The 56,078-nt window shown below is 61.3% G+C and carries 54 protein-coding genes and 3 pseudogenes (2 of these 57 running past the window's edge); 33 read left to right on the top strand and 24 right to left on the bottom strand.

The genetic code is table 11. The annotated features are described in order from the left end of the window. From dnaA to mutM, 4 genes are all read right to left on the bottom strand, one after another. Positions 1–356, bottom strand: partial view of a chromosomal replication initiator protein DnaA gene (gene dnaA, locus AQUI_RS0108610; protein ID WP_027257160.1) — the 5' end (the start) only. Its footprint begins 1,057 nt before the window's first position; the window shows 356 of its 1,413 coding nt (coding positions 1–356); the start codon lies at positions 354–356; its stop codon lies beyond the left edge, outside the window. A gap of 553 nt (positions 357–909) precedes the next feature. Further along, positions 910–1,173: a 30S ribosomal protein S20 gene (rpsT, locus tag AQUI_RS0108605; protein WP_027257159.1), complete on the bottom strand. Its 264-nt coding sequence runs from the start codon at positions 1,171–1,173 to the stop codon at positions 910–912. 216 nt (positions 1,174–1,389) lie between these two features. Then, positions 1,390–2,166, bottom strand: a complete 777-nt coding sequence (locus AQUI_RS0108600; RefSeq protein ID WP_027257158.1) for an enoyl-CoA hydratase — start codon at positions 2,164–2,166, stop codon at positions 1,390–1,392. Between the two features lie 63 nt (positions 2,167–2,229). Beyond that, positions 2,230–3,081, bottom strand: a complete 852-nt coding sequence (gene mutM, locus AQUI_RS0108595; RefSeq protein ID WP_027257157.1) for a bifunctional DNA-formamidopyrimidine glycosylase/DNA-(apurinic or apyrimidinic site) lyase — start codon at positions 3,079–3,081, stop codon at positions 2,230–2,232. Positions 3,082–3,167: 86 nt separating this feature from the next. Here mutM and ubiE point away from each other — a divergent pair, with 86 nt between their 5' ends. Continuing rightward, a complete protein-coding gene (gene ubiE / locus AQUI_RS0108590) occupies positions 3,168–3,920 on the top strand; it encodes a bifunctional demethylmenaquinone methyltransferase/2-methoxy-6-polyprenyl-1,4-benzoquinol methylase UbiE (RefSeq protein ID WP_027257156.1) in 753 nt (250 codons plus the stop codon). Positions 3,921–3,923: 3 nt separating this feature from the next. Further along, the gene (gene ubiB / locus AQUI_RS0108585; protein ID WP_027257155.1) at positions 3,924–5,453 is read left to right on the top strand and encodes a 2-polyprenylphenol 6-hydroxylase; all 1,530 of its coding nucleotides are present in this window, start codon (positions 3,924–3,926) and stop codon (positions 5,451–5,453) included. Positions 5,454–5,560: 107 nt separating this feature from the next. On the opposite strand, the gene AQUI_RS0108580 is transcribed toward ubiB, so the two are convergent. Beyond that, entirely contained in the window at positions 5,561–6,736 is a 1,176-nt protein-coding gene (locus AQUI_RS0108580; protein WP_027257154.1) for an acetyl-CoA C-acyltransferase family protein, read from the bottom strand. Between the two features lie 173 nt (positions 6,737–6,909). Between AQUI_RS0108580 and AQUI_RS0108575 the strand changes: the two genes are divergently transcribed. Both AQUI_RS0108575 and AQUI_RS0108570 read left to right on the top strand, forming a co-directional pair. After that, the gene (locus AQUI_RS0108575; RefSeq protein ID WP_027257153.1) at positions 6,910–7,476 is read left to right on the top strand and encodes a helix-turn-helix domain-containing protein; all 567 of its coding nucleotides are present in this window, start codon (positions 6,910–6,912) and stop codon (positions 7,474–7,476) included. A gap of 324 nt (positions 7,477–7,800) precedes the next feature. Next, positions 7,801–8,007 carry a cold-shock protein gene (locus AQUI_RS0108570; protein ID WP_024092327.1) on the top strand — a complete coding sequence of 69 codons (207 nt, stop codon included), beginning with the start codon at positions 7,801–7,803 and terminating at the stop codon, positions 8,005–8,007. Positions 8,008–8,092: 85 nt separating this feature from the next. Here AQUI_RS0108570 and AQUI_RS0108565 read toward each other — a convergent pair whose 3' ends face one another. Then, positions 8,093–8,494 carry a VOC family protein gene (locus tag AQUI_RS0108565; RefSeq protein ID WP_027257152.1) on the bottom strand — a complete coding sequence of 134 codons (402 nt, stop codon included), beginning with the start codon at positions 8,492–8,494 and terminating at the stop codon, positions 8,093–8,095. Positions 8,495–8,656: 162 nt separating this feature from the next. Here AQUI_RS0108565 and AQUI_RS0108560 point away from each other — a divergent pair, with 162 nt between their 5' ends. After that, complete coding sequence (locus AQUI_RS0108560) at positions 8,657–9,844, top strand: glycine C-acetyltransferase (protein WP_027257151.1); 1,188 nt, start codon at positions 8,657–8,659, stop codon at positions 9,842–9,844. A 14-nt stretch (positions 9,845–9,858) separates the two neighbouring features. Continuing rightward, positions 9,859–10,887, top strand: a complete 1,029-nt coding sequence (tdh, locus tag AQUI_RS0108555; RefSeq protein ID WP_027257150.1) for an L-threonine 3-dehydrogenase — start codon at positions 9,859–9,861, stop codon at positions 10,885–10,887. 91 nt (positions 10,888–10,978) lie between these two features. Here the strand turns inward: tdh and AQUI_RS0108550 are convergent, their stop codons facing one another. From AQUI_RS0108550 to AQUI_RS0108540, 3 genes are all read right to left on the bottom strand, one after another. After that, positions 10,979–11,707 carry a metallophosphoesterase family protein gene (locus tag AQUI_RS0108550; protein ID WP_027257149.1) on the bottom strand — a complete coding sequence of 243 codons (729 nt, stop codon included), beginning with the start codon at positions 11,705–11,707 and terminating at the stop codon, positions 10,979–10,981. Between the two features lie 92 nt (positions 11,708–11,799). Continuing rightward, complete coding sequence (gene serA, locus AQUI_RS0108545) at positions 11,800–13,395, bottom strand: phosphoglycerate dehydrogenase (RefSeq protein WP_027257148.1); 1,596 nt, start codon at positions 13,393–13,395, stop codon at positions 11,800–11,802. Positions 13,396–13,494: 99 nt separating this feature from the next. Continuing rightward, positions 13,495–14,649, bottom strand: a complete 1,155-nt coding sequence (locus tag AQUI_RS0108540) for a phosphoserine transaminase (RefSeq protein ID WP_027257147.1) — start codon at positions 14,647–14,649, stop codon at positions 13,495–13,497. 279 nt (positions 14,650–14,928) lie between these two features. Here AQUI_RS0108540 and serB point away from each other — a divergent pair, with 279 nt between their 5' ends. From serB to AQUI_RS0108515, 5 genes are all read left to right on the top strand, one after another. Continuing rightward, on the top strand, positions 14,929–15,804 hold the full coding sequence (gene serB, locus AQUI_RS0108535; RefSeq protein WP_027257146.1) for a phosphoserine phosphatase SerB: 876 nt from the start codon (positions 14,929–14,931) through the stop codon (positions 15,802–15,804). Between the two features lie 8 nt (positions 15,805–15,812). Next, positions 15,813–16,571 (top strand): TSUP family transporter, encoded by a 759-nt coding sequence (locus AQUI_RS0108530; protein WP_027257145.1) that lies wholly within the window; start codon positions 15,813–15,815, stop codon positions 16,569–16,571. A gap of 159 nt (positions 16,572–16,730) precedes the next feature. Next, positions 16,731–17,051 (top strand): ArsR/SmtB family transcription factor, encoded by a 321-nt coding sequence (locus AQUI_RS0108525; protein WP_027257144.1) that lies wholly within the window; start codon positions 16,731–16,733, stop codon positions 17,049–17,051. Positions 17,052–17,064: 13 nt separating this feature from the next. After that, positions 17,065–17,502 carry an SRPBCC family protein gene (locus AQUI_RS0108520; protein ID WP_027257143.1) on the top strand — a complete coding sequence of 146 codons (438 nt, stop codon included), beginning with the start codon at positions 17,065–17,067 and terminating at the stop codon, positions 17,500–17,502. 33 nt (positions 17,503–17,535) lie between these two features. After that, the gene (locus AQUI_RS0108515; RefSeq protein WP_027257142.1) at positions 17,536–17,856 is read left to right on the top strand and encodes a YciI family protein; all 321 of its coding nucleotides are present in this window, start codon (positions 17,536–17,538) and stop codon (positions 17,854–17,856) included. 36 nt (positions 17,857–17,892) lie between these two features. Here AQUI_RS0108515 and AQUI_RS0108510 read toward each other — a convergent pair whose 3' ends face one another. After that, complete coding sequence (locus tag AQUI_RS0108510; protein WP_027257141.1) at positions 17,893–18,891, bottom strand: asparaginase; 999 nt, start codon at positions 18,889–18,891, stop codon at positions 17,893–17,895. 193 nt (positions 18,892–19,084) lie between these two features. On the opposite strand from AQUI_RS0108510, the gene AQUI_RS0108505 reads away from it, so the two are divergent. The 3 genes from AQUI_RS0108505 (at position 19,085) to rlmN (ending at position 21,410) form a co-directional block, all read left to right on the top strand. Next, complete coding sequence (locus AQUI_RS0108505; protein WP_027257140.1) at positions 19,085–19,615, top strand: invasion associated locus B family protein; 531 nt, start codon at positions 19,085–19,087, stop codon at positions 19,613–19,615. A gap of 102 nt (positions 19,616–19,717) precedes the next feature. Further along, the gene (locus AQUI_RS0108500) at positions 19,718–20,113 is read left to right on the top strand and encodes a lysozyme inhibitor LprI family protein (protein WP_051371854.1); all 396 of its coding nucleotides are present in this window, start codon (positions 19,718–19,720) and stop codon (positions 20,111–20,113) included. A gap of 109 nt (positions 20,114–20,222) precedes the next feature. Further along, a complete protein-coding gene (rlmN, locus tag AQUI_RS0108495) occupies positions 20,223–21,410 on the top strand; it encodes a dual-specificity RNA methyltransferase RlmN (protein WP_027257138.1) in 1,188 nt (395 codons plus the stop codon). Positions 21,411–21,452: 42 nt separating this feature from the next. Here the strand turns inward: rlmN and AQUI_RS0108490 are convergent, their stop codons facing one another. Beyond that, positions 21,453–22,694: a reprolysin-like metallopeptidase gene (locus AQUI_RS0108490; protein ID WP_027257137.1), complete on the bottom strand. Its 1,242-nt coding sequence runs from the start codon at positions 22,692–22,694 to the stop codon at positions 21,453–21,455. A gap of 331 nt (positions 22,695–23,025) precedes the next feature. Here AQUI_RS0108490 and AQUI_RS0108485 point away from each other — a divergent pair, with 331 nt between their 5' ends. After that, the gene (locus AQUI_RS0108485) at positions 23,026–23,235 is read left to right on the top strand and encodes a hypothetical protein (RefSeq protein WP_027257136.1); all 210 of its coding nucleotides are present in this window, start codon (positions 23,026–23,028) and stop codon (positions 23,233–23,235) included. A 30-nt stretch (positions 23,236–23,265) separates the two neighbouring features. Here the strand turns inward: AQUI_RS0108485 and AQUI_RS0108480 are convergent, their stop codons facing one another. Further along, positions 23,266–24,114, bottom strand: a complete 849-nt coding sequence (locus AQUI_RS0108480) for an LOG family protein (protein WP_027257135.1) — start codon at positions 24,112–24,114, stop codon at positions 23,266–23,268. Between the two features lie 146 nt (positions 24,115–24,260). On the opposite strand from AQUI_RS0108480, the gene AQUI_RS0108475 reads away from it, so the two are divergent. The 4 genes from AQUI_RS0108475 to AQUI_RS0108460 all read left to right on the top strand — a co-directional run bounded on the left by AQUI_RS0108475 (position 24,261) and on the right by AQUI_RS0108460 (position 28,370). Further along, positions 24,261–25,181, top strand: coding sequence for a threonine/serine dehydratase (locus AQUI_RS0108475; protein ID WP_027257134.1), 921 nt, complete (start codon positions 24,261–24,263; stop codon positions 25,179–25,181). 38 nt (positions 25,182–25,219) lie between these two features. Then, the gene (locus AQUI_RS0108470) at positions 25,220–25,819 is read left to right on the top strand and encodes a GntR family transcriptional regulator (RefSeq protein WP_027257133.1); all 600 of its coding nucleotides are present in this window, start codon (positions 25,220–25,222) and stop codon (positions 25,817–25,819) included. Positions 25,820–25,929: 110 nt separating this feature from the next. Next, positions 25,930–26,757: a 2,3,4,5-tetrahydropyridine-2,6-dicarboxylate N-succinyltransferase gene (gene dapD, locus AQUI_RS0108465; RefSeq protein WP_027257132.1), complete on the top strand. Its 828-nt coding sequence runs from the start codon at positions 25,930–25,932 to the stop codon at positions 26,755–26,757. A 245-nt stretch (positions 26,758–27,002) separates the two neighbouring features. Beyond that, positions 27,003–28,370: a formimidoylglutamate deiminase gene (locus AQUI_RS0108460; protein WP_027257131.1), complete on the top strand. Its 1,368-nt coding sequence runs from the start codon at positions 27,003–27,005 to the stop codon at positions 28,368–28,370. Here AQUI_RS0108460 and AQUI_RS0108455 read toward each other — a convergent pair. Beyond that, positions 28,367–28,900: a HutD/Ves family protein gene (locus tag AQUI_RS0108455; protein ID WP_027257130.1), complete on the bottom strand. Its 534-nt coding sequence runs from the start codon at positions 28,898–28,900 to the stop codon at positions 28,367–28,369. The genes AQUI_RS0108460 and AQUI_RS0108455 overlap by 4 nt on opposite strands. 143 nt (positions 28,901–29,043) lie before the next feature. Between AQUI_RS0108455 and AQUI_RS0108450 the strand changes: the two genes are divergently transcribed. After that, positions 29,044–29,391, top strand: a complete 348-nt coding sequence (locus AQUI_RS0108450) for a hypothetical protein (RefSeq protein WP_051372000.1) — start codon at positions 29,044–29,046, stop codon at positions 29,389–29,391. A 9-nt stretch (positions 29,392–29,400) separates the two neighbouring features. Here the strand turns inward: AQUI_RS0108450 and AQUI_RS0108445 are convergent, their stop codons facing one another. The 3 genes from AQUI_RS0108445 to AQUI_RS0108435 all read right to left on the bottom strand — a co-directional run bounded on the left by AQUI_RS0108445 (position 29,401) and on the right by AQUI_RS0108435 (position 33,215). After that, complete coding sequence (locus AQUI_RS0108445; protein ID WP_051371853.1) at positions 29,401–30,456, bottom strand: transporter substrate-binding domain-containing protein; 1,056 nt, start codon at positions 30,454–30,456, stop codon at positions 29,401–29,403. Between the two features lie 108 nt (positions 30,457–30,564). After that, on the bottom strand, positions 30,565–31,638 hold the full coding sequence (locus AQUI_RS0108440; RefSeq protein WP_245596893.1) for a Hint domain-containing protein: 1,074 nt from the start codon (positions 31,636–31,638) through the stop codon (positions 30,565–30,567). Between the two features lie 5 nt (positions 31,639–31,643). Then, the gene (locus AQUI_RS0108435; protein ID WP_027257126.1) at positions 31,644–33,215 is read right to left on the bottom strand and encodes a Hint domain-containing protein; all 1,572 of its coding nucleotides are present in this window, start codon (positions 33,213–33,215) and stop codon (positions 31,644–31,646) included. A 316-nt stretch (positions 33,216–33,531) separates the two neighbouring features. On the opposite strand from AQUI_RS0108435, the gene dapE reads away from it, so the two are divergent. The 4 genes from dapE to rnr are packed head-to-tail and all read left to right on the top strand — an operon-like array spanning position 33,532 to position 38,005. Continuing rightward, entirely contained in the window at positions 33,532–34,677 is a 1,146-nt protein-coding gene (gene dapE / locus AQUI_RS0108430; protein ID WP_027257125.1) for a succinyl-diaminopimelate desuccinylase, read from the top strand. After that, the gene (locus tag AQUI_RS0108425; RefSeq protein ID WP_027257124.1) at positions 34,674–35,099 is read left to right on the top strand and encodes a GNAT family N-acetyltransferase; all 426 of its coding nucleotides are present in this window, start codon (positions 34,674–34,676) and stop codon (positions 35,097–35,099) included. The genes dapE and AQUI_RS0108425 overlap by 4 nt, the downstream gene beginning before the upstream one ends. Further along, positions 35,096–35,668 carry a TIGR04282 family arsenosugar biosynthesis glycosyltransferase gene (locus tag AQUI_RS0108420; RefSeq protein ID WP_027257123.1) on the top strand — a complete coding sequence of 191 codons (573 nt, stop codon included), beginning with the start codon at positions 35,096–35,098 and terminating at the stop codon, positions 35,666–35,668. Before AQUI_RS0108425 ends, AQUI_RS0108420 begins: the two co-directional genes overlap by 4 nt. Before the next feature lie 57 nt (positions 35,669–35,725). Then, positions 35,726–38,005, top strand: coding sequence for a ribonuclease R (rnr, locus tag AQUI_RS0108415; protein WP_027257122.1), 2,280 nt, complete (start codon positions 35,726–35,728; stop codon positions 38,003–38,005). A 34-nt stretch (positions 38,006–38,039) separates the two neighbouring features. On the opposite strand, the gene AQUI_RS0108410 is transcribed toward rnr, so the two are convergent. Continuing rightward, positions 38,040–38,462, bottom strand: a complete 423-nt coding sequence (locus AQUI_RS0108410) for a DUF1801 domain-containing protein (protein ID WP_027257121.1) — start codon at positions 38,460–38,462, stop codon at positions 38,040–38,042. 61 nt (positions 38,463–38,523) lie between these two features. Between AQUI_RS0108410 and AQUI_RS29840 the strand changes: the two are divergent. Together AQUI_RS29840 and AQUI_RS27500 are read left to right on the top strand one after the other, a co-directional pair. After that, positions 38,524–39,243: pseudogene (locus AQUI_RS29840) on the top strand (tyrosine-type recombinase/integrase); the annotation flags it as partial. Between the two features lie 187 nt (positions 39,244–39,430). Continuing rightward, a pseudogene (locus AQUI_RS27500) lies at positions 39,431–40,695 on the top strand (IS91 family transposase). A 309-nt stretch (positions 40,696–41,004) separates the two neighbouring features. Here the strand turns inward: AQUI_RS27500 and AQUI_RS27495 are convergent. Continuing rightward, entirely contained in the window at positions 41,005–41,736 is a 732-nt protein-coding gene (locus AQUI_RS27495; protein ID WP_051371852.1) for a glutathione S-transferase family protein, read from the bottom strand. A gap of 84 nt (positions 41,737–41,820) precedes the next feature. On the opposite strand from AQUI_RS27495, the gene AQUI_RS0108390 reads away from it, so the two are divergent. Both AQUI_RS0108390 and AQUI_RS0108385 read left to right on the top strand, forming a co-directional pair. Next, positions 41,821–42,528, top strand: a complete 708-nt coding sequence (locus tag AQUI_RS0108390) for a helix-turn-helix transcriptional regulator (RefSeq protein WP_027257120.1) — start codon at positions 41,821–41,823, stop codon at positions 42,526–42,528. A gap of 70 nt (positions 42,529–42,598) precedes the next feature. Beyond that, positions 42,599–43,924, top strand: a complete 1,326-nt coding sequence (locus tag AQUI_RS0108385) for a lytic murein transglycosylase (RefSeq protein WP_027257119.1) — start codon at positions 42,599–42,601, stop codon at positions 43,922–43,924. Between the two features lie 117 nt (positions 43,925–44,041). Here AQUI_RS0108385 and AQUI_RS0108380 read toward each other — a convergent pair. From AQUI_RS0108380 to AQUI_RS0108355, 6 genes and pseudogenes are all read right to left on the bottom strand, one after another. Continuing rightward, positions 44,042–44,887: pseudogene (locus AQUI_RS0108380) on the bottom strand (ABC transporter permease); the annotation flags it as partial. Positions 44,888–44,901: 14 nt separating this feature from the next. Further along, complete coding sequence (locus AQUI_RS0108375; protein ID WP_027257117.1) at positions 44,902–46,173, bottom strand: ABC transporter permease; 1,272 nt, start codon at positions 46,171–46,173, stop codon at positions 44,902–44,904. A gap of 83 nt (positions 46,174–46,256) precedes the next feature. Continuing rightward, complete coding sequence (locus AQUI_RS0108370; RefSeq protein WP_027257116.1) at positions 46,257–47,357, bottom strand: extracellular solute-binding protein; 1,101 nt, start codon at positions 47,355–47,357, stop codon at positions 46,257–46,259. Between the two features lie 77 nt (positions 47,358–47,434). Next, the gene (locus AQUI_RS0108365; RefSeq protein ID WP_027257115.1) at positions 47,435–48,535 is read right to left on the bottom strand and encodes an ABC transporter ATP-binding protein; all 1,101 of its coding nucleotides are present in this window, start codon (positions 48,533–48,535) and stop codon (positions 47,435–47,437) included. 367 nt (positions 48,536–48,902) lie between these two features. After that, positions 48,903–50,297, bottom strand: coding sequence for an aspartate aminotransferase family protein (locus AQUI_RS0108360; protein WP_027257114.1), 1,395 nt, complete (start codon positions 50,295–50,297; stop codon positions 48,903–48,905). Between the two features lie 66 nt (positions 50,298–50,363). Further along, on the bottom strand, positions 50,364–51,050 hold the full coding sequence (locus AQUI_RS0108355) for a GntR family transcriptional regulator (RefSeq protein ID WP_245596892.1): 687 nt from the start codon (positions 51,048–51,050) through the stop codon (positions 50,364–50,366). A 142-nt stretch (positions 51,051–51,192) separates the two neighbouring features. On the opposite strand from AQUI_RS0108355, the gene AQUI_RS0108350 reads away from it, so the two are divergent. From AQUI_RS0108350 to AQUI_RS0108330, 5 genes are all read left to right on the top strand, one after another. Continuing rightward, entirely contained in the window at positions 51,193–52,281 is a 1,089-nt protein-coding gene (locus tag AQUI_RS0108350; RefSeq protein WP_027257112.1) for a polyamine ABC transporter substrate-binding protein, read from the top strand. Between the two features lie 117 nt (positions 52,282–52,398). Then, the gene (locus AQUI_RS0108345; RefSeq protein ID WP_027257111.1) at positions 52,399–53,526 is read left to right on the top strand and encodes an ABC transporter ATP-binding protein; all 1,128 of its coding nucleotides are present in this window, start codon (positions 52,399–52,401) and stop codon (positions 53,524–53,526) included. Beyond that, the gene (locus tag AQUI_RS0108340) at positions 53,526–54,407 is read left to right on the top strand and encodes an ABC transporter permease subunit (RefSeq protein ID WP_027257110.1); all 882 of its coding nucleotides are present in this window, start codon (positions 53,526–53,528) and stop codon (positions 54,405–54,407) included. Before AQUI_RS0108345 ends, AQUI_RS0108340 begins: the two co-directional genes overlap by 1 nt. Then, the gene (locus AQUI_RS0108335; protein ID WP_027257109.1) at positions 54,404–55,219 is read left to right on the top strand and encodes an ABC transporter permease; all 816 of its coding nucleotides are present in this window, start codon (positions 54,404–54,406) and stop codon (positions 55,217–55,219) included. The genes AQUI_RS0108340 and AQUI_RS0108335 overlap by 4 nt, the downstream gene beginning before the upstream one ends. After that, positions 55,219–56,078, top strand: partial view of an NAD(P)/FAD-dependent oxidoreductase gene (locus tag AQUI_RS0108330; protein WP_027257108.1) — the 5' portion only. It continues 460 nt past the right edge of the window; 860 of the gene's 1,320 nt are visible here — the first part of the coding sequence; it begins with the start codon at positions 55,219–55,221; its stop codon lies beyond the right edge, outside the window. Before AQUI_RS0108335 ends, AQUI_RS0108330 begins: the two co-directional genes overlap by 1 nt.

The raw sequence follows: 56,078 nt of genomic DNA, 5'->3' as shown, positions 1-56,078 counted from the left end.
TTGCCGGCCGCCGATGCCGGAGCAGCTGCGGGGGCTGTCATGACTGCCACGTCGCCCTGTGGGCTGCCATGGCTGTCAGTCGCCCCGGCGGCTTCTGCCGGGCGTGCCGGGCTGTTGGCCGCCACCCGGAAGGCCAGCCGCTGGACCGGCTCGCCGGACATGGTCAGCTCATGCAGAATAAGATCCGCAAAATTCTGGCTGACGTAGTTTCCCATGAAATTGGTCGGCACCTTAAAGACGGCGACCCCGCCGTCCACGGTGTCAAACTCCAAAGGCTCGATCCAGGTTGTGAAATTGTTCTGGCCGACCGTCTTCAACAGCCGGTTTCTGAGCTGTCCCCATTTTTCTTTTGTCATGCTGCGCCTCACGCGTCCCCAAAAAAGCAGCGGCCCCTTGGCCGGGCCAATTCTATTCTATCTTCACCCCCAACCACCCGGGGGGCGTTCACGCACAGGACAAATGTGTGCGGACCAGCAGTGGCCGCATTGCCCGAAGGCTGAAGGTTCGCGCAAAACAGCAAAAACAGCCGCAAGAAGCGGCGGATTTGCCGTGACGAACAGTATCGCACACAATTGAGACAAGGCTGCTGTCCATAACCGATACAGCAGTGGATTCCGGCCAGAACCACGCACGGATGTGCCGTCTGTACCGGATAACCTGACAACCTTGATGCCCGTCAAGATTGCCGCAAGCAGCCTGTCCCCCCAGCGAGTGAATCGCTGTCCTATTGGTAGCAATTTGAGGGGGGCGGCAGCAACGAAACTATGATGTTGACTCTGCCTTTGGCGACAAAGAATCTCTCGCGCCTGCAGAACACCGCCGAGGGTTTTCCCAAAAAACAAGGCGCTGCAATCTGCAGCGCCCTGACAACTTTTCAACTCTGCTTGAGCTTGCTCAGCAGAGAAACTCTCAGGCCAGTGCCTTAACGCGTGCGGACAGGCGCGAGATTTTCCGGGAAGCGGTGTTTTTGTGGTACACACCTTTGGTAACGCCGCGCATCAGCTCGGGCTGAGCTGCGCGCAGAGCTGCGGTTGCAGCTTCTTTGTCGCCGGAAGCGATGGCTTCTTCAACTTTACGCAGATAGGTGCGGATGCGCGAACGACGGGCTTTGTTGACGGCAAAGCGCTTTTCGTTCTGACGTGCGCGCTTCTTGGCTTGGGGCGAATTTGCCATAGTGTTTGACCTTATCTCGGGTTCTGTTTCTATCGGACGCAATGCCAGCCGAACCCGGGTCACAAAACCGGTGTGATTCTAGCCAGAGCGGGCTGCACGCGCATGTATGGGGCGGCATCTATCCAATCCGGTGCAGAATTGCAAGCGCGCTGGTCCGGAAAGGAAAACGGCGGGCCCATCCGCCCGCCGTCCCGCGATGTCTATCAGTGGCAGGGCTCACTTGTCCCGGAATTGCGCCTCACGCTTTTCCAAGAAGGCGGCCATGCCCTCTTTCTGATCTTCAGTTGCAAACATCGAGTGGAACACCCGGCGCTCGAACAGCAGCCCCTCGTTCAGCGGCAGTTCGTAAGAGCGGTTTACCGTTTCCTTGACTGCCATCGCTGTCAGCAACGATTTTTCGGCGATCTTCTGTGCCGCTGCGGTAGCTTCCTCGATCAGCTTCTTGGCTGGCACCACGCGCGACACCAGGCCTGCGCGTTCGGCTTCCTCGGCGTTCATGAAGCGGCCAGTGAGGTTCATATCCATCGATTTGGACTTGCCCACGAACCGGGTCAGACGCTGCGTGCCGCCAATTCCTGCAACAACGCCCAGGTTGATCTCCGGCTGGCCGAATTTGGCCGTCTCGGCAGCGATAATGAAATCGCAGAGCATCGCCAGCTCGCAACCGCCGCCCAGCGCATAGCCGGCCACCGCCGCGATCACCGGTTTGCGAATGGCTGAGATCCGGTCATTGGCATCGGCAAACAGGTTCGTGGTGAACACTTCGGTAAAGCTCATCTCCGACATCTCCTTGATGTCGGCACCGGCGGCAAAAGCCTTCTCGGATCCGGTCAGCACAATGCAGCGCACCTTGTCGCTGGCATCGGCTTCCTCAAGAGCATCACAGAGCTCGCCAATGAGCTCCTTGTTGAGCGCGTTCATCGCCTCTGGGCGGTTCAGTTTTATGAGGCAAACGTGGTCCTGCACATCGACGTTGATCGTCTCGTAGGCCATGATTTCTCTTTCGGTTGTTCCGTTCAGATCCGAGTCCTTACCAAAAGGGTCCCTCTGATCAAGCTATCTTTGACACTTTACACAGTAGAAGGTGGAGCGCCCGGATTGGGTGATTCTGGCAATTGACCCCGTGCAACCCGCGCGGCGGCAGGGTTCACCCTCGCGTCCATACGCATCGAAAGAGTGTTGAAAATATCCAAGCTCACCAGAGGCTTGCCGGAAATCCTTGAGCGACGATCCGCCTGCTCGGATGGCATCCTGCAGCACTTCCCGGATGATCGGAACCAGCGCCGCAACCCGATGCGCGGCAATCTGCCCAGCCTTGCGGCGTGGCGAAATTCCCGCACGGAACAAAGCTTCACAAACATAGATGTTACCAAGGCCCGCAATGATTCCCTGATCCAGTAATGCGGATTTCACCGGCGTGTTGCGACCCTGGAAGGCGGCAACCAGATGGTCCTCGTGAAAATCATTTCCCAGCGGCTCCGGCCCCAGCACCGCCAGCAGTTTGTTGCTTTCGGCCGTTGCGGTCTCCAGCAGATCCATCGCCCCGAAGCGGCGCGGGTCGTTGAAGGTGATGCGGGCGCCATTATCCATGTCCAGCACAACATGGTCGTGCTTCTCCGCCTGCGGGTGCTCATGCGCAAACTGGCCCAGCGGGTCACCAGACACCGTCATCCGCCCCGACATGCCCAGATGAATGAGCAGTGTCTCCTCAGTGTCCAGGTCCGCCAGAATATACTTCGAACGCCGCCGCAGCCCATTGACCCGCGCACCGGTCAGCCGCTCGGCCATCCGCTCCGGAAACGGCCAGCGCAGATCAGGACGGTTCACAGCCGCATTTGTGATCACCGCCCCCTCCATCGCAGGCGCCAATCCGCGTTTCACCGTCTCGACCTCGGGCAATTCTGGCATTACACCCCTCCTGAACCAACGGGCCGCATTGTGCCTGCCCCACAGCGCCTTATAACAAGGGCGGAATTCAGCAAACGGCAAGCCTCATGAGCGATAGCAGCGACAATACCACCCATTTCGGGTTCGAAACCGTCCGCGAGGAGGAGAAGGCCGGCCGCGTGCAGGGGGTCTTTAACTCGGTCGCCTCGAAATACGACATCATGAACGATGTGATGAGCGTCGGCATCCACCGGGTCTGGAAAGACGCGATGATGGACTGGCTGGCGCCGCGACCCGGTCAGCGGCTGCTGGATGTGGCAGGCGGCACCGGCGACATTTCCTTCCGCTTCCTGAAACGCGCAGGGTCCGGCCATTCCACCGTGCTGGACCTCACCCGCCCGATGCTGGAGGAAGGCCGCAAGCGCGCCGAAGCAGAGCAGATGGCGGACAGCCTCGACTGGGTCACCGGCGACGCGATGAAGCTGCCGTTCAAGGACAATACATTCGACGTCTACACGATCTCTTTCGGCATCCGCAACGTGACCCGGCCGCAGGAAGCCCTGAACGAGGCCTTCCGGGTGCTGCGGCCCGGCGGCCGGCTGATGGTGCTGGAGTTCTCGCAGCTGCCAAACGACGGGCTGCAGAAGCTTTATGATCTCTACAGCTTCAACGTGATCCCACGGATGGGGCAGATGATAGCCGGCGACTACGACAGCTATCAGTATCTGGTGGAATCGATCCGCAATTTCCCCGATCAGGAAACTTTCCTGGGCATGGTGCGCAAAGCAGGTTTTGAGAACGCCAAATACCGCAACCTGTCACTGGGCATCGCCGCCCTGCATTCCGGCTGGAAAATCTGATCCATGCGCGGTCCCCACAACATTTTGCGCCTGATCCGCACAGGCGCCACTTTCGAGCGCACCGGCGCCATGCATTCGGTGCTGGAGGCGTTCGAGGCGCCAAAGCCGCTGCGCATCCTGGCCCGCACCCTGGGCTGGCCGTTCAAATGGCTGGGCTACAAAGGCGACCCGGCAATGCCGCCCGAAACCCGGGCGCTGAACGCACTGGGACCGGCTTATATCAAGTTTGGCCAGGTGCTCTCGACCCGGCCCGACGTGGTGGGCAAGGATCTCGCCAGGCAGCTGCGCGTTTTGCAGGACAAGCTGCCTCCATTCTCCCGCGCCGAGGCTCTAGCCGAAGTGGAAAAGGAACTGGGCCGCCCCGCCTCGGAAATCTTCTCCGACTTCAGCGACCCGGTTGCCGCCGCCTCCATCGCCCAGGTCCATCGGGCAACTCTGGCCGAAAGTGGCGAGGAAGTCGCGGTGAAGGTGCTGCGCCCCGGCATCGAACGGGCCTTCAACAGGGATGTCGACGCCTTCTATTTCGCTGCCCGCATCGTCGACCTCTTCGCCCCCGGCGCCCGCCGCCTGAAACCCATGGATGTGATCGAGCATTTCGACGGCGTGGTGCAAGGGGAATTGGACCTGCGTCTGGAAAGCGCCGCCGCCTCGGAATTTGCCGCCAATACCGTGAATGACGAAGGCTTCCAACTGCCCGAAATCCGTTGGGGTTATTCCGCCCGGCGAGTGATGACAATGGGCTGGGCGGACGGCGTTGCGCTGGGGGACAATGACGCGCTGGATGCCGCGGGCCATGACCGCCCGGTCCTGGCCAACAGGGTGCTGTCGCTGTTTCTGCGCCATGCGCTGCGGGATGGCTTTTTCCACGCCGACATGCACCAGGGCAACCTGAAGGTCGCGGCCAACGGTGACATTATCGCCTATGATTTCGGCATTATGGGCCATATTGATGAGTACACCCGCCGGGTCTATGCCGAGATCCTCTATGGCTTTATAAAACGCGACTACAAACGCGTGGCAGAAGTGCATTTTGAGGCCGGATACGTGCCTGCCAACCGTGATGTCGACGAATTTGCCCGCGCCCTTCGCGCAGTGGGGGAGCCGATCTTCGGCATGAATGCCTCAAACATCTCCATGGGCCGACTGCTGAACTATCTGTTTGAAGTCACCGAACGTTTCGGCATGGAAACCCGCACCGAGCTGATCCTGCTGCAGCGCACCATGGTGGTGGTTGAAGGCGTTGCCCGCTCGCTGGATCCGCACATCAACATCTGGGAAGCCGCCCAACCCGTGGTCGAGGACTACATCAAGAAATCAATCGGCCCGCGCGCCGTGGTTTCCGACCTTCTGGACACCGCCAAGGTGATGGCCCGGTTTGGTCCCCGGCTGCCCGCGCTGGTGGAACAGGCGCTGATCGCACAAGCGGCGCAGAACGGGACACATAAACGCAGCGCGAACAGCTGGGTAACTCCGGCCCTTCTGGGAGCCGCCGGCGGAGCAAGCCTCTTTGCCGTAGTTGCCTTGCTGCTGTGAGCATGCAAAGGCCCTAATGGCTCCAGTCTTCTTTCTGGTGTCAAATACTCCAGGGGTGAGCGCCGCAAGGCGCGAGGGGGCAGCGCCCCCTTCTCTTCCCCCTTAAATTACAACCGCTCGATTGCCAAAGCGATGCCTTGGCCACCGCCGATGCACATGGTGATCAGACCTTTCGACCCACCAGTCCGTTCCAATTCATAGAGCGTTTTCAATGTGATGATAGCGCCGGTCGCGCCCACCGGATGGCCCAGCGCGATCGCTCCGCCGTTCGGGTTCACCCGGGCAGGATCCAGCCCCAGTTCCTTGTTCACCGCCAGCGCCTGCGAGGCAAAGGCCTCGTTTGACTCGATCACGTCAAAATCACTGGGTGACAGGCCGGTTTTCTCCAGCAGGCTGCGCACTGCGGGCACCGGGCCGATGCCCATTACTTCCGGCCGCACCCCTGCATGGGCATAGCCCAGAATCCGTGCCTTGGGTCTCAGACCTGCCTTCTCTGCTGCGGAGGCAGTGGCCAGTACCACCGCCGCCGCGCCATCGTTGATTCCGCTGGCATTGCCGGCGGTAACCCGGCCGTCTTTCTGGAACACCGCCTTCAGCCCGCCCAGCACATCCAGGGTGGTCGCCTTGGGGTGCTCGTCCACCTCAAACGGTACTATGTCGCGCTTGACCTTCACTTCTACCGGCGCAATCTGCGATTTGAAATGCCCGGCCTCGATTGCAGCCGCCGCTCGGGTCTGGCTGGTGACGGCAAATTCATCCATCTGCGCGCGCGTAATACCATGCTCATCGGCGACGTTCTCGGCTGTAACCCCCATGTGACCTGTCCCGAACGGGCAGTTCAACGCCCCCAGCATCATATCGAGCGACTTCACATCGCCCATCTTCGCACCCCAGCGGCTTTGCTGGAGGATGTAGGGGCTGCGCGACATGTTTTCGGCGCCGCCGGCCAGTGCGAACTCGGCATCACCCATGGCAAGAGATTGAAACGCTGAGATGATTGCCTGCACTCCGGAACCGCAAAGCCGGTTCACGTTCATCGCGGGCACCGCATCAGGCACCCCCGCCTGCATCGCTGCAACCCGGCTCAGGTACATGTCGCGCGGCTCGGTGTTGATGATATGGCCGAACACCACATGACCGATCTGGCCGCCCTCAACTCCCGAGCGCTGCAGCGCAGCCTTGGACACAGTGGCCGCCAGATCGATGGGAGCAGTGCCCGCCAAAGCGCCGCCAAAAGTGCCAATGGCGGTGCGGGCGCCGTCCAGGATCACGATATCAGTCATTGTCTTTCTCCTCACTCCTGCGTTGCCGCCATTATGCGCCCGCAGCATGACCCTGTCTGCCGGGACGTGCCGTCATGGAAACGCGGCGTCACTCTCCGTGCACCGCCGCGGCGCAACATTCCGAAAGACCGGAGGATTTGACAAATCCCGCCTGACGGCGCAGAGATTCCGTCATGACGGAAAACACAGACGATATCCTGACCCTGCTGCCCGCCCGCCTGAAAGAGGCCCGCCGCACCCAAGGGCTGAGCCTGGAAGCGGTGGCGAATCTCTCCGGCGTCAGCCGCTCTATGGTAAGCCAGATCGAGCGCGGCGAAAGCTCCCCCACCATCGCAACACTGTGGAACCTCACCCGTGCGTTGCAGGTGGATTTTGCCGGGCTGCTGGAAACAGGGGACATGAAGGACCGGATTGAGGTTCTGCGCGCAACAGATGTGCCCAAGATCGAGAACATGGGCCAAGGATGCCGGATCCGCATTCTGTCGCCGCCGGAGGACGCCGGCGGGCACGAGGTCTATGATATCCGTTTCGACAAGGGTGGTGCACTGATCAGCCAACCCCACACCCGCGGCACAGTGGAACAGCTGACCGTTCTAGAGGGCGAAATTGCACTTTCCTCGGGCAATGCCAACAACTTGCTGCAAACAGGCGACACTGCCCGCTATGCCGCTGATGTTGCGCATTCGGTCACCGCTCCCGAGGGCCCGGCGCGGGTGTTTCTTATTGTGAAAACGGCTTGAGGTATGCCCTCAAGCCCGGCTGCACCCCTTGTTTCAATATCAACCCAGGCATTGGCAGACCTTTCAGACAGGCGGGAGATTTTGGATTTGAGCAAGATCTTTTTAGCTGAACCAGCGTAAACGCACCGGCAAGAAAGCCCCTCTCTCCACCTTTCCGGAACAAAGCCCTTGAAAGACTCACGGCATCGGACCATATGTGGATCGCTAACGTTATTCTTGTCGATCCACTGTCTCCCGCTTTGCGGCGTTTTCAGTCTCTCGATCCAGACCGACTACGCCAGGCTGCCGCACTTCCGCGGGCAGCAATTATAGGAGACTACGGATATGGCCACCGGCACCGTAAAATGGTTCAACACCACCAAAGGCTTCGGCTTCATCGCACCCGACGGCGGCAGCAAAGATGTGTTCGTGCACATCTCCGCTGTTGAGCGTTCCGGCCTGACCGGCCTGGCGGACAACCAGAAAGTCACTTTCGACATCGAGCCCGGCCGTGACGGCCGCGAGTCGGCTGTGAACCTGGCGCTGGCATAAGCTTTCAAGCTTAGCAGTTCTGAAACGCGGTCCCTGCAAAGGGGCCGCGTTTTTTTGTGCCTGCCATTAGGGCATAATGGGACTGTCAGCCCTTGTTGCTCTCATCCCAAAGCGCAGGTTCCCACAGCTCCACCTTGTTGCCTTCCGGGTCCATGATCCAGGCAAAACGGCCGTTTTCATGGGCGTCAGGCCCTTTCAGGATGGGAATGTCTGCGGCAGTCAGCTGGGCAACCATGCCGTCCATGTCATCAACCCGGTAGTTGATCATGAAGCCCGAGATACTGGGGTCGAACCAGGTCCCGTCCGGATCAGCAGTGGCCCATACGGTGAGGCCGCCGTCGCCGGCCTTGTCCTCCTCCCAATTGAGGACGGCGCCGCCGAAATCCGCCAGGTCTAGCCCCAGATGGTCGCGGTACCATTCTGCCAACTCCTTGGCGCCGCCGTGCGCCTTGATGAACACCCCGCCGATGCCTGTGACCCGTGCCATGACTGTTTCCTCCCTGTTTTGGGATGAGATAGTCCGGCCGGGTGATGTTTCCGCCTTCGGTTCCGGTTTCACGGATTTTTTTCCGCGATACTGAAATCCTGTATTTCGGAAACACGTCCGCTATGATAGACACGCGACTCGAGACACCCAGGGAGTTAGCTCATGTCCAATGCATTTCTGACCGACATCTCCAACACGCTTGCCCAGATCGAGGCTGAGGGGCTGTATAAACGTGAGCGAATGATCACCTCGCCTCAGGGCGGCGAGATCACGGTTGGAGACCGGCAGGTGATCAACCTCTGCGCCAACAACTACCTTGGACTGGCCGACCACCCCGCCCTGATCGAGGCCGCAAAATCGGCGATGGAGCCGAAAGGGTTCGGCATGGCGAGCGTGCGCTTCATCTGCGGGACGCAGGACATTCACCGGGAGCTGGAGAGCCGCCTGGCCAAGTTTCTAGGCAAGGATGACGCGATCCTGTTTGCCGCCTGCTTCGACGCCAACGGCGGGCTGTTCGAGCCGCTGCTGGGGCCGGAGGATGCGATCATCTCGGACTCGCTGAACCACGCGTCGATCATCGACGGGGTGCGCCTATGCAAGGCCAAGCGCTACCGGTATCTGAACAGTGATATGAACGATCTGGAGGCCTGGCTGAAACAGGCGCGCGAGGATGGGGCACGGCATATCATGATTGCGACCGATGGCGTTTTCTCGATGGATGGATACCTGGCCAAGCTGCCCGAAATCCGCGCGCTGGCGGATAAATACGATGCGGTAGTTATGGTGGATGACTGCCACGCCACCGGCTTCATGGGCGCAACGGGCGCGGGCACCCCGGAGCATTTCGGAGTGGACGTGGACATCCTGACGGGAACCTTGGGCAAAGCACTTGGGGGGGCCATCGGCGGTTATATCGCCGGGCCGCAGCCAGTGATCGACCTGCTGCGGCAGCGGGCGCGGCCCTATTTGTTCTCCAATTCGCTGCCGCCATCGATTGTTGCTGCCGGGCTAGAGGCGATCCGGCTGGTGGAGGAAGGGGACGGGCTGCGGGCGCAGCTGTTTGAGAATGCGCGTTACTGGCGTGCTGGCTTGGAAAATCTGGGCTTTGATCTCTTACCCGGTGAGCATCCGATCATCCCCGTGATGCTGGGCGAGGCGCAGCTGGCGCAGGATATGGCTGCAAAACTGTTTGACGAGGGCGTTTATGTCTCCGGCTTCTTCTTCCCGGTGGTGCCGCGCGGCCAGGCGCGCATCCGCACCCAGATGAACGCGGCGCTGACGCGGGATGAACTGGACAGGGCATTGGCCGCATTTGGCAAGGTCGGCAATGAACTGGGGATTGTGACATGAGCCGTCCAAACACGATGAAGGCGCTGGAGAAGAGCCATCCGCAGGAGGGCCTGTGGATGGTGCAGGCGCCGGTGCCGGAGATCGGCCCGGATGAGGTGCTGATCAAGGTGAAGAAGACCGGCATCTGCGGCACCGACATCCACATCTGGAACTGGGATGAATGGGCTGCGCATACCGTACCGGTGCCGATGATTACCGGCCATGAGTTTGCGGGCGAAATCGTCGAGATCGGGCGCAATGTCACCGATCTGGCGGTGGGTCAGCGCTGCTCCGGCGAGGGCCATCTGATCAAGACGGACTCGCGCCAGAGCCGGGCCGGCAAATTCCATCTGGATCCCGGCACACGCGGCATCGGGGTGAACGAGCAGGGCGCCTTTGCCCAGTATCTGAAGCTGCCGGCCTTCAACGTGGTGCCTCTGCCGGAGGATATCCCGGATGAGATCGGCGCCATTTTGGACCCCTTGGGCAATGCAGTGCACACGGCGCTGAGCTTTGATCTGTTGGGCGAAGACGTGCTGATCACCGGCGCAGGCCCCATTGGCATCATGGCGGCGGCGGTGGCGAAACACGCCGGCGCGCGCCATGTAGTGATCACCGATATCAACCCGGACCGTCTGACGCTGGCGGAACATGTGGCGCCGGCAGTGCGCGCGGTGAACGTGGCGCAGGAGGACCTGCAGGACGTGGTGCGCGATTTGGGCCTGAAACAGGGGTTTGACGTCGGGCTGGAGATGTCCGGAAGCCAGGCGGCTCTGGATCAGATGGTCGAGGCGCTGGTGATGGGCGGCAAGATTGCTCTGTTGGGCATTCCGCCGGGAAAATCGCCGGTCGACTGGTCGCGTATCGTGTTCAAGGCAATCACCCTCAAGGGCGTCTATGGCCGCGAAATGTTCGAGACTTGGTACAAGATGATCGCCATGCTGCAGAACGGGCTGGATGTGGGCCGGGTGATCACCCACCGGTTTGGCGTGGATGACTTTGCCGAAGGCTTTGCGGCGATGAAGTCCGGGTCCAGCGGCAAAGTGGTGCTGGACTGGACCTGATTTTGTTTTAGGGGCCGATAAAGGGGGCTTTGCCCCCTCGCGCCGCTGGCACTCACCCCCAGGATATTTTGGGCCAGAAGAATAAGGAGAACTACGGGGTCAGCGGTTGGCGGCCGTATTCCGTGAGCAGCCAACAGCTGCGGCCTTCGAATACAGCGGCACTGAGCGGGCGGCCGTAGCCGGCGCCGCCGTCGAGGTTGATGCGGTTGCCGTAATGGCCGGGGCGGTCCACTGGCGTATGGCCATGCACAATCAGCTTCGGGTGCCGGCCTGAATAATTGTGGAAGCTCTGGCGAATCCAGATCAGATCATTCTCGCTTTGCTTTGCCAGCGGCACACCAGGGCGGATGCCTGCATGGACAAAGGCAATCTCAGGGGTTTCGTGCATGGGTTTCAGGCTGCGCAGAAAATCGACATGGCGCCGGGGGACTGCGCCCTTGGCACGGGCGTGGAGATCCTCCAGCCGGGTGCGGTCATCAAACTGCAACCCGTAGCTATCCAGCGTTTCAGTGCCGCCAAGGCGGTCATGCAACCAATGGTACCCGACCAGCAAATGCGGGTCATGGCGGGGCGTGTCCTCCATGAACCAGGCAAACATCCGGTCATGGTTGCCTAACAGCGTTATCCAGTCGCGCCCCTCCTTCTGACCTGCGGTCAGCCGGTCCAGCACCCCGCGGCTGTCCGGGCCGCGGTCTGTGTAATCGCCCAGAAAGACAATCCGCGCGTCCGGGCCGCCGTCGGCCTCGATCCGGGTCAATGCCTCATCCAGCATGGCAAGCTGGCCGTGAATGTCGCCGATCGCATAGAGAGGCGCGGTCATTGCAAGGTCCTTTGTTTGAAGAGGCCGGATACGAAAACGCCGCCCTTATAACCGGGCGGCGTTCCTGATTGAACCAGTTACGCAGTCAACTTTCAGACGACGTCGAAGGCCAGCGGCTTGATCTGGTTGAACAACCCGGTTTCGGCCAGCTTGGCTCGGACCTCTGCCGGCACCTCGTCATCCACATAAAGCAGCGCGATGGCTTCGCCGCCCGCTTCAGAGCGGCCCAGGGTGAAATTGGCGATATTCACATCGCTTTCGCCCAGAGTGTGGCCCAGGGTGCCTATGATGCCGGGCACGTCCTCGTTGGTGGTGTACAGCATATGCGCACCGACCTCGGCCTCGATGTTGATACCCTTGATCTGGATGAACCGCGGCTTGCCGTCGGAAAACACGGTGCCCGCCACTGAACGCTCGCGCTTGGAAGTCACTGCGGTCACCTTGACATAACCGTCGAATGTACCGGATTTGTCCTGGTTTGTGGTCGAAATCTGGATGCCGCGCTCCTTGGCGACCACCGGGGCCGAGACCATGTTCACCTCGGGGTTGGCGCGTTTCATGATTCCGGCAATCACTGCACAGTTCAGTGCGTCCAGATTCATCTCCGAAGCGGCACCGTCATAGAGGATGTTGATCGCCTTGATCGGTTCATCCGTCATCTGGCCCACGAAGGAACCCAGATGATCAGCCAATTTGATCCAGGGGCCCATGATCTTAGCTTCTTCCGCCGTCACCGAAGGCATGTTGAGCGCATTTTCCACCGCGCCGGTCAGCAGGTAATTGGACATCTGCTCGGCCACTTGCAGAGCGACGTTTTCCTGCGCCTCGGTCGTAGCAGCACCCAAGTGCGGGGTGCAGACCACATTGGGCAGGCCGAAGAGCGCGTTTTCCTTGGCCGGCTCGACCGAGAACACGTCGAAAGCCGCGCCTGCCACATGGCCGGAGGTCAAGAGTTCCGCCAGCGCGCCTTCGTCCACCAGGCCGCCGCGGGCGCAGTTGATGATGCGCACGCCCTTCTTGGTCTTCTCCAGGTTTTCCTTGGACAGGATGTTACGGGTCTGGTCGGTCAACGGCACATGCAAGGTGATGAAGTCGGCACGGGCCAGCAGCTCGTCCAGCTCCACCTTTTCGACTCCCATCTGATCGGCCTTCTCAGTGCTCAGATAAGGATCATAAGCCACTACCTTCATCTTGAGGCCGCGGGCGCGGTCGCAGACGATGCCGCCGATGTTGCCGGCGCCGATCACTCCCAGGGTCTTGGCGGTCAGTTCGGTGCCCATGAACTTGGACTTTTCCCATTTACCGGCGTGAGTGGACGCCGAAGCCTCAGGCAGCTGGCGGGCGGTGGCAAACATCATTGCGATGGCGTGTTCGGCGGTGGTGATCATGTTGCCGAAGGGCGTGTTCATCACAATGACGCCGCGCTTGGAGGCGGCTTCCTTATCGATGTTGTCGGTGCCGATGCCGGCTCGGCCAATCACCTTGAGGTTATCGGCGTTCTCCAGGATCTTTTCGGTCACTTTAGTCGCCGAGCGGATGGCGAGGCCATCATACTGGCCAATGATTTCCGCCAGTTTGTCCTTGTCCTTGCCCACATCGGGCAGGAAATCGACGTCGATGCCGCGGTCGCGGAAGATCTGCACGGCGGCCTCAGAAAGTTTGTCGGAGATGAGGACTTTGGGAGCCATGTTTGCGGTCCTTTTCATACGGGGGCCTGTGCGGCCTGAAATTGAGAGGGGTCCCACGAGTGGGGGATCCGGGGCCGGCGCCCCGGAACAGGGCCTGAATCAGGCCGCTTCGGTCTGGAGGGCGATCTCGGCCTCGAAGGCCCATTTGATCCAGGGCATCAGCGCTGCCACATCAGTGGCTTCGACCGTGCCGCCGCACCAGATCCGCAGGCCCGCAGGCGCGTCGCGGTAGGCGCCGATGTCATAGGCCACGCCTTCGTTCTCCAGCCGCTTGGCCACGGCCTTGGCAAAGGCGGCGCCGTCCTGGATGCGCTCATCGGTGAACTTGAGGCAGACGCTGGTGTTGGAACGGTATTCCGGCTGTTCCGCCAGGAAGGCGATCCAGGGGTTGTCCTGCACAAAGCTTTGCACCGCGGCGAGATTGGCGTAGGCGCGTTCGCGCAGGCCTTCCAAGCCGCCCACCGAGCGGGCCCAGTCGAGCGCCAGCAGGTAGTCCTCCACCGCCAGCATCGAGGGCGTGTTGATGGTGGCGCCCTGGAAGATGCCTTCGATCAGCTTGCCGCCCTTGGTCAGGCGGAAGATCTTGGGCAGCGGCCAGGCAGGGGTGTAGCTTTCCAGCCGTTGCACTGCGCGGGGGCTGAGAATGATCATGCCATGCGCTGCTTCGCCGCCCAGCACCTTCTGCCAGGAGAAGGTGGTCACATCCAGCTTGTCCCAGGGCAAATGCTGCGCAAAGGCCGCGGAGGTCGCGTCGCAAATCGTCAGGCCTTCGCGGTCCGCCGGGATCCAGTCGCCGTTGGGCACCCGCACGCCAGAGGTGGTGCCGTTCCAGGTGAAGACAACGTCATTGGTGAAATCGACAGAGGCAAGGTCCACGATCTGGCCGTAATCGGCGGTCTTGACGGTGGCGTCCAGCTTCAGCTGCTTCACCGCGTCAGTCACCCAGCCGGAGCCGAAGCTTTCCCAGGCCAGCATTTCAACACCGCGGGCACCCAGCAGGTTCCACATCGCCATTTCCACCGCACCGGTATCCGACGCAGGGACAATGCCGATTTTGTAATCAGCAGGGATATTCAGAATTTCACGGGTGCCTTCGATTGCAGCCTTCAGGCGCTCCTTGCCCACCGCAGCGCGGTGCGACCGGCCCAGCGGGGCGTTGGCCAGTTTGGCGACGTCAAAGACTGGAGGTTTGGCGCAGGGGCCAGAAGAAAAACGCGGATTGGCCGGCCGCGTGACCGGGTGTGCAATAGCCATAAATGCTACCCTTCCAGATAAGCGCCCCTCGTTGGGGAGGGGTGTCCCGCCATCAGAGCTAGGCCGCTGCAGCGCGGCATGCAACAGAAAAGTCGGAGAAATACGGCCATACGCACTCTTTTTGCGACACACTTTTCCACCATCGGAAACAAGCGCCCTGAATTCACTTCTGGCGGCCTGCCTTATAACGCCCCCTGTTTTCCACAGCATCGAGCAGGCTGGCCGATCCAGCGGCGGGCCGTTATGACAAGACGAATCCCGACAAAACGGAGCCTGCCGATGTTTGCTGCCACCCTGCTTTGCAACCCTGCCAGCCCGGGTTTGGAGCCTGCGCTGATCGAATCGCTGCGCAATGCTTGGGGCGGCGGCGAGGCCGTCTGGCTAGCCCCGGGTGCCGCGGCTGAGTTTCCGCTGGCGCAGATGCCGGACAACCGCTGGGAGGTCTGGGAGGATCTGCAGAAGCTGGGCGTGGATCTGGTTATTCAGCCCAACGCCGGACGGAAAAAGAAGATGCTGCTGGCCGACATGGATTCCACCATGATCCAGCAAGAGTGCATTGACGAACTGGCAGAGGAAGCGGGCGTTGGCGCGCGGGTCAAGGACATCACCGCACGGGCAATGAACGGCGAGCTGGATTTTGAAGGCGCACTGACCGAGCGGGTGGGACTGTTGAAAGGGCTGCCAGAAACGGTGATCGCCAAGGTGCTGGCCGAGCGCATCACGCTGATGCCCGGCGGCAGGCATCTGCTGGCCACGATGAAGGCAGAGGGCGCCTATGCGGCGCTGGTGTCCGGCGGCTTCACGGCGTTCACCGCTCAGGTGGCGGCCGAGCTGGGGTTTGATGAAAACCGCGCCAACACGCTGTTGATAAATGACGGCAAGCTGACCGGAGAAGCAGGCAGGCCGATATTGGGCCGGGAAGCCAAGGTGGAGGCGCTGGAGCAGATCACCGCCCGGCAGGGGATTGGCGAGGCGGATGTCATTGCTGTTGGCGACGGCGCCAATGATCTGGGAATGCTGAAACGTGCGGGCGCCGGCGTAGCCTTGCATGCAAAACCTTCGGTCGCGGCGGAATGCGATATCCGCATCAACCACGGCGACCTGACTGCGTTGCTGTACATCCAAGGCTACGGCCAGGACGATTTCAAAGGCTGATCAATCACATGCTGGAAGTGGGGATCGAAACCCTGCTGCTTTTGCTGGCAGCCGGGTTTGTCGCGGGTTTCATTGACGCGGTTGCCGGCGGCGGCGGACTGGTCACTTTGCCTGTTCTGCTGCTGGCGGGGGCCAGCCCGGTCACGGCCCTGGCGACAAACAAGGTCCAGGCGCTGTTCGGGGCCGCCACCGCGGCAGCCACCTATGCCCGAGCCGGCCACGTTGATCTGAAATCGCAGCGTATACCTGCGCTGATAGCCTTTGCCGCGTCCGTCGCAGGAGCCTTTCTGGTGACCTTCCTGCCCACCGAGTGGATCCGGCTGTTCCTGCCGGTGCTGCTGATTGCCATTGCCATCTTCTTTGCAACCAAGAAAGGCTTGGATGATCTGGACCGGCAGCGCCGCCTGTCGCCTGCCCTGTTTGCCGCAACAATGGTTCCTTTGTGCGGTGCCTATGACGGGCTGCTGGGACCGGGGGCAGGCAGTTTCTACATGCTCGCCTTTGTCTCCATTGCTGGTTACGGCATCCTTAAGGCCACGGCCCATACCAAGCTGTTGAACTTTGCTTCCAATGCGGGCGGCCTTGTTGCCTTTTCCTTTTTCGCCTCCCCCTGGTGGATCACGGGCTTGCTGATGGGATTGGCCCAGATTGCCGGTGCGCGGGCAGGAGCCGGGCTTGCAAAAAGGCAGGGGGCGAAGCTGATCAAACCGCTGCTGGTGCTGACCTCAATAACCCTGGCGGCCAAGCTGCTTTGGGATATGCGGTGATTTCCTGACCCGGACCTGCCGCCGCCGGTACCGGCAGCGGCAGCGGCAACGGACCTTGGGCCGCGCGGTTTTGTCTTGCTGTATACGGGCCAATTGCACCCAGATGTCTACTACCATTTTTAACCTGACACTTAATTAACAAAAGTGATAATAATAGATATGATACCGATTCTGAAGTCTTTTGCCGCGCTGTCGGATGAAACCCGTATGTCGATTGTGGACCAGCTGATTCTCAAAGGCGAACTGCCTGCAGGCGATCTAGCACCGGGTGCGGGCATTTCGGCGCCTGCGATCTCGCGCCATCTGAAGGTGCTGCGCGAGGCCGGGCTGGTCACGCAGCGCGCCGATGGCACCAAGCGGCTGTATTCCGCCCGCCCCGAAGGCCTGCGGATGATTGCCGATTGGACCCAGTCCCGGCGCGCCTTTTGGGAGGGCGGTCTGGACCGGCTGAAGGCGGCTTTACTGGAAGATGACACCTGATGGAGGAAACCGCATGAGTGATCTGCAGCTGCAAAGGGTTTTTCCCGTCAGTCCGGAAAAACTGTTCGCCTGGGTGACCACCCCGAACAAGCTGCTGCAATGGTGGGGCCCGGAGGGGGTGCATATCCCGGAACATGATCTGGACCTGAGCCGCACCGGCCCTTGGTTTTCCGTCATGCAGAACAGTGACGGCCAGCAGTTCCATGTCTCTGGCCAAGTAACCCATGTGGATGTGCCGAAGTCCGTCGGCTTCACGTGGGCCTGGCACGACGAGAACGGAAACCGCGGCGCCGAAAGCCATGTGACCTTTACAATTGCTGCCACCGAAAACGGCGCCATGCTGCTGATTGACCACCGTGATCTGGACGGCAGCGAGATCGCGTCGCGCCACGAACAGGGCTGGACTTCGACCCTGCGCAAGCTGGAGGCGCAACTGGCCGAAAACGCCTGAACAGGAATTCATCGCAACCAAGGGAGAAAACCAATGCCACAGTTCATTTTTGCCTATCACGGCGGCAAGAAGCCCGAGAGCGAAGCAGAAGGCGCCAAGGAAATGGAGGCCTGGAAAAACTGGATGGGGTCGATGGGAGACGCGCTGAAGGTCCCGGGCGCGCCGGTTGGCCTCTCCAAGACAGTCAGCGCCGGAGGGGTCGTGGACAATGGCGGCGCCAATCCGCTTTCGGGCTACACGGTGGTCGAAGCGGCCGATCAGGATGCTGCCTGCGAAATGGCCAAGGGCTGCCCGATGGTGGTGGGCGGCAACGGTTCGGTCGAAGTGGCCGAGATCATCGACATGGAAATGTAGGCTGCATGCCCCGGGACAGGCCCGGGGCATCTATTTTCAGAACAGCAATTCGGCTGCCGGGCGGATGGATCCGCACTCCAGCCCGCGGCGGCTGTAGAGTGTCTTGTTCATGTATTTGCGGGTTTCCGGATGCTTCGCCTCCAGCACACCAAGGCTGACCATCAGCGCCGCTATCGCGCATTCGCTGGCGCGGGTGGCGCCGTCAGTGATTTTCAAGGCTACGCCCATCTTCTGTTCAGGCAGGATCGCGATGAACACCGCCTCGGCTCCGGTCTTGATCGCCGCTTTTCCGCCCATGGCCCGCATCAGGTTGGTGCAGCAGCGGGTTTCGCCTGCAACCAATTCGGGATGCGCCGTCATCGCCGCGACCAGTTGTTGCGCCGCTTGCGACGCGCGATCGGAACGGTCTGCGGCGCTGGCAAACCACGCCATCGAGCGCGCAAGGCCGGTAACCGTGGTGGCAAAGTTCGGCGCTGAGCAGCCGTCAATGCCATAGCCCGGGCTGTCCTGGCCAGTGGTTTCCTCAAACGCGGCCAGACAGGCCTGCTGCACCGGGTGATCAACCTCGATGTACTCCGCCCCGGCGCCCAAGTACTGGGTCAGGGTCAGAAAACCCGCGTGCTTGCCGGAACAGTTGTTGTGCACCTGGCAGGGGCTGTTGTCGGTCTTGATCAATTCATTGCGGGCCGGGATGTCGTCTGGCAATTGCGTGCCGCAGCGGAAGTCATCATCGCCAAGGCCCAGCTGATCGAGCCAGCTGTTCACCCGGTCTGTATGGATGTGCGCGCCATTGTGGGAGGCGCAGGCCAGGGCCAGCTGTTCAGACGTCAGACCATAGCGCGCAGCGGCGCCGGAGGTAATCAGCGGCAGCGCCTGGATCATCTTGGCCGAGCTGCGCGGGTAGATCACCGCATCCGGGTCCCCCCAGCTGCGCACCACCTTGCCCGTGTCATCACAAATGACGGCATGCCCCAAATGCAGGCTCTCCAGCAGCGGGCCCCGCCAGACTTCGGCCATGGGCACAGGTTTCGGCATGATGTCTCCCCTTATCTTTCCGTGCGGTTTTCTGGGCGAAATCCTGCCAAAACGCACTTTCGCCCGTGGTGCTAGTTACGTTAGTGTGCTTGTGTAGCGCAAGCGAGGGGATCGGGATCAGACAGCGGTTGAAACGCTGCGGGCCCTTTGTTTGGTATTTGAGGTTTAGAGAACAGTCTTGGAGTCGGGACAAATGGCATTGAAACTCGCCCGCGTGGCTGCGGGCCTGTGTCTGGCAGCATTGGCAACCACCGCATCTGCGCAAGCAACGTCGAATAATCGCGTTGCAGCCAAGGTGGACTGGAGCGTCTTTGAAGGCGACAATCCGAATGAATGCTGGGGGGTTTCCGCACCAAAGGAAACCGTGAACACCCGCGACGGCCGCGTCGTGGCGGTGCGCCGCAGCGAAATCCAGCTGTTTGTCACCTTCCGCAGCAGCGACACCCCCAAAGGCGAAGTCAGCTTTACCGGCGGCTATCCGTTTGCGCCGGGATCCACCGTGAACATGGCCATTGGCGAGTCCGAATTTGAACTGTTCACCGAGGGCGAATGGGCCTGGCCGGCCACACCTGCGGACGACGCCAAGATTGTCACCGCCATGAAGCGCGGCGCAAATGCGGTGCTGACCGCGCGATCTGCCCGGGGCACCCAAACCAAAGACAGCTTCTCGCTGCTGGGATTCACGGCCGCCTTGGAAGACGCGGAAAAACGCTGCAGCAAGTAATATCTGCTGCCTAGCGGAAACACACCAAACCTCGGCTCGCGCCGGGGTTTTCTTGTTTGAAGCCCGCAAGCGGCCTAGCATGGGAAGCAGGAGGTGCCTGCCATGCCGAACTCAGCCAGTCTCCCGTGCGCTTGCCTTGCAGTTGCGCTGCTTTTCCCGCCTGCTTTTGCCAATCCGGCGCTGGAATGCGGCGCGGGAAGCCGTGAGGAAGTCGGTTCCTGCGTGGCGGATGATGAAGAGGGAGTGGAAGCCGCACTGCTCAACGCGTTGGAAGCCGCAATGGTCGCCGCTGCAGAGCGTGACAACACCAATGGCGGGACTGCCGTTGAAGCTGCACTGATTGAGAGCCAAACCGCATGGGAAGCGTTCCGGGGCGCGCATTGCGCCTTTGCCGGCGAAGCCCATGCAGTGCGTGAAGACGCCGGAATTGCAACGCGGGCGTGCTGGACGACCTTGGGACGCGCCCGGGTCGAGGAGCTGGTGCGGTTTTCCAGATAGGCACTGGTCAGTGCGGCGGTCTGAAATATGCGTTCAAGGATTCCTTTTGATCTTTCGCGGGAATCCTATATAGAGCCGCATCCGCCCACCAGCACCGAGGCTAAAGCCCATGACCGCCAGCGCGCCGATTACCCAGGACGTATTGACCCTGCCCCGCAAGGATCCCGAAGGCGGCAAGATCAACCTTGTCGGCCTCACCCGCGAGCGCATGCGCGAGGTGTTAATCGAACACGGCACACCGGAAAAACAGGCCAAGATGCGTGTCGGACAGATCTGGCAGTGGATCTACCAGTGGGGCAAGCGCGACTTCGCGGATATGACCAACCTGGCCAAAGCCTACCGCGCAGACCTGGCAGACACCTTCGAAGTCCGCATCCCGGAAGTGGTGAGTAAGCAGGTCTCCACCGACGGCACCCGCAAATACCTGGTGCGGATCGCCGGCGGGCATGAAGTCGAGGTGGTCTATATCCCCGAAGACGGCCGCGGCACGCTGTGCATCTCGTCCCAAGTGGGCTGCACCCTGACCTGCTCGTTCTGCCACACCGGCACCCAGAAGCTGGTGCGCAACCTGACCCCGGCCGAGATTGTCGGCCAGGTGATGATGGCGCGCGACGATCTGGAGGAATGGCCGGTGCCTGGCGCGCCCAAGGATGAAACCCGCCTGTTGTCGAACATCGTTCTGATGGGCATGGGGGAGCCGCTGTACAACTTCGACAACGTCCGCGACGCGATGAAGATTGCGATGGATCCTGAGGGCATCTCGCTCAGCCGCCGCCGGATTACCCTGTCGACCTCAGGCGTGGTGCCGGAGATTGCCCGCACTGCCGAAGAAATCGGCTGTCTGCTGGCGATTTCCTTCCACGCCACCACCAACGAGATCCGCGACAAGCTGGTGCCGATCAACAAGCGCTGGAATATTGACGAGCTGCTGCAGGCACTTGCGGATTACCCCAAAGTGTCGAACTCCGAGCGGATCACATTTGAATATGTGATGCTGGACGGGGTCAATGACACTGACGCGGACGCGCACCGGCTGATCGAGCACATCAAGCGCTACAACATCCCGGCCAAGATCAACCTGATCCCGTTCAACGAATGGCCCGGCAGCCCCTACAGGCGGTCCTCGAACAACCGCATCCATGCCTTTGCCAATATCGTCTATCAGGCCGGTTATGCCTCGCCGATCCGCAAGACGCGGGGCGATGATATTATGGCGGCCTGCGGCCAGCTGAAATCGGCAACCGAGCGCGCCCGCAAGAGCCGCAAGCAGATTGAGGCCGAAGCCGGGTTGAAGTAACCCGGATCCGGCCCCGGTGCGGCAGGTTCCCCGGCTGCCATATCAAGTAAACAGGAAGTGGTCCTCGGTGAGCGTGCCGGTATAGCCCGTCAACTCGATCTGGTGACTGCCGAAAAATCCGATCAGGGTGCTGCCATTTTCCTGTGTGATGGTCAGATCGCTGAAGTCTTCCACTGAGGTGTCAAAGAATTCGATCCGGTCATCGCCTTTGCCAAAATCCGTGATGACTTCGTCTTCCCAATAATCGGCAGACACGAACACAAAAACATCCGCGTGTTTCCCCCCTGTCAAAACGTCAGATCCTTCACCGCCGACAAGACGGTCTTTGCCGTTGCCGCCGATCAGCCTGTCATCCCCCTGGCCGCCGAAAAGCGTGTCCCTGCCGCCATTTCCTTTCAGAAAATCGTCTTCATCGTAGGCGCCTGAATAATCGGTCTCATCCAATCCGCCGATCAAAACGTCCGATCCCTTACCGCCCACTAGCCTGTCTTCGCCATAGCCCCCAGTAAGACTGTCAGCGCCGCCGCCGCCGAACAAGTGGTCATCCGCTTCGTGGCCGATGACCGTATCTTCGCCGCCCTTTGCATAAATCTTGGTATCCTGTCCGGTCGCCAATACAGTTTCTGCACGGCTGCTGGCCTTGATCACCACGTCGCCCGCCGTATTGACGTAAGCTCTCCATCCTGCGGTTCCGCCGGTATCGCCATATATATGGGTCAGAGCTTGCACATCAAATGTGCCCAGCTCAGTGACATTGTACCCGGCATGATTATAGGTCATCACGGTGTGTGCCTGGTCGTCCAGATGGTCCGCCAGCGTATTGTCGCCGTCATGCGGATGTTCAAGACCCAGCGCATGGCCGATCTCGTGCAGCACCGTTTCATAGCCATAGGATCCCGGTGCCATATCAGTGCTTTCAATCGCCAGCTCCCCCTCATTGGTGGAGTAGGAGTTGGACCAGGCAAGATCCGCCCAGCCTGCAGCAGAGCCGCCGTTGTAGCCAAAGGCGTTGATCATTGCCGGACCGTCCGTTTCGACAAACAGCAAGCCGGACGCCTCTTCAAACTCCGCAAGAGCCAGGCGGAAATAGTCGCGCTGCGTGCTGTTGAAGGGCCAATAGCTGCTGGCACCATAGGGGTCGTCAGCCACATCCCCCAAGTCACCGCTATCGACAAAGCTGTAGGTCACCACAGTTTGAGTGCCGAGATCAGCTAGGCTGTTCCAGCGGAGGCTGCTGTTCGATGTATAGGCTAAAAGCGCCGTGTAATCTGAAACTTCGGGCATCAACGGTCTCCACTATCCTGTCAACGGTAAGTTTTTGTTTGTAAATGTGGCCAAGTTTGGCCCGCTTCCGGCCTCAGGCCGATCGAAGAAATGACAATTTGCTGCAATTGGCAATTTACCGCGCGAAAACCGTCTGATGAAGTCCGATTTCCCGCCGGCTCTCCCGCCCGCGTCGCCGCGGCATCACCACGCCTGAGAACTGTTGCACAAGAGCCGCACTCCGGAACGCAGGCCAGCCCGCCGTATTCTTTTCACAATACAGCTTAAATTCAGCCGTTTGCCGGGAACAGTTTCCAAAACGCAGACAATTCATTTTCAGAAGGACGCACAGATGGCTCCAATGGAACGCAAGACTGCCCCGATTGACCCCAGCGTGCTGGACCTGATCCGCAGCGAACGGGAAAAGGCACTTAGTCCGCGGGAATGGCAGTTCCGCCTGCGCGGGTATGGCTATTCTATAAAAACCGTAGAAGGTGCCCAGATCCTCACCCGTCTGACAACCGGTGACGAGGTTGGCAGGCTGCCGCCGGAATTTGCTTGATCCCGGCAACAGCTGCTTTGCTTACGGCGCTTAGCGCTCGCGTCCGGGCAGGCTGTCGCGCGGCGGCGCAGGCTCCCAATTTTCGATGATCTCCACCGCCTCTTGGGCGGTGTCGACCACGCGGAACAGGTCCAGATCCTGATCTGAAATGGTGCCGGCATCGGCCAGCGCCTCCCAATTGATGATCTTGTCCCAGAACGCCTTGCCGAACAGCAGGAACGGCACCCGCTCCATCCGGCCAGTCTGGATCAGGGTCAGGCTCTCGAACAGCTCATCCAGAGTTCCAAACCCGCCCGGGAACACGGTAATTGCCCGCGCCCGCATCAGGAAATGCATTTTGCGGATCGCGAAGTAGTGGAAGTTAAAGCTAAGGTCTGGCGTCACATAACCATTAGGCGCTTGCTCGTGCGGCAGAACGATTGACAGACCAATGGACTGGCCGCCTGCATCCAATGCGCCACGGTTGCCCGCCTCCATCACTCCGGGGCCGCCGCCGGTCACAATCACATTCTGACGGCCACCGCTCTCCTTCGACTTTTCGGTCATCAGCCTGGCGAACGCGCGCGCCTCATCATAGAAATGCGACAGATCCGCCAGCGTCTGAGTCCGCGCCTGATCCTTGTGCTTGGGATCCGGGATCCGGGCGCCACCGAACATCACAATGGTGCTTTCGATGCCATGCTCGTTCAGCATCAGCTCCGGTTTCAGCAGCTCCAGCTGCAACCGCACCGGGCGCAGTTCCTCGCGGCACAGAAACTCTTCATCGGCAAAGGCAAGCCGGTAGGCAGGCGCCTGGGTCTGCGGGGTGGCGGGCACATGTTCGGCCCGGTCCCGGTCGGAATGGGCATCGCGGAAACGGCTGTGGCGGTCTTCGGTCATAGAAAATCCCAGATTAATCAACAGGACTCCCTTTGTAGCCGCCCTTGGCCGTTAGCGCCAATCAAGAATGCAACAACGCACCGTAGCGCTTGCACACAGCGGCGGCGCCGATAAGGTTCCCGCGCAGAAGGCAGGGAGATCGGCGCATGAACTGGCAGGATGAAATCAGGAACGCAGCAGAACGCGTTGGCCCCCATGTGCAGCGGACCCCGGTGATGAAAACGCAGGGCTTCGGCCTGGATTTCCCAGTGGAGCTGAAGTTGGAGCACATGCAGCACACCGGCAGCTTTAAGGCCCGCGGTGCCTTCAACACATTGCTGAGCCAGCCAGTGCCGCCGGCGGGACTGGTGGCGGCCTCGGGCGGCAACCACGGCGCCGCCGCGGCCTATGCCGCGCACCAGCTGGGCCACAAGGCCCGGATTTACGTGCCCGAGATGGCAGGCCCGGCCAAAATATCACTGATCGAACGAACCGGGGCTGATCTGCAGGTGGTGCCCGGCGCCTATGCCAACGCACTGGAACAGGCCCAGGCCTATGAGGCGGAGACCGGCGCCATGCAGGTCCACGCCTACGACGCCCCCGCCACGGTTGCCGGCCAGGGCACCTGCTTTGCCGAATGGCAGGCCCAAGGCCTTGAGGCGGATACCCTTCTGATCGCGGTGGGCGGCGGCGGGCTGATTGCCGGCGCGCTGGCCTGGCTCCAGGGAGCAAAGAAGATCGTGGCGGTGGAGCCCGAAACCGCTTGCGCGCTGAATGCGGCCTTGCAGGCCCGCCAGCCAGTGGATGTGGAAGTTTCCGGCGTGGCGGCCAACGCCCTTGGTGCCAAACGCATTGGCGCTATCTGTTTCGAGTTTGCCTCGGCACAAGACCTGGCATCGGTGACCGTGCCGGACAGCGCCATCACCAAGGCCCAGACCGCGCTGTGGCGCGAACGGCGGATCCTGGTCGAACCGGCAGGCGCCACCGCCCTGGCTGCGCTGATATGCGGCGCCTACTGCCCCGCCCCTGGCGAACGCGTGGCGGTGCTGATCTGCGGCGGCAACATTGCCCCGGACCCGCTGGGATAATCCTTGCGGGCTGACCGCGGCGCGGGTATCGCCGTGGCATGTCCGCAACCATTGCCGATACGATTTATCACGCCTTAAGTGAGCGCATCATCACCGGCAGCCTGCCTGCCGGCGAAAAACTGCGCCAGGACCATATCGCGCGCGAGTTTGACGCCAGCCACGTTCCGGTGCGCGAAGCGCTCCTGCGGCTGGAGGCGCATGGCCTCGCCCAATCCGAACCCCGCCGCGGCACACGGGTCAGCGCCCTGAATCCTGCTGAGATCCGCGAAGTGATCGAAATGCGGGTGGCGCTGGAGGTACTGGCCCTGACCCACGCCTTTGCCCGCCTGACGCCCGAGGATACCGCTGCCGCCGATGCCGCCCGCCTCGCCTGTGATGCAGCAGAAGACATGGCCGGCTGGGAACGCCTGAACCGGGCCTTTCACCGGGTGATCCTGGCCCCTTGCGCGATGCCGCGGCTCTTGGCCTCGATCGACGATTTGCATATCGCCGCTGCCCGCCATTTATTTGCCAACTGGCAGCACCAATGGACGCGCCGGGTAGACAGTGATCATGCTGCCATCGTGCAGGCGATGGAGCGCCGCGATCCCGCTGCGGCTTGCGAAATCCTACGCCGCCACCTGCGCCGGGTGCGCTGACTGCAGGCAAAACGCCGTGCAGGGCGGCAATTTGGACGCAATCCGGACATGACCTGCGGTCAGATTGCCGTTATGTAACCCCGAATCTAACGGATGCCGGAGGAACCCCCATGTCCAACGCCCAGCTGGAAGCAGCAATCGAAGCCGCCTGGGAGGCGCGCGACACCATCACTCCCGCCACCACCGGCGAGCAGCGTGAAGCCATCGAAGACACCCTGAACGCGCTGGACTCCGGTTCCTTGCGGGTGGCCGAAAAGCAGGACAGCGGCGACTGGCATGTGAACCAGTGGGCCAAAAAGGCGGTGCTCTTGGGCTTCCGCATCAAGGACATGGAAATCCACGAAGGCGGCCCGCAGGCTGGTGGCTGGTGGGACAAGGTCGACAGCAAATTCAACGGCTGGGGCGAGGAGCAGTGGAAATCCGCAGGCTTCCGCGCGGTGCCGAACTGCGTCGTCCGCAAATCCGCCTATATTGCGCCGGGCGCGGTGCTGATGCCCTCTTTCGTGAACCTCGGCGCCTATGTCGGCGAAGGCACCATGGTTGATACCTGGGCCACCGTCGGCTCCTGCGCCCAGATCGGCAAGAACGTGCACCTGTCGGGCGGCGTCGGCATCGGCGGCGTGCTGGAACCGATGCAGGCGGGCCCCACCATCATCGAGGACAACTGCTTCATCGGCGCCCGTTCGGAAGTGGTCGAAGGCTGCATCGTGCGCGAAGGCTCGGTTCTGGGCATGGGCGTGTTCATCGGCAAATCGACCAAGATCGTCGACCGCGAGACCGGTGAAGTCACCTATGGCGAAGTGCCGCCCTATTCAGTTGTGGTCGCAGGTTCGATGCCGTCGAAGAACAACATCAGCCTCTACTGCGCGGTCATCGTGAAGCGGGTTGATGAGAAGACCCGCTCCAAGACCGGCATCAATGAGCTGCTGCGCGACTGATCCGCACCGCAGTGCTAAATCTTGAAACGCGTCCCTAGCCGGGCGCGTTTTTCTTTTGCCTCCGGCAGCTGGGGCTTTGCCCCAGGCCCCAGGATATTTGAAGGCTGGACTCCCCGTTCTTCCGGCCCGGAAGCATCCCGGGGTGAGGCTACCCGGCCGGGGGGGCAGCGCCCCTTCTGCGCAAAACCCTTGCCGTGTAATAAGCACGCCGCTAAAGGTAATACATCTACACATAAGAGAGACGGATGCAGACAATATTCGCCCAGCGCGCCCGCCTGCCCCAAGGGTGGGCAGAGAACCTCCGGCTGACAGTTGAGGCCGGGCGGATCACGTCTCTGGAAACAGGTGCTCAGCCGCAAACCGAAGATGCGCGGGCAGATGTGCTGCTGCCGTCGCTCGGCAACCTGCACTCCCACAGCTTCCAGCGCGCGATGGCCGGGATGACCGAGTACCGAGCGGCCGGCAAGGACAGCTTCTGGACCTGGCGCGAGTTGATGTACCGGTTCGTGGACCGCATCACCCCGGAACAATATGAGGCTATCGCTGCGCTGGTTTTCATGGAGATGCTGGAAGCCGGTTATGCCTCGGTTGGCGAATTTCACTATGTCCATCACCAACTGGGCGGAGCCCGTTTTGCATCACTGACAGAACTCAGCGAGCGGGTCTTTGCAGCCGCCGGCCAGACCGGCATCGGTCTCACCCATCTGCCGGTGCTTTACAGCTACGGCGGCGCTGATAAGCAGGACCTGAATGGCGGCCAGCAGCGGTTTGGCAATTCGGTGGCGGAATTCTCTGAACTGGTCGCTCAGGCGCGCGAAAAAGTTGCGCGGGATCTGCCGCAGGACGCCTGCGTCGGCATTGCGCCGCATTCGCTGCGGGCCACCTGCCCCGAGGATCTGGCAGAGGTTCTGCAGATCTCAAACGGGCTGCCGGTGCATATCCACATCTCGGAACAGCCCAAGGAAGTGGCCGATATCAGCGATTGGCTTGGCGCGCGGCCTGTGGAATGGCTGCTGGCAAACGCGCCGGTCGACAGCAAATGGTGCCTGATCCACGCCACCCATATGACCAGCGCCGAGACCGTGGGCATGGCCCGTTCCGGCGCTGTTGCAGGCCTCTGCCCGATCACCGAGGCGAACCTGGGCGACGGGCCGTTCAATGGGGTGGAATACCTGGCGCATGAGGGTGTTTTCGGCGTCGGATCAGACTCTAACGTGCGGATTTCACTGACTGAAGAGCTGCGCACGCTGGAGTATTCCCAACGCCTGCGCGATCTGGCCCGCAATGTGCTGGTGCCTGGCGAAGGGTCGGTTGGCGAAACCCTTTACATGGGCGCGGCGAAAGGCGGGGCGCAGGCCTTGGGCCGCGATGCCGGGCGGATCGAAGAGGGCGCTCTGGCGGATCTGGTGGCGATTGACAGCAGCGTGCCGGCCTTGTGCGCGCTGAAGCCGGAGCAGATGCTGGACGGGCTGTGCTTTGCGGCAGGCGACGACACCGTGACCGACGTCTGGAGCGCCGGCCGTCATGTGGTGCAACAGGGCCGCCATATTGCCCGAGACCGAGTGATCGCAGGCTACAGAACGGCAATCAAGGACCTGCTGAACAGTCTCTAAACCGGCTGAAACCGCACTTGGATCACTGCGCCGCCTTCGGAGATCTCTCCGCTGGCGGCGTTTTCCATGATGATCCCTTCACCAGGAATAAGCCTGTCTCCACCGCTCAATTCCAAGCTGCCCGACACAACAAGGACCACCTGGCCGCCCGCAGCATTAGACACCCTTCCATCACTCAGAACCTTGGCCTCTGCCGACACAAGCTGGGGATTATAGATCACGTTGAAGGCCTTGCAAGCGCCGCTTCGCAGGCAACAGTCCAGCTCCAGGCAGCCGTCAAACGCCAGCGGTTCCATCAGGCGGGCCTCCAGGCGGGTTCCTGCGTTGGACAGAACATGCCCGGCGCCCGCCACGATGCAGTGGATACGGGCAAGGCCGGGAAAAGCAGAAAACGGGCCGTCCCGCGAGATCTCTGCCAAACTGAGGCGCCAGACCATCCGGCCGCCTTCTGCGTGCGACGCCAACTCACGGGTCACACCGCCGCCGTTCTTCCAGGGAACCGGTTGGGCAGTTTGGGCGGAGAAGCGCATTGGCATGTCCCTTTGGCGTTCCAATAGGCCTAGACATAAAGCCCGGATACAAATGACCGCAAGCCCTCCGCTTACTGCCCATCCAGTCTGCGCGTTATCTCTATTTGATTGACCACCCCCTGCACCGGGGCTATGGCGGCGGCATGGAAAAGAAGAAACCCTCCCGGCAGCAAGTCTATACCCTGCTTGTCCAGATCGGACGCAAGGCCGGGGACGGCCTGCCTGATGGCGCCACCGGCGCGGCGCTGATGATCTATGCCTCCGGGGTGGATGAGGCCGAGGCGGTGCGCGAAACCGTGGCGATCCTGAAACAAGCCGATACCGCGCCGCTGGATGTCACCGGTTACGGCACGCTGGAAGAGCGCGAGGCCGAAGGCCATGAGATCGGCGATGAGGAACGTGCGTTGATGCAGAGGGCGCTGGAGGAAAACGCCGTGATCGTCGCGCAGATGACCCCGTTCTTTGACGGTGAAGAGCCGGTTTTCCACTAAGGCCAGGCGTCAGTTCTGACTGCCAAACCATTTGCGGTAGAGGGCGTCATAGCTGCCGTCCTCCTGCATCGCCAGCAGCGCCTGGTTGACCTCTTCCACCAGCGGCGAGCCGGCCGGGAACACCAGCCCGTAATTCTCGCGCAGGAACGGCTGACCGATGGTGTGGCCGTATTGATAACCGCCTTGCTGTACATAGAAATTCAGCACCGGCGCATCAAAAACCAGCGCCGTCACCTCACCAGCTTCAAAGGCGCCCAGCATCTCATCCAGACCGTTAAAGGCGGAATAGTCGATTTCGCGTCGGTCAAGGAACCCCGCAGCGGTCGACCCGCCAATGGTTCCCACGGATCTGCCATACAGATCGTTCACCGAGTTCACCGAGCCGCTGATAGCCTCAACCGTCATCACCGCGGTGATCTTCGCGACAAAGACCGAGACGATGAACAGCGACGACACAACCAGCACCACACCGAACATCCGGCCCACCGGTGTGCGCGGCACCCGTTCTTCGAACCCGCCGTTCACAACCAAATTCAGCGCCCACCAGAAGGAGGGGAACCAGGCCTCGTTCAACGGACGGTCGAAATAGGGCTGGGCGCGGCGCTCGAAGGCCCACATCATCATGCCGCCGCCGAACAGCATCAGGAAGGCGATGCCGATAGCCGCAGCCAGGTCCCAGGATAGCAGCGCCCGCAGCAGCGACGGCTGGCGGATTTCATCGGCGTGCACCATGATCTGCAGGCCGCTTTCGAAGATCGGCTGGCTGAAGTCCATCACCACTTCGCGCGAGGCGGTGATCGAGATATTGGCGGCGGCCAGATCGGCCTCGCCGCTGCGGACGCCGTCCAGCATATCCGCAAAGCTGTTCGTACGATTGACGCGGTACTCCCAATCCAACCGCCCCGCCAGGATTTTCAGAAGTTCCAACGAGAAGCCCGTGTCGCGCCCCTCCTCCACCATCGAAAACGGCGGCCGGGTGACAGTATTGACTGTCAGCACCTGCGCAGACAGCAATTGCCCCCAGATCAGGAACAGGGCGGCGGTGGTCAGGCGAAGATACAGCACGGAAACGCTCGGGTCAGGCCTCTGGGATGGTTTCAACGTCCTTAGGCGGTTCCCCTTTTTCACGCAAGCGCCTTGGCAGCAGAGGCCGGCTTCGAAGCTGCGGATGTGTCAGGCGATCCTCCGCTCGGCCAGCACTGCGGCGTCAAAGGCCCGCAGCACCGGGAATTTCGGCTGCCGGTGCTCGGGCAAGGCTGCGGCGCCCAGCGGTGCCAAAAGGCTGGCAGCCAGACGCTGGGGGTCGCGCCGCAGGCGGCCCAGGAACAGGCTTTCTGTCATGGCGCCGGCGGCCAGCAGCGGCTCATGATCCGGCAGCACCGCCTGGCGGTAGGTGATCAGCGGTGTGCCTGACACCCCCGGCAGGGCGGTACCGGTCCCCAGCAGATTGCCGGCCGGAACTAGAACCGCAGGCTGGCCAAACAGATATTCCACCTCCGAGCCGGACAGCACCAGCCGCTGGAACGGTGCCGCGTGAATGTCCCGCTGCAGCCCGAAATAAGGCGCCCTGAGCCGCACCGGAGCAAAAGAGCCCAGCGCAGGCACCTTGCGTTCGACCACATGCAAGACCGGCACCGCCTCACCGCTGCTGCTCAGAACCAGATCGCCCCGCTGCAAACTGTTCAGCGCACGGTAGCCTTCAGGTGTGGCAATCGGGGTGGAAGGCAGCAGCGCCGGGGCCGGGCCCGCCGGCTCCATGCAGCTGGAAAGCGCCAGGTATTCTACTGCCGGCGCCACATAGCCCAGCGGTCCGATCAGCGCCTGCAGGTCCCGCAGCCGCCAGGGTTTGGGTCCAGCCAGGGCAGCAATCTGCATCTGGCTGCCGTCCGGCCGCTCCAGCGTCAGCCGCCCTGTGCGGGCAGGCGCGTCCCAGGCATAGATCAGCCGCAACCGGCCGGTACGCCCCAGGCTGGTTGGATTCAGCGTCTGGTGCAGCACGGCACCGTTTTGCTCCAACACAAAGCTTAAGCCGCCGCCCGGCACCGCCTGCAGCGCCAGCCGCAACGGCCAATCGCCGCCTTGGGAGTAAAGCAGCAGCGGCTCTGGCCTAGCGCTTTCCGGCAGGTGAAATTCCAGCATCATTGTGCCGCGCACCAGCAGGCAATCGCCGTCGGTTAGACCCGCCGTTAACAGCGTCTGCGGATCGCTCCAATTGTGGCCGCCACCAAAGACCGCAAACCAGCCCACCTGCGTCAGGCCGCCTGGATCGCGGCCAGCAGCCTCCCTTCATATGCTTTCAGCGCAGGCCGCGCTGCCGCGCTGTAACCCGCGCCGGTTTCAGGATCGAGCTCTGGGAACAAGGCGCAGATCTCCTCTGCCACCGGCCGTTCGAACAGGTTGACGATCTGCGGGCCGGGTAAAAAGCTTTCAGTGGCCAGACCTTCAGAATAGATCACCTGATGGCGGTCGAACATCAGATGCACATAGGTGACCTCCCCGCCTGGACAGCGCGCCACACTGCGCCCGTTGACCAGATCCTTGGCTGCCACCAGCACCTCTTCCTCGCCAAAGAACAGCTCAGCATGGGCCCCGCGCACCAGCACCCTGTGCTGCGGCGAGACCATCAGTTCGCCGTGCCGGTCGAAGGTATCAGCGGCAATGCGGATCGGCGCAAAATCACCTGCCGCCGCCACCGATCGTCCGCCAGTCCAGCACAGCACCTGCGCACCGTCGTCCCGAGTTTCCACCAGATCGCCAGGCATCAGATCCTCTACTGGCACCTCGCCATAAGGCGTCCGGATCCGGGTCCCTGCCACGAAACAAGGGATCGAACTGGCATTGACAAAGCCGGTATCGGTATTGACGCCATTGGTCACGCCATAGGTAAAATTGAAGTCCTCAACATCGCCATCACCGATCAACGTCAGCGTGCCATCCGCGTTCAGCTGCACCTCTTGCCCGGTGTTGAGCGTCACCACTGCCCCCGCCGTCACTGCGGTGCCGTTGATATGGGTGATCGTCAGAGTGCCGCCGGAATTGTTCACGTCATTAGCCAGCACGTCGATGGTCTTGCTGCTGTCAGGTGCCACAAAGACATTGTCGGTCATTGCCACCAGATCAGTCTGCACCGAGTCCGCGGCGATCAGAAGGTTACTGTCGTAGCGGCTGTCGCTCACATCCGCGATGCCGATGCGGATGTCGTTCACCTCACCGGGATTGACGCGCATCGTCAACGTCATGGTCAGGGTAAGCCCGTCCATCTCGGTGTTGAAATCGTCCCCTGCGTTATCGAGATAAAGGTTCTCGTTGATTGACGAACTGATGTTGCTGGGGTTGGCCTGGCCGTTTCCGACCTCCATCAGGACCTGCTCGCCGTTGATCCAGACTGCGACCACGTCCTGATAGACCGAATTCTGAAATTCCGGGAATTCCTCGGAAGAAAAGACGAATTGCATCGTCATCACATCCGAATCGGGGATGAAACTCACATCCAGGTAGGAGGCATCATAAGTATTGGTGCCAGCTGCGGCATTGAAATCCGCATTGTTGCTTTCGCCAGGCGTGTTGGTCGATGTCTGGGTGGATCGGTTGGGATCCCCGCCGGAGCGGGTGAAATGGCTGGCCCGCCCGGTCGACAGAATGACACCGGAATCGCCGGGTGTTGCGCCCGGCGCCAGGGAATCGCCGCCGGAATAGATCGCCGAAGACTGGCTCCACCCCGAATAGGACGCCCCAACAACCGTGGCGCCATCGCCAAAAATCGTCTGCGCCATCTGCGTTGCAGAGGCGTTCGTCTGATAGTTGAGTTCAGCGCCTGTTGCCATGATCTGCCCACCTCTTGCCTGTCAGAGGCCGGACAAACGAGAGCGACAGGCTTGCGCCTGCTGTCAATCACAGTGGCGCCGCGGCTGCGCGCAGCTTGCTCCTGCTTGGCCTTTGCGGCCCTTGTTGCTCGTTTGGTTGCCCTGCCTCGGGTCATTATTAACAAAGCCTTAACATAAAATTTTATGTGAGTCAGACTGGCACGGTCGCATCTGCAAAACCGCAGCTTTTGCGCCACATTCCCTGCCTCAGCGGCGAATTGCACCGCGCCCCGATCCGCGCTAGGCCTGGGCGCACCCGAAACTCTGGAGCCCGCCCATGCCGCAAACCGATCCCGCCCGCCTGACTGCCGACCTGATCCGCTGCCCGTCGGTGACACCCGAGGAAGGCGGCGCGCTGGTGCTGCTGGAGAAACTGCTGAGCGGCGCAGGTTTTGAGTGCACCCGAACAGACCGCGGCGAGGTCAGCAACCTGTTTGCCCGCTGGGGCGTCAAGGGTCATGCCAAGGCCTTTGGTTTCAACGGCCACACCGATGTCGTGCCGCTGGGGGATGAGGCCGCCTGGACCATGCCGCCCTTTGGCGCCGAAGAAAAAGACGGATTCATGTACGGCCGCGGCGCCACCGACATGAAATCGGGCGTGGCCGCCTTTGCCGCCGCTGCGATTGACTTTGTGAAGGACACGCCGCCGGACGGCGCCATCATCCTGACCATCACCGGCGACGAGGAAGGCGATGCGGTGGACGGCACCACTGCGCTGCTGGATTACATGGACCGCGAAGGCGAGCAGATGTCCGTCTGCCTGGTGGGCGAGCCCACCTGCCCCAATGAGATGGGCGAAATGATCAAGATCGGCCGCCGCGGCTCCCTTACCGCCTGGTTCACGGTGACCGGCGTGCAGGGCCATTCCGCCTATCCGCACCGCGCCAACAACCCGCTGAACGCGATGGCCCGGCTGATGGACCGGCTGGCGAGCCACGAGCTGGACCAGGGCACCGATCATTTTGACGCCTCCACCCTGGCGGTGGTCACCATCGACACCGGTAACCCGGCCACCAATGTGATCCCGGCGCAGGCAACCTCGGCCGTCAACATCCGCTTCAACGACTCGCACAGCGGCGCCAGCCTGACCGAATGGCTGCAGGGCGAGGCGGATAAGGTCGCAGCTGAGTTCGGCGTTGAAATCGCCATGAAGGTGAAAATCTCGGGCGAGAGCTTCATCACCCCGCCGGGTGCCTTGTCGGAACTGGTCTCGGCAGCGGTAGCGGCGGAAACCGGCAAGACACCCGAACTGTCGACCACCGGCGGCACCTCGGACGCGCGGTTTGTGAAGAACCACTGCCCTGTGGTGGAGTTCGGCCTGGTCGGCAAATCCATGCATCAGGTGGATGAACGGGTCGAGGTCGCGCAGATCCACCAGCTAAAGGCGATCTACACCCGCATCCTGCAGGAATATTTTGGATGAACCTGACCATCTCTGTCACAAATGATCTGCAAACCTGCTTTGCCCTGCGCCACCAGGTGTTTGTCGAGGAACAGGGCGTGCCGGTGGAAGAGGAACAGGACACGCTGGACGCCGATGCCACCCATCTGCTGGCCCTTCAGGACAGTATCCCCGTGGGAACCGCGCGGATTGTCTTCAAGGGGGATACTGCCAAGATCGGCCGGGTCTGTGTGCTGCCCTCCGCCCGCGGCACGGGCCTGGGCGCCAAGCTGATCGAGGCGGCGGTGCATAACGCGCGGGCTGAACCGGGCATTGCCAAAGCCAAACTCGGCGCGCAGCTCCATGCCATCGGGTTCTATGAAAGGCTCGGCTTCAACGCCTTTGGTCCGGTCTATGACGACGCCGGCATAGATCACCGGGACATGGTGCGTGATTTCACGTGAAACGCACCTTGATCATCATGGTCAAGGAACCGCGGCCGGGCCGGGTCAAGACCCGGCTGGGCCGGGACATCGGCGTCATCCCGGCCACTTGGTGGTTCCGGCATCAATCCGTCCGGCTGATCCGCCGCTTGCGCGATCTGCGCTGGCAGATCGTGCTGGCGGTGGCACCGGACAGGGCAGTGGTTTCCAAAGTTTGGCCCGCAGACCTGCCCCGGCTGCCGCAAGGTGGTGGAGATTTGGGGCAGCGGATGAAGAAGATCCTTCAATCCACCCCCGGTCCTGTGTGCCTGATCGGCGCCGATATTCCCGGCATCACCCGCGCCCATATCGCCCGCGCTTTCGCTGCGCTTGGTGATCACGACGCTGTCTTTGGCCCTGCCGATGACGGCGGCTATTGGCTGGCGGGCGCCAAACATCCCTCCCGCCTGCCCCATGACCTGTTCGGAAATGTCCGCTGGTCCAGCGAACATGCCCTTGCCGACACCCTGAAAACCCTGCCCGGACACCGTATCGCGCTGACCGATACCCTGTGCGACGTTGACACCGCCGCCGATCTGCCGCGGCGCTGATCCCACCGCGCGCTTTTCACCATGACGCCGCTGGCCCGCCGTGGTAGGGCGGAAGACATGAGCCGTATTCCCTCCAAGGCCGAAATCCTCGACTGGATCTCCGCCAACCCGACCCATACTTCCAAGCGCGACATTGCCAAGGCCTTTGGCATCAAGGGCGCCGACCGTATCGACCTCAAGCGGATCCTCAAGGAGCTGGAGGGTGAGGGCCACTTGCAAAAGCGCAAGAAGACCTACCGCGACCCGGACCAGATGCCGCCGGTGACGGTGCTGCAGGTAAAGGCGCCGGACGCGGATGGCGACCTGTATGGCCACCCGCTGGAGTGGCATGGCGAGGGGATCGAACCGGTCATTCTGATCCTGCCCAAAGCCTCAGATCCGGCCCTGGGTGAAGGCGACAAGATTCTGGTCAAGCTGCAGCTGGTTCCGGATCAGGACCACAATTACGAGGCTCGGCTGATCCGCCGCATCGGCACCAACCCGAAACGGGTCCTCGGCATCTTCCGTGCAGGCTCCGAAGGCGGGCGGATTATACCCATCGACAAGGCCGCGTCCAGCGAATGGATGGTAGCACCGGACGCCATCAACGGCGCCAAGGACGGCGAGCTGGTCGAGGCGGAGCAGGCCGGCCCCAAGGGCCGCATGGGCCTGCCGCGCGCGCGGATCGTGGAACGGCTGGGCGACCCGACGGCACCAAAGGCAGTGTCGCTGATCGCTATTCACCAGCACGGCATCCCTGACCATTTTCCCGATCCGGTCATGGCCGAGGCGGATGCCGCCAAACCGATGGGCCTCAAGGGCCGCGAAGACCTGCGCGAGCTGCCGCTGGTCACCATCGACCCGGCGGATGCGCGCGACCATGACGACGCCTGCTATGCCCATGCCGACGACGACCCGAAGAACCCCGGCGGCCATGTGATCTGGGTGGCAATTGCCGATGTGGCAGCCTATGTGCGCCCCGGTTCTGCGCTGGACCGCGAGGCAAAGAAGCGCGGCAACTCCAGCTATTTCCCCGACCGTGTGGTACCGATGCTGCCGGACCGGCTGTCGGGCGATCTGTGTTCATTGCATGAAGGGGTACCGCGTGCCTGTATCGCTGCGCGGATGCAAGTGGATGCCGAGGGCAACAAGATCGGCCACCGGTTTGTGCGCGGACTGATGCGCTCCGCCGCCTCGCTGCATTACGCCGAGGTGCAGGAGGCCATGAACGGCATTCCGAACGAAAAGACCACTCCTTTTGTGGAAGATGTGATCAAACCGCTTTTTGCCGCATATCAGGCTCTAAAAAGAGCGCGTGCGGTGCGGGAGCCCCTGGACTTGGACCTGCCGGAGCGCAAAATCATCCTGGATGACGCTGGTCAGGTCAGCTCGGTTGCATTCCGCGACCGTCTGGATGCCCACAAGCTGATTGAGGAGTTCATGATCCTCGCCAATGTCGCCGCGGCGGAAACGCTGATCAATAAGCGCTCGCCGCTGCTGTTCCGGGTGCATGAGGAACCGGCGCAGGAAAAGCTGGAAGCATTGCGTGAAACTGCCCGTGCGGCGGGGTTGAATCTGGCCAAGGGCCAAGTGTTGCAGACCCGGCACTTGAACGCGCTGCTGAACCACGCGGCTGGGACCGATGAGGCGGAACTGATCAACATCTCCACCCTGCGGTCGATGCAGCAGGCCTATTACAACCCGGAGAACTTTGGTCATTTCGGCCTGGCACTCAAGAACTACGCACATTTCACCTCGCCCATCCGGCGCTATGCGGACCTGATCGTGCACCGCTCGCTGGTCTCCTCGCATGGCTGGGGAGATGACGGGCTGGACGAGGCCCAGATCGAACGGATGGAAGAAACCGCCACCCATATCTCTGACACTGAACGGCGCTCGATGATTGCCGAGCGGGATACGACGGACCGTTATTTGGCATCCTATCTCAGCGAACGGGTGGGCAATGAATTCGAAGGGCGGATCAGCGGTATTGCCCGGTTCGGAGCCTTTGTGAAACTGGATGAGACCGGCGCGGACGGGCTGGTCCCGGTGCGCTCGATCGGGCGCGAGTTCTTTCATTTCGACGCCCAAGCGGGGACGCTGATGGGGGCCGATACCGGCATGACCCTGGCTATCGGCCAGCGGGTGACCGTGCGGCTTGTTCAGGCAGCGCCGGTGACCGGCGGGCTGGAGCTGGAATTGCTGGCGATTGAAAACCTGGAACTGCCCAAGGGCGGTGGATCCCGCAAAGGCGGGCGGCGCAGCCCGGCAGGCCGCACCGTCAAGCGCAAGGCAGCAAAGTCCAAGCACAAAGGCGCCAAAGTAAAACGCAAAGTTGAGCGTAAGCGGCGGGAGTAACTGGCTGTCCCCGTGGGGACAGCCAGTTACTTTGTCAGACCGGAGTCTCCAGCGGCGGACGGATGCGGTATGTCAAAGCGCGCTTGATCAGCCAGCCATGGCGAATGGGTTCGACCTCGGCGGGTTCGTCGAACAGCACCGCGCGGGTGCCGTCGAACCGGTCCCATGCCGGGAAAGCGCTGGCAAACTCCGGGATCAGCCGGCTTTGGCAATGCACAAACAACGCAAAACGCGCGCCCTTGGGCACCCCCAGCCGAATGGTAGATCCAGTCTTGCACTCCCGCGTGAGATAGGAGGGCTGGCCCCAGCGCAGGGCCTCCTCGACCCGGCCGGCCTCCGGTGTTTCGGCGGCGGTGTCAAAAATCAGCTGCCGGAGCCGCAGCAGCCCCTTCCGCGCCAAGGGATCTGAGACCGCAAAGGCAGCCTTGATCTCTGGTGTTGCAAAGGCAGGTTTCATAGCAAGCACTAAATCGCTCTGCGATAGGGGCTCTGCGTGGCCGGTGTTGGACTGAACCGGGATGTGTTTCGCGGTTTTCGATGTCGGGTGTGTGCTGTTGGCCGAGGTGATTTTGCCTCGGTTGACAGAGGGTTTTGCCATGACCAAGCAGCCTCCTGCACCGGCGGCATCCCTTCGGGCGCGCATGATCGCGGATATGCCGGCACGCAATCTCGGACCGGCATCGCCGACCAGCCGCCTGCGGGCCTGCAAGCGGTTTGCCTCCTGGCTCGGGCGATCTCTGGAGACAGTCTCACCGGATGACGTGAAGCACTTCCAGCAGCATCTGATCGAGAGCGGGACGAGTATCTGCACCCGCAGCCAAACCATGACCGGGGTGAAGTTTCTGTTCCGGGTCACCCTGCGGCGGCATGATCTGGCAGCCGAGGTTTTCCGCCTGAAGGAACCGGTGAAAGTGCCGCTTGTGCTGAGCCGCAACGAGGTCAGGCGCATCCTCGCCATGGCCCCCGGCCTGAAGGCGCGCGTAATGCTGTCGCTCGCCTATGGCTGCGGCATGCGCGCGGGCGAGGCCGTCCGGCTGAAGGTCGGCGACAGCGTGCCGGAGGCGCGTCTTCGACACGGCGGGGAACAGAAGATCATCCGCATTGTGCAGGCCAAGGGCCGCAAGGACCGCAACATGATGCTGCCCGGGGACATTCTGGGTTTGTTGCGCGAGTGGTGGACCGAACGCCCCGCGAGCCAGAACACGGGCGTGCCCGGACCCGAGCGGGTTCTCTTCCCCGGCTATCGCGGCAAACACCTCTCGGCCCGCCAGATTTCGCGGCTGTTCAAGCAGGCGGCCGGGGGCCGCAGGGATTACCAAGCCGGTGACGCTGCACACGTTGCGCCATTCCTTTGCGACGCATCTGCTGGACGATTTGAGGCCGGCCAAGCACAAGAAGGGCAAGAAATGCGCGTCATAGCGCGCCTTGCCCCCATCACATTTGGACGTCGCGGATATCTTCCGCATGCATGGTGCTGCCTGGCGGGCGGCCAATGCGGGCCATATCAGCCTCGATCAGTTGAAGGTGATGAGCGCCATCGAGCGCTGCCGCACGGTGGCGCTCGGCGGTCATGCCGCGCGATGTGAAGACTGCGGGCATAAACACATCGCCTACAATTCGTGCCGGAACAGGCACTGTCCCAAATGCCAGGCGGGTGCGGCCAAGGCCTGGCTGGCGGCGCGCGAGGCCGAGCTGCTGCCCGTGCGGTATTTCCACCTGGTCTTCGCGCTGCCGAAGCCAATCGCCGGCATCGCCCGGCAGAGTGAGCCAATGGAACGCCAATGGTCCGAGAGACATTGGCGAACGCGGGAGATCTGCAATCTGCTGATGCGATCAAGCGCGGACACGGTGATCCGGATCGCCGCCGGCCCCAAGCACCTTGGCGCCCGGGCCGGCCTCACATCCGTCCTGCACACATCGTGCCGGAAGCGCGTCTTCGACACGACGGGCTCGGCGATGACGCACCACCCGCATGTCCACATGATCGTGCCCCCCCCTCTCGGCAGATTGCTGCGCAATCGCCTGCCAGGCAGTGGGACGGCGGCCTGTCTGCGGATGGCACCGGTTGGATCGCCTGCCGCGGGAACTTCTTCCTCTCCGTCCGGGTGCTGTCACGCCTCTACCGCCGCTTCATCCTCGGCGGGCTTGCGGATCGCGCGGCCTTCGACGCTTTCCTGCAACCGCTGCGCAGGATCGATTGGGTTGTGTATGCCAAGGAACCCTTCGCCGGACCCAGGGCCGTGCTGGCATACCTGTCGCGCTACACCCACCGTGCCGCGATCTCCAACAGCCGCCTGATCCGCATGGACGGCCGGGGCCTCACTTTCCGCGTCAAGGATTACCGCGTCCACGGCCCCGGGCGGCAAACCAGCATGACCCTGAAGGCCGGCGAGTTCATCCGCCGGTTCCTGATCCATGTCCTGCCCAAGGGGCGGCATCGCATCCGCCACTACGGCTTCTTCGGGAATGGCAACCGTGCCGCCAATACCGCCAGGATCCGGGAACGGCTCGGGGCCGGGCAGTCAGATCCGGGTCTCGCGCGCGACGGCACGGCCGGTGAGGCCGAGGCACCCGCCCGCGTCCTCGCGCTGCCATGCCCCTGCTGCGGCGGGCGGTTGATCATCGCCGAAACCATGGCGCCAGAACGGCGCCCCAGGGCGCCGCCAGGAACAGCGAGGGCTGCCGCATGACACGCGCGCCAAAGACCGGAAGTCCAATTGCCGCTGCTCGCGATACCGCTTGCGGCCAATCCGGCATGCCTGCAGCCCGGATAGGAGAGGTGCGAAGGTTGCCGAGCCCCGCGAGAGGCGGCGCATGCCCCTCAAAGCTCACAAAATCCGTGCCGAAGCTGCCTGCAACGAGCGCAGTTGGCCCAACCTGCAGAACAAGAACCAAGGCAATCAACCGCTTCAAACCCCCATGGAGCCAGCTGGCCTGCCCAATTCCAGCACTGCGATTTCCCGCTTGCGCGCTTCTCCGACGCCAGGCAAGGCCGCGCATCACTCAAACGTCGCGCGTGGCGCCCGAGAAACCTGCAGCAACGGCACCGTCTCAAACACACGATCAACATAGGGCTGCAGTACCGTATCGTCGAGGATGCGGCTGACCAACACGGTGCGGACAGGTGTTGTCCCCATCGCCTGCAACATAGAGGCCACACTGAAATCGGCACTGGAGATCTGGGCGCCAAAAAGGAAATCCTGCCCTTTCAGCAAATCGGCGAGGGCCCGCAGATCCTGGTCCAGACGCTGGTTCCTTTCAGTCTCATTGAAACGCGCGGTGCCTTGAAACATCAGGCCGTGGTGCACCGAGCGGCGGATTGCGCCAGTCACCGGGCGGCGGATCAGCGCAGGGATTTCATGAAAGTAACTGTCACGGATCGTGGGCCAGACCGCATCATTGTCCCAGCGGTCGCGCACCACGTGGAAATAGAGCGTGTCTTCTGCCATGCGGATCAGCATCTGCGCCTGGGCCCGGTCCCGTGTGCCAAGGGCGGTATCAAAGTCAGCCCCCTGCTGCTCCAGCCAGGCGCGGATTGCATTGCTGTCCGGGACCAGCCCGGCTGGCGTGCGCAGCACCGGCAGCTTGCGATGCGGCATCTTGCGGGGATCGTTCAGGTCTTCACGGATCCAGCTTTGGCCGGAGAAGGCCAGCAGCAAGGCTGCCTTGACGCAAAACGGGCTGAGGCTGAAAACGGTGCCATTGCGGGGGTAGGTCAAAAGGGTCAGCATTCCGGGCTCCTGTCATCTCGGGTTGCTGGCATCCTAGATCCGCATGGTGACAAAAACTGTCATCAGGCGTAGAGAGAATAGGCCATGTCCAGAACCCACCGCCTCTTTCAGCTGATGCAGGCCCTGCGCCTGGGACCCGGTCCGCATACCGCGGCAAGGCTGGGCGAGGAATTGGGAGTATCTGCACGCAGCATTCACCGTGATATTGCCACGCTGCGCGAAATGGGGGCGGTGATCGACGGCGAAGCGGGTTATGGGTTTACCCTGATCGAGGACAATGCGCTGCCGCCGATGGGATTCCGCGACACCGAGCTGGAGGCGCTGGTCCTCGGGCTGCGCGAAGTTGAACAGATCGGCGATCCCGAGCTGGCCACCGCGGCCTCGGAAGCATTGCGCAAACTGCAAGCCCGGCTGCCGCCGCGGCAGGCCCACCGGCTGCGCCACGCGGTGCTGGCACCCTACCGGTTCGACCGGCCCATCGCGCCCGCGATTTCGGCGCAGGAATTGCGGCAAGCAACTTGGGACGAAGTGGAAGTCCGCTTTGGCTACACCGATGGGCATGGTGCGGTGACCGAGCGGCAGGTGAAGCCGCTGAGCGTGGTCTACTTCGACCGCTCGACCGTGCTGATTGCCTGGTGCTGCCTGCGCGAGGCGATACGCGTGTTCCGGCTGGACCGGATGCAGGCTCTGTTGGTCACAGGGCAAAGCTTCCGCCCGCACCGGGTGCCGATGCTGCGGGACGCGCTGGAGCAGTTCCGCCAGGAACACCGGCAGGCGGCCCGCCGCACATGAAATGACTGACCTCTTTACCCAGGCGGCGCCGCCGCTAGACTGGTGATGAGCAGTGAAAATGAGGTGCATCATGCGCAAATGGGTTGCAGCGTCCCTGGTGGCAGGCGGCGCCATGGCGGCAGAGGCCGCACCGGACAGTTCCCTGAGGCCCGCCCAGCGGCCAGGGCTTCTTGAACAAGAGGTGCAGGGTGAAGCTATTCAATTGGCCGCAGCCACAGCCATGAGACCCGCAGCTCGGCCTGCGGCCGCCGTCCAAGAGCCTGGGCCTGCCGCTGCTGATCTGAATTTCCAAGGCTGGATCAAAGCGTTCCGCAACCGTGCCATAGCGCAGGGCGTCAGCGCACCGGTGCTGGAAAGCGCCTTTGCCGGGGTCAGTTATGATTCTGAGGTGATCCGCCGGGACCGCAACCAATCGGAATTCACCAAGACGATCTGGGACTATCTGGACAGTGCCGCCTCTGAGCTGCGGGTGAAGAACGGCAAGGCGGCGCTGCAGGCACAGCGCGCCCGGCTGGATCAAATCGAAGCAACCTTTGGCGTCGAGAAAGAGATCGTGGTGGCGGTCTGGGGGCTGGAAAGCAGCTATGGCACTTTCCGCGGCAAGATGGATGTGATCCGTTCTTTGGCAACACTGGCCTTTGACGGGCGCCGCGGTGCGTTTTTCGAGGGGCAGCTGGTGGCCGCGCTGAAAATCCTTCAAGCCGGCGATGTTGCCGCCCGCAAGATGACCGGCAGCTGGGCTGGTGCGATGGGACACACCCAGTTCATCCCGACTTCCTATCTGGATTATGCAGTGGATTTCACCGGCGACGGCAAGCGCGATATCTGGTCGGACAATCCGGCTGATGCGCTGGCGTCGACCGCGGCTTACCTCAAGAAATTCGGCTGGGTGAAGGGGCAGCCTTGGGGCGTGGAAGTGTCCCTGCCCGAAGGGTTTGACTACACTCTGGCAGACCGGGAGATCGAAAAGCCGGCGTCAGACTGGGCTGCTCTAGGCATCAAGGGCCTGGACGGGCGCCCGGTTGCCGATCACGGCCCTTCTTCAATCCTGTTGCCCGCGGGCAGTGCCGGAGCGGCCTTTATGATTTTTGGGAATTTCGCCGTCCTGGAACGCTACAACACCGCAGATGCCTATGTGATCGGTGTCGGTCATCTGGCTGACCGGATCAAGGGCGGCGCGCCGATCCAGGGCAGCTGGCCGCGCAGCGACCGGGCGCTGACCCTGTCCGAGCGGGAAGAGATGCAGCAACGGCTTACCCATGCGGGTTTTGACACTGAGGGCATTGATGGCAAGATCGGCCCAAAGACCATCGGCGCCGTGCGCGACTATCAGGTCGCCAAAGGTTTGACGCCGGACGGCTATGCATCCCTGCATCTGTTGCAAAAACTTCGGTGACCAAACCTTGAAGGGAGCCTCTTGATCTTACGGCCCTTTCTCCCGCGGTGCTTCCAGAAAGAAGAAGAAAAAAAGGCCCCGGATCGGGGCCCTTTTTGTATTTTTTTCGTGTCCTGATCAGCTGGGCGACATGCCCCGCAAACGCTCGGAGCGGCGGCGCAGCATTTCCACCGTTGCCAGCAGCATAATGGAGATCGCCACCAGCAGAGTTGCCACAGCCAGGATGGTCGGCGAGATCTGCTCACGCAAGCCGATGAACATCTGCCAGGGCAGCGTTTTCTGCCCCGCCGAGCCGACAAAGAGCACAACAACCACTTCGTCGAAGGAAGTGATGAAGGCGAACAGGCCGCCCGAAATCACCCCTGGCAGGATCAACGGCATTTGCACCCTGAAGAAGGTGGTTACCGGATCCGCACCCATATTGGCAGCGGCGCGGGTCAGGGAACGGTCAAAGCCGACCAGGGTTGCGGTCACCGTGATGATCACAAACGGGATGCCCAGTGCCGCATGGGCGAGCACCACACCAACGTAGGTCCCCTGCAGGCCAATACGGCTGTAGAAGAAGTACATGCCCGCCGCGGAGATGATCAGCGGCACGATCATGGGCGAGATCAGGATCGCCATGATCGCCCGGCGGAACGGCACATGCGGCTGGCTGAGGCCGATGGCGGCGAGCGTGCCGAAGGTCACCGAAACAATGGTCGCCATCGGCGCGATCTTCAGCGAATTCCACATCGCAGACTGCCAGGAGTCGTTGCTGAAGAAGTCGCGGTAGTGCTTCAGCGAATAGCCTTCGGGATCCAGCCGCAGCATCTCCGGCGTGAAGGTGAAGAAGTCCTGCGCATTAAAGCTGAGCGGGATGATCACCACGATCGGCGCGATCAGGAAAAAGAACACCAATCCGCAGATGACCCGGAAGGAATAGTACCAGGCACGCTGGCCGGTGGTTGCATAAGGAGGAAGTGCGCTCATGTCCGTTACCCCAGCTTCACGTTATCGATGCCGACGATCTTGTCGTAGACCCAGTAGAGGGCCAGAACGACCGCCAGAAGGATTGCGCCCAGTGCCGCGCCCAAACCCCAGTTGCCCGAAGTCGAGATGTGGTAGGCGATCAGGTTCGAAATAAAGGTGCCTTTGGTGCCGCCGACCAGGGCCGGAGTGATGTAGTAGCCAACAGCCAGGATGAACACGAGGATCGATCCGGCGCCGATGCCCGGCACGGTCTGTGGGAAGTAGACGCGCCAGAACGCAGTCCAGTCGGTTGCCCCGAGGGATTTGGCGGCGCGCAAGTAAGACGGGTTGATGGTCTGCATCACCGAATACATCGGCAGGATCATAAACGGCAGCAGGATGTGGGTCATCGCAATAATGGTGCCCAGCTCATTGTTGATAAGAACCAATCGGTTGGCATCATCCACCAGACCGATCCAGACCAGCGTATCGTTGATAACACCCTGCTGTTGCAGCAGGATTTTCCAGGCAGAGGTCCGCACCAGGAGCGATGTCCAGAACGGCAGCAAGACCAGAATCATCAGCAAGTTTGCCTGGCGTGTGGGGAGGTTCGCCAGGATCCAGGCAACCGGATAACCCAACATGATGCAGCTGAAGGTGATGATCAGGGACATCCGCATGGTCCGGATCAGCATAGTGTTGTAGATGCGCTCATTCTCGGGACGAACCTCAGGGCCTTCAGCCCCCAATCGCATATCGACCGCATTCAGGAAATAGCCGGATGTGAAAGTGCCGGAGTAGGTCTTGATCGTCCGCCAAAGCTCGACATCACCCCAGCCGTCGTTAAGTTCGATAAGTTTTTCGCGGAAGGGGCCGTCGTTTGCGATATCCCAGTTCTTGACCTTGCGGCCGGACTTCCGGAACACAGACGAGAGACCCGGATTTTCATAGTTCAGACGCTTGGCAACCTTGGTGTGGGTCTTAACGTTTGCCGCCTCTTTAAGGTCGGCGGCCAGAGCGGCAAAAGCTGCCTCCTCCGGCAGTTGGCCCGATGCAGGGTCCCAGTCTGCCAGAACTTCAACCGTGCGGGGCAGTGTATCCTGGACGATCCGGTTCTCGACCGAACGGAACAGCATGTCCGCAACCGGGAGGATGAAAGTCACAAGGATGAACAGCAAGAGCGGCGCGATCAGCAGCAGTGCGCGCAGCTTCTGCATGCGCAGTGCACGCGCCAGGCTGCGCTTCAGCGGCCTGCCGTCGGCCGCCAGCACCGGGCCGGATTGGGTAATATCACTCATTGGGTTCCCCGTCGGGTCTTTTATTTTTTGGGCAGGGGGCCTGTTTCGTTCAGGCCCCCTGCAGTATCTCGGATACGGTCAGATTACTTGGCCAGCCACGCCTGGAACTTGCCGTTCAGGTCATCGCGGTTGTCTGCCCACCATTCGTAGTCATAAACATGGACGTTGCCTGCATTGGCCGGGTCAGTCGGCATATGCGGGGCCATGTCGATACCCAGTTCAGCGTGCTTGCCAACCAGCGGCGCCGAGGAAGCACGGGCCGGACCATAGGAGATGTAGGCGGCCTGATCGGCCAGGCGCTGCGTATCGGTGGCGAACTTCAGGAAGTCCATCACGCGCGCCTTGCGGTCTGCAGGCAGTCCAGCCGGAACAACCCAGCCATCCAGGTCAAAGGACTGCATGTCCCAAAGCATGCCGATCGGCTGACCCTGTTCAGCAATTGCCGAGAACAGGCGGCCGTTGAAGGTTGAGCCCATGACAACTTCGCCGTCGGCCAGCAGCTGCGGAGTTTCCGCACCAGCAGTCCACCAGACCACCTGGTCCTTGATGGTGTCGAGCTTGGCCAACGCACGCTCCACACCTTCGTCGGTACCCAGAACGTCGTAGATTTCATCCTTGGCGACGCCATCGCAGTAAAGCGACCATTCCATGTTGTCGATCGGGCGCTTCTGCAGCGAGCGCTTGCCCGGGTACTTTTCGGTATCAAAGATTGCGCAGACAGTTTCCGGCTTGTCGATCAAGTCGGTGCGGTAGCCGAATGTCGTCGAATAGACGATCTGCGGCACAAAGCAGTCGCTGACAATCAGGTCACCGAAATCTTCGGAGGCCGAGGAGCCATCGGGCGCTGCTGCCAGATCTTCGTCATGGTTGATTTCTTCGGCCAGGCCTTCGTCGCACAGGCGCATGGAGTCAGAGGCCACAGCGTCCACCAAGTCCCAGGTCACATTGCCGGCTTCGTTCATGGCGCGGATCTTGGCCACAGCTTCAGCCGAGCTTTCGTCCCAGATCACCTTAACGCCGGGGTTGGCGGCCAGATAGGGTTCCACATAGGCTTTTTGCTGGCTGGCCTGATAGGCACCGCCCCAGGATACCAGTGTCAGCTCATTGGCCATTTCTTCGGCAAAGGCCGAAGGGGCGCAAAGCGCAGTGGTCACCGCCAGTGCAGACAGTTTGCTGAGTTTCATAGAGAGTCTCTCCTTGTTGAAATTCACAGATGTGAGTTCCCCCGGTCGTTCGTCCGCCGGGGGTTTGCGCGTGCGGATCAGGCGTCCAGCGCGCGGCAGTCTTCCGGCAGCCAGCCGATTTCAATCTGCTGACCGGGCTGAAGACGGACTTGGTCCGGGGCGTTCCGGGTCTTGATGATAAACTCATCATTTCCGGCCACCCGCAGACGGGTGCGGAAGATGTCGCCCATATAGATGAACTCCAGCACTTCCGCCTTAAGCGTATGAACACCCTCCTGCAGGCGTTCCTTGTTGTATTCCACCCGTTCGGGGCGGATCGACACGCGGGTGCGCTCGCCAGGCCGGGACACGTTGACTGGCTTGCAGTCAATAAGCTCGCCATCATCAAGCTGCACCAGGGCAATACCGTTGTTGATTTCTTTGACGGTGCCTTCCAGCGTGTTGTTTTCACCAATGAACTGGGCAACAAAGCTGTTGTCCGGGCTTTCATACAGCTGGTCCGGCGGCGCGATCTGCTGGATCCGGCCATCGTCGAACACGGCGACACGGTCCGACATTGTCAGCGCTTCGGTCTGGTCGTGGGTCACGTAGACCACGGTGATGCCCAGGCTGTGTGCCAGATGGGTGATTTCGAACTGCATCTTTTCGCGCAGCTGCTTATCAAGCGCGCCCAGCGGCTCGTCCATCAGAACCAGTTCCGGTTCAAACACCAGCGCACGGGCCAGGGCGACACGCTGTTGCTGACCGCCTGAAAGCTGCGACGGGCGGCGGCCGCCAAAGGCACCCATTTCGACCATGTCCAGCGCGCGCTTCACCTTGGCTTCGCGCTCGGATTTGCCCATCTTGCGGACTTCCAGCGGGAACGAGAGGTTTTCCGCAATCGTCATATGAGGAAACAGCGCATAGTTCTGGAACACCATGCCGATGCCCCGCTTGTGCGGCGGGATGTTGTTGATTGATGTTCCGCCCAGGCGAATATCGCCATGAGTGGCGGTTTCAAATCCTGCCAGCATCATCAGGCAAGTTGTCTTGCCCGAACCGGACGGGCCAAGCATTGTCAGAAACTCGCCCTTGGGCATGGTGAGGTTGAGGTCTTTGACAACGAGATTTTCGCCATCATAGCTCTTTTGGACGCGTTCGAATTCAACGAACGCATCGACGTTTGACGCATCAGCCAAAGCAGGCTCCCCGTAGTTTTGTCATTCTGGCAGATTTGCTCTGCACTTATTCGAAGTTAATCACACCGAAGCTATCAAGCGCTAGGTATGAAAAAAATATTCTTTCCATGGCGAGTGTACGAAATTCGTACTTAGGCCGCTCCCCAAGAGGAAATGAACATCCTTAGGGAACCCTAGTCCTGTTCCGGCATGCAACATCGGACTTTTTGCGACGCAGCTCGGACATTTTGCGCCACGTCCTGCAAAACACCAGCCTAAAAACGACCTTTTCAATCCCCCTACCGAAGAAAATAGCCCGGCAACACTGTTGCCGGGCCGTGATGAGTCGCGGTGGGAACTGGCACCATTGCGGTGCCCGGGAGGGGAATCAGGCGCTGTGCAGCAAGTCCTGCGCCTTCAGTTCCGCATAGCATTCATCCAGGGATTTGGAGGCGCGTTCGATCAGAACGTCGATTTCCGCGGGCGTGATCACAAGCGGCGGCGAAATGATCATCCGGTCCCCGACATGACGCATCACCAGGTTGTTGGCAAAGCAGCGCTCGCGGCAGATATAGCCGACAGTACCCGCCTCCGCGGCAAAACCCGCGCGGGTCTCCTTGTTCGGGGTCAGCGCGATTGAGCCCATCATGCCGGCGATCCTGGCCTCTCCCACCAGCGGATGATCCGCCAGCGCTTCCCATTTTTCTTTGAGGTACGGCGCGGCCACATCGCGCACATGGCCGAGGATGTTCTCCTCCTCCATGATGCGCAGATTTTCCAACGCGACAGCCGCCGCCACCGGATGGCCGGAATAAGTGTAGCCGTGGTTGAACTCATCCCCCGCAATCACCGAGGCAACTTCGTCGCTGACAATCGAGCCGCCAATCGGCGCGTACCCGGAGCTAAGCCCCTTGGCGATCGTCATGATGTCCGGGCGGATGTTCAGGGTCTCACTGCCAAACCAGTTTCCGGTGCGCCCGAATCCGCAGATTACCTCGTCCGCGATCAGCAGGATTTCATATTTGTCGCAGATGCGCTGGATTTCCGGCCAGTAGCTGTCCGGCGGCACAATCACCCCGCCGGCACCCTGCACCGGCTCGGCAATAAAGGCGGCAACGCGGTCTTCGCCCAACTCCAGAATCGCCTCCTCCAGCTCGCGCGCGCGCTGCAACCCGAATTCCTCCTCCGGCATGTCGCCGCCTTCGGCCCACCAATGCGGCTGGTTGATATGGTGGATATCCGGGATCGGCAGGCCGCCCTGGGCGTGCATACCGCTCATCCCGCCCAAAGAACCACTGCCGACTGAGGAACCGTGATAAGCATTTTTGCGGCTGATGATGACGGATTTCGTCGGCTTGCCCTTCAGCGCCCAGTAGTGGCGCACCATGCGGATGTTGGTGTCATTGGCCTCGGAACCGGAGCCGGCAAAGAACACATTGTTCAGATCACCCGGCGCCAGTTCGGCAATCTTGGCTGCCAGCGCGATGGCCGGCACATGGGTGGTCTGGAAAAAGGTGTTGTAATAGGGCAGCTCGCGCATCTGGCGGGCGGCAACCTCGGCCAGCTCATCGCGGCCATAGCCGATATTGACGCACCACAGGCCAGCCATGGCGTCAAGGATCCGGTTGCCCTCGCTGTCGGTCAGATGCACGCCGTCTGCGCGGGTAATGATGCGCGCACCCTTCTGCGACAGTTCGCCATTGGCAGTGAACGGATGCATGTGATGGGCGGCGTCCAGCGCCTGCAGCTCGGCCGTCGGCATGTGGTTGGTGATAACGGTCATGGGACTCGCTCCTGAGAATGACTGATTGACACCAGAATATGATCAAATTCTCAGGTGTCAATCGAATCAGTTAGCGGCCTGCAGCCCCTGAACCACATGCTCCATGCCCTCGCAGACGTCCCGTTCCATCGCCAAAGCGGCCATTTCCGCGTCCTGCCGCCGCAGCGCGTCGAGGATGTCCTTATGGCGGTCCGGAAAGCTTTGGGTGCCAAGCCGCCCGCTGACCACCCGCAACGAGGGGCCGAAGCGCAGCCACAACCGGTCGGCAATGTCGCTGAGAATGGGGGCGTCCGCATGGGAGTAAAGCGCGGTGTGAAAGCTGTAGTTTTGCACCAGATACCCCGCCACATCGCCTGTCGATATGGCCTTGTCCAGCGCAGTGTCGATCATCACTAACTGCGCGATGCCCGTCGCGGCAATGCGCATTGTCGCCCGGCGCGCAAGCTCGCACTCTATTGTTTTTCTAGCAAAAATAAGCTCTTCCAGATCACCGGGACCCAACAAGGGCACCGATACGCGGCGGTTGCCCTGGAACACCAGCGCCCCGTCTGAAATCAGCCGCCTGATTGCCTCGCGGACCGGTGTCATGCCGGCCCCCAGCGTTTCCACCAGCCCCTGGATCGTCACCGCCTGCCCGGGCACCAGTTCGCCGAACAGAATCTGCGACCTGAGCGTCTGATAGACGATCTCGTGCGCGGGCAGTTTTGCAGGGCTCTCATGCGCCGCAACGGGTGGTGAAGTGCTCTCGGTCACCTGGGGTTTTCCTCCTCGGTTTTGGCCAGCTTGCACCATCCGGAGCCAAGTGAAAACATAAAGAGTATTGCCGAACGCGACAAAACTTGATCAAATCCCTTCACAGCCGGACCCGGAAGCCGGCATGCACAGGGAGAAATTCATGACACTGAAAACGATGACCATGACCGCCGTCGTTGCCCTTGGCACGGCCGCCGCCGCTACTGCGGAAGAGGTGCGCGTCTACAATTGGTCGGACTATATCGACGAAGGTCTGCTGGAGAAATTCGAAGCTGAAACCGGCATCGACCTGATCTATGACGTCTTCGACAGCAACGAGGTTCTGGAGACCAAGATGCTGGCCGGCGGGTCGGGCTATGACGTTGTGGTGCCGACCGGTTCCTTCATGGCGCGCCAGATCCAGGCCGGTGCCTTCCAAAAACTGGATCCGTCGAAACTGGCCAATTCAGGCAACATGTGGGACGCGATCGAGGAACGCACCGCCCTATATGACCCCGGCAATGAGTATTCCATCAACTATATGTGGGGCACCACCGGCATCGGCGTGAACGTCGGCAAGGTGAAAGAAGTGCTGGGAGAGGATGCCCCGATCGACTCGCTGGAGCTGGTGTTCAACCCGGTGAACATGGAAAAGCTGGCCAGCTGCGGCGTGCATTTCCTGGATGCGCCGGATGAAATGATCCCGGCGGCGCTGAAATACATCGGCGAAGACCCCAACAGCATGGATGCCGATGTGGTCGCCAAGGCCGAACCGGTGCTGCTGGGCGTGCGCCCCTATATCACCAAGTTCCACAGTTCAGAGTACATCAATGCCCTGGCCAACGGCGATATCTGCGTGGCATTCGGCTGGTCCGGCGATATTCTGCAGGCGCGCGACCGCGCAGCCGAGGCGAATAACAACGTTGAGATCGAGTTCAACGCCCCCAAGGAAGGCGCGCTGATGTGGTTCGACCAGATGGCCATTCCGGTCGATGCACCGAACCCCGATGGCGCCCATAAATTCCTGAATTTCATCATGGACGCGCACAACATGGCGGCGGCGTCCAACTATGTCTACTACGCCAACGGCAACAAGGCCTCGCAGGAATTCCTGGAAGAAGATGTGATCGGCGATCCCGCGATCTACCCCGGTGCAGAAACCGTCAAGAATCTGTACATCAAGGAAGGCTACCCGCCGAAAGTACAGCGCAAGGCCACTCGCATGTGGACCAAGGTCAAATCCGGCACCTGATCAGCCGGACCTGACCCGCGGGGCGCATCCGCCGCCCCGCATTTCCTGACGCGCCTGGGTTGCCCCATGCGCGGCCATCCGAGACATTCGCGCGATACTTCGCAGAAGAGGCCCGGCTTGACTGCTTCCGAATTCGAACCCTGGAACGATCCCGAGGCAAAGCCCTTGATCCACTTCCAGAACGTCACCAAACGCTATGGCGAGTTCACCGCCATCGACGATCTGACCATCGGTATCTACGAAAAAGAGTTTTATGCGCTGCTTGGTCCTTCGGGTTGCGGCAAGACCACGCTGATGCGGATGCTGGCCGGGTTTGAAACCCCATCTGAGGGCACCATCCGTCTTGCCGGGCAGGATATTGCGCCGGTGCCGCCGAACAAACGCGCCGTGAACATGATGTTCCAGTCCTACGCGCTGTTCCCGCATCTGTCGGTCTGGGAAAACATCGCCTTTGGCCTGAAGCGCGAAAAGATGCCCAAGCACGACATCAACGACCGGGTTGACGAGATGCTGCGGCTGACTCGCCTGGAGAAATTTGCCCGCCGCAAGCCACATCAGATTTCCGGCGGCCAGCGGCAACGGGTCGCCCTGGCGCGGTCGCTGGCGAAACATCCGAAACTTCTGCTGCTCGATGAACCGCTGGGCGCGCTCGACAAGAAGCTGCGCCAGGAAACCCAATTTGAACTGATGGATATTCAGGAGAAGACCGGCACCACATTTGTGATCGTGACTCACGACCAGGAGGAGGCGATGACTGTGGCCTCCCGCGTGGCGGTGATGGATCACGGCAAGATCATCCAGGTGGCCACGCCGGACCGGATTTATGAAAATCCGAATTCCGTCTATGTGGCTGATTTCATTGGCGATGTAAACCTGATCGCCGGCACCGCCAAACCCAATGGCAGCGATACCTACGCATTGTCCTGGCACGAAGGCCACGCACCGCTGACTGTGCAGTCCCCCAATCCGCTTTCCGACGGGCAAAATTGTCAGCTGGCAATTCGGCCGGAAAAAGTCTCGATCAGCACCGAAAAACCCGAACAGGCGGACAATGCCGTGCAGGGCCGGATCCTTGATATCGCCTATCTGGGCAATCTATCCACCTACCATGTGGAACTTCCGACCGGCACTATGATCAAGGCCCAGACCGCCAACACCCGCCGTATTGCCCGGCGCGCCTACACCTGGGAAGACACTGTCTGGCTGTCATGGACCGCCACGGCAGGCGTTCTGCTGGCAAACTGATGCGCAGCTTTGTCCTGATTGCCATCCCCTATGCCTGGCTATTGGCGCTGTTCCTGGTGCCCTTTGCCATCGTCCTGAAAATCTCGCTGTCGGATTACGCGATTTCGATCCCACCCTATGTGCCGCAGTTTGATCCGGAAACCGGTATCGGAGCTCTGATCGACGCATTGGACTTTGAAAATTTCATCTGGCTGACCGAAGATGACCTGTACTGGAAGGCCTACCTCAGCTCCCTGAAGATCGCGGTAATCTCAACTTTTTTCACCCTGCTGGCAGGTTACCCGATCGCCTACGCCATGGCACGCGCGCCAGCGGAGTGGCGGCCCACCTTGATGATGCTGGTGATCCTGCCGTTCTGGACGTCGTTCCTGATCCGCGTTTATGCGTGGATGGGGATCCTGTCGAACGAAGGGTTCCTCAACCAGTTCCTCCTGTGGACCGGGCTGATTTCCGAACCGCTCACGATCCTCAACACCAATACTGCCGTCTATATCGGCATCGTCTACACCTATTTGCCGTTCATGATCCTGCCGGTCTATTCGGCACTGGAACGGCTGGACGGATCGTTGATTGAAGCGGCCGAGGATCTGGGCTGTTCGCGGCTGTCTGCGTTCTGGCTGGTGACAATTCCCTTGTCGAAAACCGGCATCATTGCCGGCAGCTTCCTGGTCTTCATCCCGGTGCTGGGTGAATTTGTCATTCCCTCACTGCTGGGCGGATCAGACACACTGATGATCGGCAAGGTGCTGTGGGAGGAGTTTTTCTCCAATCGCGACTGGCCGGTGGCATCCGCGGTGGCGGTGGTTCTGCTGCTCCTTCTCGTCATCCCGATTGTGCTGTTCCAGCGCAACCAGCAGAAACAGCAGGAGGCAGAGCAATGAACCGTATGAGCTGGTTTAATGCCGTATCGCTGACCCTTGGCTTTGCATTCCTTTACATCCCAATGGTGATCCTGATCATCTTCAGTTTCAACGAAAGCAAGCTGGTGACTGTCTGGGCCGGGTTTTCGACCAAGTGGTACGGCGAGCTGATGCAGAACGAGGCGTTTTTGAATGCCGCTTGGGTTACTATCAAGGTCGCGGTCTTCTCCTCCACCATCGCCACGGTGCTGGGCACAATCGCCGCCTATGTAATGGTGCGCGGCGGGCGGTTCATGGGGCGGACCCTCTTTTCGGGCATGATCTATGCACCGCTGGTGATGCCCGAGGTGATCACCGGCCTGTCGCTGCTCCTTTTGTTCATCGGCATCGGACTGGACCGCGGGGTGCTGACCATCGTCTTGGCGCATACCACGTTTTCCATGTGCTATGTCTCGGTGGTGGTGTCTTCGAGGTTGGTGACATTCGACCGGTCGCTGGAGGAAGCCGCGCTGGATTTGGGCTGCTCCCCGGCAGAGGCGTTCCGGCTGGTGACCCTGCCGATCATCGCACCCGCGGTGATATCCGGCTGGCTCTTGGCCTTTACTTTGTCTCTGGATGATCTGGTGATTGCCTCCTTCACCTCCGGCCCCTCGGCCACCACCCTGCCGATCAAGATCTTCTCCGCCGTGCGCCTGGGCGTCAGCCCCGAAATCAACGCGCTGTCGACGATCATGATCAGCATTGTGACCGTTGGAGTCATCACTGCCTCGCTGGTGACCAAACATCAGATGACCCGCCAGAAGCGGGAGGAACAGGCCGCGGAGCGCACCTGATGCGCCGGATTTTTTCCGATTACGCCTACGGTTCCGGCCCCCGCACGAACTGCTGGTGGGACGAAACCATCGCAGCACCGGACTGGCCGGTGCTGCAGGGCGAAGTTTCCGCCGATGTCGCCGTCATCGGCGGCGGGTTCACTGGCATTTCAGCCGCGCTGCATCTGGCAGAAAGCGGCGTGTCCGTTGTGGTATTGGAGGCAGAAACGCCGGGTTGGGGCGCATCAGGGCGCAATGGCGGTTTCTGCTGTTTGGGCGGCTCAAAGCTTTCAGGCGGCACGATGCGGCGGGTCTTTGGCAAATCTGCGGCTGATACGTATCATGCCAGCGAGGAAGCCGCGGTGCACCTGGTTCGCGGCCTGCTGCAGACCCATGGCATCGATGCCGACATTCATTCACATGGCGAAACCCAGCTGGCGCACAACGAAAAGGCAGTGCGCCGCCTGCAAGCAGAAGCGGATGCACTGCGTCAGGCGGGAGAGGAACCGGAATTTCTGACCCGCGATCAGCTCGCGGAGAAAGGGCTGAATGGCAGCTTCCATGCGGCGCTGACAACACCGGTGGGGTTTGCGCTCAATCCGCGCAAATACCTGTTCGGCCTATCCAAAGCCGCGCAAGATGCCGGTGCCCGAGTATACCAACGCAGCGCGGCGCAGTCGCTACAGCAGGCAGGCAGGGGCTATGTAATAGAGACTATCCAAGGGGTTGTGAGGGCATCCAAAGTTGTCCTCGCGACCAATGGCTATTCCGCCGAGGACCTGCCCGGCTGGCTCGCAGGGCGGTACATGCCTGCACAATCCACCATCATGGTGACCCGGCCGCTAACCCGGGCGGAACTGGACGCCCAAGGCTGGTTCTC

Source organism: Leisingera aquimarina DSM 24565, assembly GCF_000473165.1.
Taxonomy (GTDB): Bacteria; Pseudomonadota; Alphaproteobacteria; order Rhodobacterales; family Rhodobacteraceae; genus Leisingera; species Leisingera aquimarina.
This window is presented reverse-complemented; position numbering and strand designations above follow the sequence as displayed.

Bases quoted from the DNA above. Each gene is read 5' to 3' on its own strand.
- rpsT (WP_027257159.1), bottom strand. From the start codon at position 1,173: ATGGCAAATTCGCCCCAAGCCAAGAAGCGCGCACGTCAGAACGAAAAG.
- AQUI_RS0108600 (WP_027257158.1), bottom strand. From the start codon at position 2,166: ATGGCCTACGAGACGATCAACGTCGATGTGCAGGACCACGTTTGCCTC.
- mutM (WP_027257157.1), bottom strand. From the start codon at position 3,081: ATGCCAGAATTGCCCGAGGTCGAGACGGTGAAACGCGGATTGGCGCCT.
- ubiE (WP_027257156.1), top strand. From the start codon at position 3,168: ATGAGCGATAGCAGCGACAATACCACCCATTTCGGGTTCGAAACCGTC.
- ubiB (WP_027257155.1), top strand. From the start codon at position 3,924: ATGCGCGGTCCCCACAACATTTTGCGCCTGATCCGCACAGGCGCCACT.
- AQUI_RS0108580 (WP_027257154.1), bottom strand. From the start codon at position 6,736: ATGACTGATATCGTGATCCTGGACGGCGCCCGCACCGCCATTGGCACT.
- AQUI_RS0108575 (WP_027257153.1), top strand. From the start codon at position 6,910: ATGACGGAAAACACAGACGATATCCTGACCCTGCTGCCCGCCCGCCTG.
- AQUI_RS0108570 (WP_024092327.1), top strand. From the start codon at position 7,801: ATGGCCACCGGCACCGTAAAATGGTTCAACACCACCAAAGGCTTCGGC.
- AQUI_RS0108565 (WP_027257152.1), bottom strand. From the start codon at position 8,494: ATGGCACGGGTCACAGGCATCGGCGGGGTGTTCATCAAGGCGCACGGC.
- AQUI_RS0108560 (WP_027257151.1), top strand. From the start codon at position 8,657: ATGTCCAATGCATTTCTGACCGACATCTCCAACACGCTTGCCCAGATC.
- tdh (WP_027257150.1), top strand. From the start codon at position 9,859: ATGAAGGCGCTGGAGAAGAGCCATCCGCAGGAGGGCCTGTGGATGGTG.
- AQUI_RS0108550 (WP_027257149.1), bottom strand. From the start codon at position 11,707: ATGACCGCGCCTCTCTATGCGATCGGCGACATTCACGGCCAGCTTGCC.
- serA (WP_027257148.1), bottom strand. From the start codon at position 13,395: ATGGCTCCCAAAGTCCTCATCTCCGACAAACTTTCTGAGGCCGCCGTG.
- AQUI_RS0108540 (WP_027257147.1), bottom strand. From the start codon at position 14,649: ATGGCTATTGCACACCCGGTCACGCGGCCGGCCAATCCGCGTTTTTCT.
- serB (WP_027257146.1), top strand. From the start codon at position 14,929: ATGTTTGCTGCCACCCTGCTTTGCAACCCTGCCAGCCCGGGTTTGGAG.
- AQUI_RS0108530 (WP_027257145.1), top strand. From the start codon at position 15,813: ATGCTGGAAGTGGGGATCGAAACCCTGCTGCTTTTGCTGGCAGCCGGG.
- AQUI_RS0108525 (WP_027257144.1), top strand. From the start codon at position 16,731: ATGATACCGATTCTGAAGTCTTTTGCCGCGCTGTCGGATGAAACCCGT.
- AQUI_RS0108520 (WP_027257143.1), top strand. From the start codon at position 17,065: ATGAGTGATCTGCAGCTGCAAAGGGTTTTTCCCGTCAGTCCGGAAAAA.
- AQUI_RS0108515 (WP_027257142.1), top strand. From the start codon at position 17,536: ATGCCACAGTTCATTTTTGCCTATCACGGCGGCAAGAAGCCCGAGAGC.
- AQUI_RS0108510 (WP_027257141.1), bottom strand. From the start codon at position 18,891: ATGCCGAAACCTGTGCCCATGGCCGAAGTCTGGCGGGGCCCGCTGCTG.
- AQUI_RS0108505 (WP_027257140.1), top strand. From the start codon at position 19,085: ATGGCATTGAAACTCGCCCGCGTGGCTGCGGGCCTGTGTCTGGCAGCA.
- AQUI_RS0108500 (WP_051371854.1), top strand. From the start codon at position 19,718: ATGCCGAACTCAGCCAGTCTCCCGTGCGCTTGCCTTGCAGTTGCGCTG.
- rlmN (WP_027257138.1), top strand. From the start codon at position 20,223: ATGACCGCCAGCGCGCCGATTACCCAGGACGTATTGACCCTGCCCCGC.
- AQUI_RS0108490 (WP_027257137.1), bottom strand. From the start codon at position 22,694: ATGCCCGAAGTTTCAGATTACACGGCGCTTTTAGCCTATACATCGAAC.
- AQUI_RS0108485 (WP_027257136.1), top strand. From the start codon at position 23,026: ATGGCTCCAATGGAACGCAAGACTGCCCCGATTGACCCCAGCGTGCTG.
- AQUI_RS0108480 (WP_027257135.1), bottom strand. From the start codon at position 24,114: ATGACCGAAGACCGCCACAGCCGTTTCCGCGATGCCCATTCCGACCGG.
- AQUI_RS0108475 (WP_027257134.1), top strand. From the start codon at position 24,261: ATGAACTGGCAGGATGAAATCAGGAACGCAGCAGAACGCGTTGGCCCC.
- AQUI_RS0108470 (WP_027257133.1), top strand. From the start codon at position 25,220: ATGTCCGCAACCATTGCCGATACGATTTATCACGCCTTAAGTGAGCGC.
- dapD (WP_027257132.1), top strand. From the start codon at position 25,930: ATGTCCAACGCCCAGCTGGAAGCAGCAATCGAAGCCGCCTGGGAGGCG.
- AQUI_RS0108460 (WP_027257131.1), top strand. From the start codon at position 27,003: ATGCAGACAATATTCGCCCAGCGCGCCCGCCTGCCCCAAGGGTGGGCA.
- AQUI_RS0108455 (WP_027257130.1), bottom strand. From the start codon at position 28,900: ATGCGCTTCTCCGCCCAAACTGCCCAACCGGTTCCCTGGAAGAACGGC.
- AQUI_RS0108450 (WP_051372000.1), top strand. From the start codon at position 29,044: ATGGAAAAGAAGAAACCCTCCCGGCAGCAAGTCTATACCCTGCTTGTC.
- AQUI_RS0108435 (WP_027257126.1), bottom strand. From the start codon at position 33,215: ATGGCAACAGGCGCTGAACTCAACTATCAGACGAACGCCTCTGCAACG.
- dapE (WP_027257125.1), top strand. From the start codon at position 33,532: ATGCCGCAAACCGATCCCGCCCGCCTGACTGCCGACCTGATCCGCTGC.
- AQUI_RS0108425 (WP_027257124.1), top strand. From the start codon at position 34,674: ATGAACCTGACCATCTCTGTCACAAATGATCTGCAAACCTGCTTTGCC.
- rnr (WP_027257122.1), top strand. From the start codon at position 35,726: ATGAGCCGTATTCCCTCCAAGGCCGAAATCCTCGACTGGATCTCCGCC.
- AQUI_RS0108410 (WP_027257121.1), bottom strand. From the start codon at position 38,462: ATGAAACCTGCCTTTGCAACACCAGAGATCAAGGCTGCCTTTGCGGTC.
- AQUI_RS27495 (WP_051371852.1), bottom strand. From the start codon at position 41,736: ATGCTGACCCTTTTGACCTACCCCCGCAATGGCACCGTTTTCAGCCTC.
- AQUI_RS0108390 (WP_027257120.1), top strand. From the start codon at position 41,821: ATGTCCAGAACCCACCGCCTCTTTCAGCTGATGCAGGCCCTGCGCCTG.
- AQUI_RS0108385 (WP_027257119.1), top strand. From the start codon at position 42,599: ATGCGCAAATGGGTTGCAGCGTCCCTGGTGGCAGGCGGCGCCATGGCG.
- AQUI_RS0108375 (WP_027257117.1), bottom strand. From the start codon at position 46,173: ATGAGTGATATTACCCAATCCGGCCCGGTGCTGGCGGCCGACGGCAGG.
- AQUI_RS0108370 (WP_027257116.1), bottom strand. From the start codon at position 47,357: ATGAAACTCAGCAAACTGTCTGCACTGGCGGTGACCACTGCGCTTTGC.
- AQUI_RS0108360 (WP_027257114.1), bottom strand. From the start codon at position 50,297: ATGACCGTTATCACCAACCACATGCCGACGGCCGAGCTGCAGGCGCTG.
- AQUI_RS0108350 (WP_027257112.1), top strand. From the start codon at position 51,193: ATGACACTGAAAACGATGACCATGACCGCCGTCGTTGCCCTTGGCACG.
- AQUI_RS0108340 (WP_027257110.1), top strand. From the start codon at position 53,526: ATGCGCAGCTTTGTCCTGATTGCCATCCCCTATGCCTGGCTATTGGCG.
- AQUI_RS0108335 (WP_027257109.1), top strand. From the start codon at position 54,404: ATGAACCGTATGAGCTGGTTTAATGCCGTATCGCTGACCCTTGGCTTT.